Origin of the sequence: Vibrio rhodolitus (assembly GCF_003350325.1) — a bacterium.
GTDB classification, from domain to species: domain Bacteria; phylum Pseudomonadota; class Gammaproteobacteria; order Enterobacterales; family Vibrionaceae; genus Vibrio; species Vibrio rhodolitus.
Map to the genome: position 1 here is coordinate 115,343 of NZ_QLYZ01000009.1, position 46,508 is coordinate 161,850.

38 protein-coding genes, 1 rRNA gene and 1 other annotated feature (1 of these 40 cut by a window edge) are annotated in these 46,508 nt (G+C 45.7%); of the genes, 23 read left to right on the forward strand and 16 right to left on the reverse strand.

Features of this window, described 5'->3' with window-relative positions; translation table 11 throughout:
• The 4 genes in view from ptsP to DPF93_RS10715 are tightly spaced (at most 41 nt apart) and all read left to right on the forward strand, a layout consistent with a single transcriptional unit that may run on beyond the window.
• On the forward strand, positions 1–280 hold the end of the coding sequence (gene ptsP / locus DPF93_RS10700; RefSeq protein WP_114766161.1) for a phosphoenolpyruvate--protein phosphotransferase. 1,967 nt of this gene lie to the left of the window's left edge; only the last 280 of its 2,247 coding nucleotides appear in the window; its start codon lies beyond the left edge, outside the window; it ends in the stop codon at positions 278–280.
• 9 nt (positions 281–289) lie between these two features.
• The gene (locus DPF93_RS10705) at positions 290–1,081 is read left to right on the forward strand and encodes a sulfite exporter TauE/SafE family protein (protein WP_114766162.1); all 792 of its coding nucleotides are present in this window, start codon (positions 290–292) and stop codon (positions 1,079–1,081) included.
• A 41-nt stretch (positions 1,082–1,122) separates the two neighbouring features.
• Positions 1,123–1,947 carry a prolipoprotein diacylglyceryl transferase gene (lgt, locus tag DPF93_RS10710; RefSeq protein ID WP_114766163.1) on the forward strand — a complete coding sequence of 275 codons (825 nt, stop codon included), beginning with the start codon at positions 1,123–1,125 and terminating at the stop codon, positions 1,945–1,947.
• A gap of 9 nt (positions 1,948–1,956) precedes the next feature.
• Complete coding sequence (locus DPF93_RS10715; protein ID WP_114766164.1) at positions 1,957–2,808, forward strand: thymidylate synthase; 852 nt, start codon at positions 1,957–1,959, stop codon at positions 2,806–2,808.
• Between the two features lie 487 nt (positions 2,809–3,295).
• Here the strand turns inward: DPF93_RS10715 and DPF93_RS10725 are convergent, their stop codons facing one another.
• Entirely contained in the window at positions 3,296–4,441 is a 1,146-nt protein-coding gene (locus tag DPF93_RS10725; protein ID WP_114766166.1) for a Na/Pi symporter, read from the reverse strand.
• 414 nt (positions 4,442–4,855) lie between these two features.
• On the opposite strand from DPF93_RS10725, the gene nhaR reads away from it, so the two are divergent.
• Together nhaR and DPF93_RS10735 are read left to right on the forward strand one after the other, a co-directional pair.
• Positions 4,856–5,746, forward strand: a complete 891-nt coding sequence (gene nhaR / locus DPF93_RS10730; RefSeq protein WP_114766167.1) for a transcriptional activator NhaR — start codon at positions 4,856–4,858, stop codon at positions 5,744–5,746.
• 119 nt (positions 5,747–5,865) lie between these two features.
• The gene (locus tag DPF93_RS10735; protein ID WP_114766168.1) at positions 5,866–6,174 is read left to right on the forward strand and encodes an ArsR/SmtB family transcription factor; all 309 of its coding nucleotides are present in this window, start codon (positions 5,866–5,868) and stop codon (positions 6,172–6,174) included.
• Between the two features lie 69 nt (positions 6,175–6,243).
• Here the strand turns inward: DPF93_RS10735 and rpsT are convergent, their stop codons facing one another.
• Positions 6,244–6,504, reverse strand: a complete 261-nt coding sequence (gene rpsT, locus DPF93_RS10740; RefSeq protein WP_075651474.1) for a 30S ribosomal protein S20 — start codon at positions 6,502–6,504, stop codon at positions 6,244–6,246.
• A 259-nt stretch (positions 6,505–6,763) separates the two neighbouring features.
• On the opposite strand from rpsT, the gene murJ reads away from it, so the two are divergent.
• The 7 genes from murJ (at position 6,764) to DPF93_RS10775 (ending at position 17,583) form a co-directional block, all read left to right on the forward strand.
• The gene (gene murJ, locus DPF93_RS10745) at positions 6,764–8,326 is read left to right on the forward strand and encodes a murein biosynthesis integral membrane protein MurJ (protein WP_114766169.1); all 1,563 of its coding nucleotides are present in this window, start codon (positions 6,764–6,766) and stop codon (positions 8,324–8,326) included.
• A 114-nt stretch (positions 8,327–8,440) separates the two neighbouring features.
• The gene (gene ribF, locus DPF93_RS10750) at positions 8,441–9,376 is read left to right on the forward strand and encodes a bifunctional riboflavin kinase/FAD synthetase (RefSeq protein ID WP_114766170.1); all 936 of its coding nucleotides are present in this window, start codon (positions 8,441–8,443) and stop codon (positions 9,374–9,376) included.
• A gap of 64 nt (positions 9,377–9,440) precedes the next feature.
• Positions 9,441–12,269, forward strand: coding sequence for an isoleucine--tRNA ligase (ileS, locus tag DPF93_RS10755; protein ID WP_114766171.1), 2,829 nt, complete (start codon positions 9,441–9,443; stop codon positions 12,267–12,269).
• Between the two features lie 194 nt (positions 12,270–12,463).
• Positions 12,464–12,967 (forward strand): signal peptidase II, encoded by a 504-nt coding sequence (gene lspA / locus DPF93_RS10760; RefSeq protein ID WP_114766172.1) that lies wholly within the window; start codon positions 12,464–12,466, stop codon positions 12,965–12,967.
• A gap of 154 nt (positions 12,968–13,121) precedes the next feature.
• Positions 13,122–13,553, forward strand: a complete 432-nt coding sequence (gene fkpB, locus DPF93_RS10765) for an FKBP-type peptidyl-prolyl cis-trans isomerase (protein WP_114766173.1) — start codon at positions 13,122–13,124, stop codon at positions 13,551–13,553.
• Positions 13,554–13,576: 23 nt separating this feature from the next.
• A complete protein-coding gene (gene ispH, locus DPF93_RS10770; RefSeq protein WP_164675350.1) occupies positions 13,577–14,542 on the forward strand; it encodes a 4-hydroxy-3-methylbut-2-enyl diphosphate reductase in 966 nt (321 codons plus the stop codon).
• Between the two features lie 260 nt (positions 14,543–14,802).
• Positions 14,803–17,583, forward strand: a complete 2,781-nt coding sequence (locus tag DPF93_RS10775) for a M16 family metallopeptidase (protein WP_114766174.1) — start codon at positions 14,803–14,805, stop codon at positions 17,581–17,583.
• A 59-nt stretch (positions 17,584–17,642) separates the two neighbouring features.
• Here DPF93_RS10775 and DPF93_RS10780 read toward each other — a convergent pair whose 3' ends face one another.
• Positions 17,643–19,127 (reverse strand): carbon starvation CstA family protein, encoded by a 1,485-nt coding sequence (locus DPF93_RS10780; RefSeq protein ID WP_114766175.1) that lies wholly within the window; start codon positions 19,125–19,127, stop codon positions 17,643–17,645.
• 230 nt (positions 19,128–19,357) lie between these two features.
• Between DPF93_RS10780 and DPF93_RS10785 the strand changes: the two genes are divergently transcribed.
• Positions 19,358–19,705, forward strand: a complete 348-nt coding sequence (locus tag DPF93_RS10785) for a DUF2799 domain-containing protein (protein WP_114766176.1) — start codon at positions 19,358–19,360, stop codon at positions 19,703–19,705.
• A 53-nt stretch (positions 19,706–19,758) separates the two neighbouring features.
• Here the strand turns inward: DPF93_RS10785 and murQ are convergent, their stop codons facing one another.
• Both murQ and DPF93_RS10795 read right to left on the reverse strand, forming a co-directional pair.
• Entirely contained in the window at positions 19,759–20,685 is a 927-nt protein-coding gene (gene murQ, locus DPF93_RS10790) for an N-acetylmuramic acid 6-phosphate etherase (RefSeq protein ID WP_114766177.1), read from the reverse strand.
• A 21-nt stretch (positions 20,686–20,706) separates the two neighbouring features.
• Positions 20,707–21,822 carry an anhydro-N-acetylmuramic acid kinase gene (locus tag DPF93_RS10795; protein WP_114766178.1) on the reverse strand — a complete coding sequence of 372 codons (1,116 nt, stop codon included), beginning with the start codon at positions 21,820–21,822 and terminating at the stop codon, positions 20,707–20,709.
• 100 nt (positions 21,823–21,922) lie between these two features.
• Between DPF93_RS10795 and nagZ the strand changes: the two genes are divergently transcribed.
• Positions 21,923–22,909 (forward strand): beta-N-acetylhexosaminidase, encoded by a 987-nt coding sequence (gene nagZ / locus DPF93_RS10800; protein WP_114766179.1) that lies wholly within the window; start codon positions 21,923–21,925, stop codon positions 22,907–22,909.
• A gap of 60 nt (positions 22,910–22,969) precedes the next feature.
• On the opposite strand, the gene btsR is transcribed toward nagZ, so the two are convergent.
• Positions 22,970–23,689 (reverse strand): two-component system response regulator BtsR, encoded by a 720-nt coding sequence (gene btsR, locus DPF93_RS10805; protein ID WP_114766180.1) that lies wholly within the window; start codon positions 23,687–23,689, stop codon positions 22,970–22,972.
• Between the two features lie 9 nt (positions 23,690–23,698).
• On the reverse strand, positions 23,699–25,372 hold the full coding sequence (locus tag DPF93_RS10810; protein ID WP_114766181.1) for a sensor histidine kinase: 1,674 nt from the start codon (positions 25,370–25,372) through the stop codon (positions 23,699–23,701).
• Between the two features lie 244 nt (positions 25,373–25,616).
• Here DPF93_RS10810 and DPF93_RS10815 point away from each other — a divergent pair, with 244 nt between their 5' ends.
• Both DPF93_RS10815 and tyrA read left to right on the forward strand, forming a co-directional pair.
• Positions 25,617–26,690 carry a 3-deoxy-7-phosphoheptulonate synthase gene (locus DPF93_RS10815; protein WP_114766182.1) on the forward strand — a complete coding sequence of 358 codons (1,074 nt, stop codon included), beginning with the start codon at positions 25,617–25,619 and terminating at the stop codon, positions 26,688–26,690.
• A gap of 22 nt (positions 26,691–26,712) precedes the next feature.
• Positions 26,713–27,840 carry a bifunctional chorismate mutase/prephenate dehydrogenase gene (gene tyrA, locus DPF93_RS10820; protein WP_114766183.1) on the forward strand — a complete coding sequence of 376 codons (1,128 nt, stop codon included), beginning with the start codon at positions 26,713–26,715 and terminating at the stop codon, positions 27,838–27,840.
• A gap of 50 nt (positions 27,841–27,890) precedes the next feature.
• Here tyrA and DPF93_RS10825 read toward each other — a convergent pair whose 3' ends face one another.
• The 3 genes from DPF93_RS10825 to ettA form a co-directional block, all read right to left on the reverse strand.
• Positions 27,891–28,883, reverse strand: coding sequence for a M23 family metallopeptidase (locus DPF93_RS10825; protein ID WP_114766184.1), 993 nt, complete (start codon positions 28,881–28,883; stop codon positions 27,891–27,893).
• A 9-nt stretch (positions 28,884–28,892) separates the two neighbouring features.
• The gene (locus DPF93_RS10830) at positions 28,893–29,264 is read right to left on the reverse strand and encodes a PilZ domain-containing protein (RefSeq protein WP_114766185.1); all 372 of its coding nucleotides are present in this window, start codon (positions 29,262–29,264) and stop codon (positions 28,893–28,895) included.
• Positions 29,265–29,463: 199 nt separating this feature from the next.
• Complete coding sequence (gene ettA / locus DPF93_RS10835; protein ID WP_114766186.1) at positions 29,464–31,131, reverse strand: energy-dependent translational throttle protein EttA; 1,668 nt, start codon at positions 31,129–31,131, stop codon at positions 29,464–29,466.
• 256 nt (positions 31,132–31,387) lie between these two features.
• Between ettA and sltY the strand changes: the two genes are divergently transcribed.
• On the forward strand, positions 31,388–33,337 hold the full coding sequence (gene sltY, locus DPF93_RS10840; protein WP_114766187.1) for a murein transglycosylase: 1,950 nt from the start codon (positions 31,388–31,390) through the stop codon (positions 33,335–33,337).
• Positions 33,338–33,352: 15 nt separating this feature from the next.
• Positions 33,353–33,649 (forward strand): trp operon repressor, encoded by a 297-nt coding sequence (gene trpR / locus DPF93_RS10845; RefSeq protein ID WP_114766188.1) that lies wholly within the window; start codon positions 33,353–33,355, stop codon positions 33,647–33,649.
• A 74-nt stretch (positions 33,650–33,723) separates the two neighbouring features.
• Here trpR and yjjX read toward each other — a convergent pair whose 3' ends face one another.
• From yjjX to DPF93_RS10875, 6 genes are all read right to left on the reverse strand, one after another.
• The gene (gene yjjX / locus DPF93_RS10850) at positions 33,724–34,257 is read right to left on the reverse strand and encodes an inosine/xanthosine triphosphatase (RefSeq protein ID WP_114766189.1); all 534 of its coding nucleotides are present in this window, start codon (positions 34,255–34,257) and stop codon (positions 33,724–33,726) included.
• Positions 34,223–36,568: a putative bifunctional diguanylate cyclase/phosphodiesterase gene (locus DPF93_RS10855; RefSeq protein WP_114766190.1), complete on the reverse strand. Its 2,346-nt coding sequence runs from the start codon at positions 36,566–36,568 to the stop codon at positions 34,223–34,225. Before DPF93_RS10855 ends, yjjX begins: the two co-directional genes overlap by 35 nt.
• Before the next feature lie 304 nt (positions 36,569–36,872).
• Positions 36,873–38,051 (reverse strand): prephenate dehydratase, encoded by a 1,179-nt coding sequence (pheA, locus tag DPF93_RS10860; protein WP_114766191.1) that lies wholly within the window; start codon positions 38,049–38,051, stop codon positions 36,873–36,875.
• A gap of 13 nt (positions 38,052–38,064) precedes the next feature.
• Positions 38,065–38,186: a sequence feature (Phe leader region), on the reverse strand.
• A gap of 106 nt (positions 38,187–38,292) precedes the next feature.
• Complete coding sequence (gene hpf / locus DPF93_RS10865) at positions 38,293–38,625, reverse strand: ribosome hibernation-promoting factor, HPF/YfiA family (protein WP_114766192.1); 333 nt, start codon at positions 38,623–38,625, stop codon at positions 38,293–38,295.
• 342 nt (positions 38,626–38,967) lie between these two features.
• The gene (locus tag DPF93_RS10870) at positions 38,968–40,401 is read right to left on the reverse strand and encodes an MltF family protein (RefSeq protein ID WP_114766193.1); all 1,434 of its coding nucleotides are present in this window, start codon (positions 40,399–40,401) and stop codon (positions 38,968–38,970) included.
• Between the two features lie 170 nt (positions 40,402–40,571).
• Positions 40,572–41,297 (reverse strand): outer membrane protein assembly factor BamD, encoded by a 726-nt coding sequence (locus DPF93_RS10875; RefSeq protein ID WP_114766194.1) that lies wholly within the window; start codon positions 41,295–41,297, stop codon positions 40,572–40,574.
• A gap of 130 nt (positions 41,298–41,427) precedes the next feature.
• Between DPF93_RS10875 and rluD the strand changes: the two genes are divergently transcribed.
• The 4 genes from rluD to DPF93_RS10895 all read left to right on the forward strand — a co-directional run.
• The gene (gene rluD / locus DPF93_RS10880; protein ID WP_114766195.1) at positions 41,428–42,405 is read left to right on the forward strand and encodes a 23S rRNA pseudouridine(1911/1915/1917) synthase RluD; all 978 of its coding nucleotides are present in this window, start codon (positions 41,428–41,430) and stop codon (positions 42,403–42,405) included.
• A gap of 1 nt (position 42,406) precedes the next feature.
• Entirely contained in the window at positions 42,407–43,132 is a 726-nt protein-coding gene (gene pgeF / locus DPF93_RS10885; protein ID WP_114766196.1) for a peptidoglycan editing factor PgeF, read from the forward strand.
• Positions 43,133–43,261: 129 nt separating this feature from the next.
• The gene (gene clpB / locus DPF93_RS10890) at positions 43,262–45,835 is read left to right on the forward strand and encodes an ATP-dependent chaperone ClpB (RefSeq protein ID WP_114766197.1); all 2,574 of its coding nucleotides are present in this window, start codon (positions 43,262–43,264) and stop codon (positions 45,833–45,835) included.
• Positions 45,836–46,306: 471 nt separating this feature from the next.
• A 16S ribosomal RNA gene (locus DPF93_RS10895) occupies positions 46,307–46,508 on the forward strand; the annotation flags it as partial.

Genomic DNA, 46,508 nt, shown 5'->3' on the forward strand with positions numbered 1-46,508 from the left:
TTGCCAGCAATTAAAATTGCCAGTCTGTATTTGTGGTGAGTTGGCCGGGGATCCGATAGGTTCTTTGCTCTTGGTTGGTTTAGGCTATCGTAGTTTAAGTATGAACACGTCAAACGTAGCTAAGGTCAAATACCTATTGCGCCATACCAGTATCGAAGAGCTAAGCCAATTGGCTAACCGCGCATTAACTCAGCCTTATGGGCACAATATTTACACTATGATGGAAGATTATTTCGAATTGAAAGGCTTCTCTGGCTTTATCCGTGCGGGTAAAAAATAAGGAAACATCGTGAATGTCGAACTGATCTTGTTGCTGCTGTTACTGGGCGGGTTTGTTGGTGTAATGGCAGGGTTGTTGGGTATTGGCGGTGGCTTGATTGTGGTGCCTGCGCTGGTTGTGCTTCTGCCTAAAGCAGGGATTGACCCCTCGATTACCATGAACATCGCGCTCGCGACGTCCTTATCGACCATTATAGTGACCTCAGGCTCTTCAGCACTTAACCACCTTAAACTTGGCAATGTCGACATGTTTGTCGTCAAATGGCTGATGCCAGGGGTGGTGATAGGTGGCTTTGTCGGCGCTAATGTGGCTGAGTGGATCCCGAGTGAATATCTTCCCAAAGTGTTTGGTGTGATTGTTTTGCTGCTTGCATTGCAGATGCTGTTGTCGATCAAAAGCACTACTGAGCGTACGATGCCGCCAAGTGGCATTACCATGGGATATGGCGCTGGGATTGGCATTATCTCTAGCCTCGCCGGGATTGGTGGCGGCTCTTTATCGGTGCCATTTCTTAATCGCCATGGCGTTGAGATGCGAAAAGCGGTAGGCTCTTCCTCTGTTTGCGGTTGCGTTATCGCTATCTCCGGTATGACGGGGTTTATTTTGCATGGCTACAGCGCGGAAAATTTACCTAATTATAGCGTTGGATATGTATACCTACCGGCTTTAGCTGCGATAGCATCTACCTCAATGTTGACCACTAAGGTGGGCGCCAAATTGGCGACCTCTTTACCTACGGCGGCATTGAAAAAGATCTTCGCGCTATTTTTGATGTTTGTCGCCGGAACTATGTTGCTGTAGCGCACTCTCATCTAAATCATTATTAAAAGAGTAGTCTTCTTATGTCTCAGGGATACTTTGAATTTCCTAATATTGATCCAGTGTTGGTATCAATTGGTCCACTATCGATTCGTTGGTATGGCTTAATGTATTTAATCGGTTTTGCTTTCGCTTTATGGCTGGCAAATCGACGCGCGGATAAGCCGGGTAGTGGTTGGACTCGTGAACAAGTGTCTGACTTGCTCTTTGCTGGTTTTCTAGGTGTAGTTATTGGTGGTCGTGTCGGCTACGTGCTGTTCTACAACTTTGACCTTTTCCTGCAAGACCCTCTGTACTTGTTTAAGGTCTGGACTGGTGGCATGTCATTCCATGGCGGTCTGCTGGGTGTGATTAGCGCTATGTTCTGGTATGCGCGCAAAAATGGCCGTACTTTCTTTGGTGTCGCGGATTTTATTGCCCCGCTGGTACCATTCGGTTTAGGTATGGGTCGTTTGGGTAACTTTATGAACAGCGAGCTGTGGGGGCGCGTAACAGACGTGCCATGGGCGATTGTGTTCCCAAATGGCGGACCACTTCCTCGCCACCCTTCACAGCTGTATGAGATGGCATTAGAAGGTGTGGTGTTGTTTTTGATCCTCAACTGGTTTATTAAAAAACCTCGCCCACTTGGATCTGTGTCAGGGCTTTTCCTTGCTGGTTACGGTACATTCCGTTTCTTAGTCGAATACGTCCGCGAGCCAGATGCGCATCTTGGTTTGTTTGGTGGCTTTATCTCTATGGGTCAAATTCTATCATTGCCGATGGTTATCATTGGTCTATTGATGATGGTATGGGCCTACAAGCGTGGCCACTTTAAAGACGAATTACCCCAACAGAAAGCGAAGTAAGGAATTGGTGTGAAACAGTATTTAGATCTCTGTCAGCGAATTGTTGACCAAGGTGAGTGGGTTGAAAACGAGCGTACTGGTAAACGCTGTCTAACCGTGATTAATGCCGATTTAACCTACGATGTGGCTAACAACCAATTTCCGCTTGTAACGACTCGTAAGAGTTTTTGGAAAGCTGCTGTGGCTGAGTTGCTGGGTTACATTCGTGGTTACGACAACGCGGAAGATTTTCGTCAGCTAGGTACCAAAACTTGGGATGCGAACGCTAACCTAAATGAAGCTTGGCTAAACAACCCATACCGCAAGGGTGAAGACGACATGGGACGCGTATATGGCGTGCAAGGTCGTGCGTGGGCAAAACCGGATGGTGGCCATATTGACCAACTGCGCAAGATTGTTGATGACTTGACGCGCGGCGTTGATGACCGTGGTGAGATCTTAAACTTCTACAACCCAGGTGAGTTCCATATGGGCTGTTTGCGTCCATGTATGTACAGTCACCATTTCTCGCTACTCGGCGACACACTGTACCTAAATAGTACTCAGCGCTCATGTGATGTACCGCTAGGGTTGAACTTCAACATGGTTCAGGTTTATGTGTTCCTCGCGATTATGGCGCAAATTACAGGTAAGAAAGCGGGTGTGGCGTATCACAAGATTGTTAACGCGCATATTTACGAAGACCAACTTGAGTTGATGCGTGATGTACAGCTTAAACGTGAGCCTCTGGCGCCAGCGACGTTCCATATTAACCCGGAGATTAAGTCGCTAGAAGACTTAGAAACATGGGTAACCTTGGATGATTTCTGGGTAGAAGGTTATGAGTGCCACGACCCAATTCAATACCCGTTTTCGGTGTAAGTGATAGATTGAATGAAAAAGACCGACCTAGCGTCGGTCTTTTTTTTGGGGTGCGGGAACGCGTTGCTACGGAACGTTGCACTGCGCTTCACTTACGGATGCGGGAACGCGTTGCTATGGAACGTTGCGCTGCACTTCACTTACGGATGCTGGAAGGTATTGCTACGGAACGTTGCGCTGCGCTTCACTTACGGATGCGGGAACGCGTTGCTATGGAACGTTGCGCTGCGCTTAACTTACGGATGCGGGAAGGTGATGCTACGGAAAGTTGCGCTGCGTTTCATTTACGGATTCGGGAGGCGTTGCTGCGGAACGTTGCGCTGCACTTCACTTACGGATGTGGGAACGCCTTGCTACCGAATGCTTTTTCCGTGAGCGAAGCGTTCCGTAAACGCAGTGTTCCTATGTTTCCGTAGCCTGCGTTCCTTGCAAAAAAAAGCCCCTGACCGAGGTCAGGGGCTTAGCAAGCGATGGTGTGTACTTGTAATTATACTGTCAGAGCTAGAATTGCACCTGGTAGCAGGATGAACACCGATAGTAGGTATGCTGCTACTACTGCTTTGTTCTTAACTGCTGTTTCAGCTAGCAGCTCTGCACATTTCACTGGAATCTCACGTAGGAACGGGATACCAAAGATAAATACTGTTGCCATTAGGTTGAACACTAGGTGTACCAGAGCAATTTGTAGTGCGAACACTGCGAACTCACCAGATACAGCTGTTGCTGCTAGTAGCGCGGTAATACAAGTACCGATGTTAGCGCCTAGAGTGAACGGGTAAACGTCACGAACTTTAAGAACGCCAGTACCTACTAGTGGAACCATTAGACTAGTTGTCGTAGAAGAAGACTGAACTAGTACAGTTACGATAGAACCCGATACGATACCGTGGATTGGACCACGCCCGATTGCGTTCTTAAGAATATCACGTGCACGACCAACCATTAGACCTTTCATTAGCTTACCCATTACGGTGATAGCTAGGAAGATTGTCGCGATACCGATAGCGATAAGTAATACGCCACCAACAGTGTTACCAAATGTACCTAGAGGACCTTGTAGTGCACTGATCACTGGCTTAGTGATTGGTTTGATAAAGTCAAAACCACCCACGCTCATATCACCCGTGTTTAGTAGTGGTGAAACCAACCAGTGAGACACTTTGTCTAGAATACCGAACATCATCTCTAGCGGTAGGAAGATCATTACTGCTAGTAGGTTGAAGAAGTCGTGGATCGTCGCACTTGCAAAAGCGCGTTGGAATTCTTCTTTGCAACGAACGTGACCTAGAGAAACTAGAGTGTTAGTTACTGTTGTACCAATGTTTGCACCCATAACCATAGGGATTGCAGTTTCAACTGGTAAACCACCAGCCACAAGGCCGACGATAATAGAAGTTACTGTACTTGAAGACTGGATAAGTGCTGTAGCCACAAGACCGATCATTAGACCAGCAATTGGGTGAGCCGCAAATTCAAATAGAACTTTAGCTTGGTCGCCCACTGACCATTTAAAACCAGTACCTACCATTGATACCGCTAGAAGCAGTAAGTACAACATGAATGCCAAGTTAGCCCAGCGTAACCAGCGAGCCGTGCTCGAGATAGGTGCTGCTGTAGTAGTAGCTTGGTTCATAAATATTTCTCCGTTGGACCGTTTAACTCTTTAATTTGGTCTGTAAGTTGAATCTGAGGGCGATAGTAGAGAGGAAATATTTCAGTAATATTACAGTTCGGTGTAACAGTGATTTTTTTTCGTTTAGTAAGCGGATATGTCTGTAATTTCTGTTTTACATATTATTTAACTCATTGATTTAAAATGGTAATTAAGGGATTTTCTTAGGGTTGAAATCAGTCACAAAAATGTCAGAAAAGTCAGGTTTTGGTTAGAGTGAAGCGGGTTTTATGACAATTGACTGTCATAAAAGGCAATTGAGATGTAGGTAAAACAATTTGTTTTGCTGTTATTGTCTCGGTTTTTTCGAGTTATTGTTGTCATCTTGGGCTTTTGTTATAAATTACCTATATCAATTGAACAGCAAAACACATCATGTCTCATCTAAATTACAACCACCTCTACTATTTCTGGATGGTCTGCAAACAAGGATCGGTAACAAAAGCTGCCGATGCGCTCTTTCTTACTCCGCAGACGGTCACTGGTCAGATAAAAGCACTGGAAGATCGCCTTGATGGTAAGTTAACCAAACGTAATGGACGCAGTGTGGAGCCAACCGAGTTAGGACAGCTCGTTTTCAAATATGCAGATCGTATGTTTGGTTTGAGCTATGAGATGCTTGATATTGTCAATTACAGCCAACATTCCAATATCTTATTTGATGTTGGTGTCGCGGATGCACTATCAAAGCGTTTGGTCAGTAAAATCTTGATGACCACAGTACCAGAAGATAACAGCATTCATTTGCGCTGCTTTGAGTCAACCCACGAAATGTTATTGGAGCAATTGGCGCAACATAAGCTGGATATGATTTTGTCTGATTGCCCGGTGGATTCGAGCCAAAGCCCGGGTTTGTTTAGTAAAAAGCTCGGTGAAAGCAGCATGAGCTTCTTTTGCTCGGGGAAAGTTGAGAAAGTGAAGTTTCCTGAGGTTTTAGAGCAGCGTAAGCTTTTGATCCCCGGCAGCCGAACGGCAATGGGGCGTAAGGTGATTGAATGGTTTGATCGCCAAGGCATTACCGTCGACATTCTCGGCGAGTTTGATGACGTGGCGCTGATGAAGGCGTTTGCACGTTATCACGATGATGTGATTTTCTTAGCCCCCACGCTATACAGCAAAGAGATTCAGGAAGACCAAGCTTTACAGTTGCTTGGGCATATTGATGAGTTAAAAGAAGAGTACTACGTTATTTTTGCCGAGCGAATGATCCAACATCCTGCAGTGAAAAACGTATGTGATGCGGATTTTAGTAAACTATTTAACTAAGGTCTTTTACAGCTTGAATTAAATCGATTAACATTTGTAAGCAGCTAAGTGTATAAAATTTAAACTGATGCAGCCTCAAAACTTCGTGAGATGTTTTGTTGTTCCAAGGAGGCTTACTTATGAATGTGCAAGAGATGGAGAAAAATTCAGCTCAAGCAGTAGTGCTGTTGAAAGCAATGGCAAATGAAAGACGGCTACAGATTTTGTGTATGTTGCACAACCAAGAGCTATCTGTAGGAGAGTTATGTAGTAAGCTCGAACTGAGTCAGTCTGCATTATCACAACATTTAGCTTGGCTGCGTCGCGATGGCTTGGTGGTCACACGCAAAGAAGCGCAAACGGTCTATTACACGTTAAGCAGTGAAGAGGTCAAAGCGTTGATCCATTTGCTGCACAATTTATATTGTCAGCCAGTCAGTTCGCTTTAAAACAGCAAATTATAGATATAAAAAAACCGGCCAAGGCCGGTTTTTTCTTCACTGGAAATCAGAGTTCTATTATAGAGCTTTGATTGCAGCAGCGAAACGAGACTTATGACGAGCAGCTTTGTTCTTGTGAACAAGACCTTTAGTCGCCATACGGTCTAGGATTGGTGTAACTGCAGCGAATGCAGCAGTTGCAGCTTCTTTGTCGCCTGCTTCGATAGCAGCAACAGTTTTCTTCATGTAAGTGCGCATCATAGAACGACGGCTAGCGTTGTGCTGGCGACGTTTCTCAGCTTGGATAGCGCGCTTCTTAGCAGATTTACTATTTGCCAAGGGTCTAACTCCCAAAAACTTTAGTTCGGTGACAATTTAAGGGCAGGGAATATCCCCTATTTGCACCCAAATGTCAAATGATTTGTGCAAAAACCAGTCTGAGCCAAACAATTTTTGGATTCGACGAGTCATCGCGGTTAAGATGGCGGGGATTCTATCAGTATTCTTTTTTTAATGCTAATACTTATCTGCCTAGAAAACGACTTTCCTTCATCTAATCGGGCGGAACAACGCAGTATGGCTGATATTTGAGGTAATTGTGAGTAAACGTCTGCTCAAATCTGGCATGATTGTCAGTGCAATGACATTGATTTCTCGCGTTTTAGGCTTAGTCCGAGATGTGGTCGTTGCGAATTTAATGGGGGCAGGGGCAAGCGCAGATGTGTTTTTCTTTGCCAATAAGATCCCCAACTTCTTACGCCGCCTATTTGCTGAAGGCGCATTTTCACAAGCATTTGTACCTGTTTTAACCGAAAGCCATGCCGCTGGCGATATGGACAAAACGCGTGAGTTGATTGCCAAGGCGTCGGGTACATTAGGTGTTATTGTCTCTATTGTTACCTTATTGGGCATTTTAGGCTCCGGCGTGGTGACCGCTTTATTTGGTTTCGGTTGGTTTTTAGATTGGCTCAATGATGGTCCCTCAGCAGGCAAATTTGAGCTCGCGAGCTTTATGCTCAAAATTACCTTTCCTTATTTATGGTTTATCACCTTTGTCGCTCTATCTGGTGCCATCCTCAATACTTTAGGTAAATTCGCCGTCTCTTCATTTACCCCTGTCTTTCTCAATGTGATGATCATCTTCTCTGCATGGTTTATCGCTCCGCAGTTGGCGCAGCCGGAAATTGGTTTAGCGATCGGTGTTTTCTTAGGTGGCTTGGTGCAATTCTTGTTCCAAATACCTTTCCTGATTAAAGCGGGTGTGATGGTCAAACCTAAATGGGGTTGGCGCGATCCTGGCGTGGTAAAAATTCGCACGCTAATGATTCCGGCTCTGTTTGGCGTGTCGGTAAGCCAAATCAACTTGTTGTTGGATACCTTTATTGCCAGTTTCCTACAAACTGGCTCAATCAGTTGGCTTTACTATTCAGACCGTTTACTTGAGTTCCCCCTCGGTCTGTTTGGCATTGCGATAGCGACGGTGATCTTGCCAGCACTGTCACGTAAACACGTCGATGCGCACAGTGAAGGTTTTGCTAATACTATGGATTGGGGCGTGCGTATGGTGATGCTGCTTGGCTTGCCTGCGATGTTGGGTTTGATGGTGTTGGCTAAACCTATGTTGATGGTGCTGTTTATGCGCGGTGAGTTTTCGCCTCACGATGTACAGCAAGCCTCACTCTCTTTATTGGCGTATTCATCAGGGCTACTGAACTTTATGTTGATTAAAGTTCTCGCTCCGGGTTACTACTCACGCCAAGATACCAAAACGCCAGTGAAGTACGGCATCATCGCCATGGTGACCAATATGGGCTTTAATGCCATCTTTGCCTACTTTTATGGTTATGTTGGCCTCGCGATGGCAACCGCGTTGTCTGCTTTAGTCAACATGTCTCTATTATATAGAGGGCTGCATCTGCAAGGGGTGTATCAAATTAGTAAGAAGACGCTGATGTTTATTGCTCGCTTGGTTATTGCTGGTGGTGCAATGGTGGCGGCGATTTTATGGCAGTTAGAAGAGATGAGTGTTTGGCTAACTTGGAGCTTTGGTGAACGCGTAATGTGGCTAGCGGCACTGATTGGTTTAGGCGCCGGCGTTTATCTAATTTGCCTTCTTGTTTTAGGCGTGCGTTTAAAAGATTTAAAAGCAGCGACAGAGTAGGGCATCCCAGTTATTCTCGTTGAACCAAGAATATTGAGGTTACTTGGGTATTAGGATTAGTATATAATCCGTCGGTTTCACGCAGTGTAAATAAAAGGCATTAAGCAACTCCCAATGGAATTGATCCGAGGTATTCACAATATTTTGCCGCAACATCAAGGTTGTGTGCTTACCATAGGAAACTTCGATGGTGTTCATTTAGGGCACCAAGCAGTGCTTGAGCAAGTGTCGCATCAAGCGCAAGCTTTAGGTTTGCCTTCGATGGTGATGACGTTTGAGCCACAGCCATTGGAGTTGTTTGCAAAAGAAAAAGCCCCAGCGCGTTTAACGCGTTTGCGAGACAAGTTTGTGCAATTAAGCAAACTTCATTTAGATCGCTTGCTTTGTGTTAGTTTTAACCCCTATTTCGCCAATCTAACGGCTGAGGAGTTTATTACTGACTTGTTGGTCAAGCGATTGGGTGTTAAGTTTCTCGTAGTGGGAGATGACTTTTGTTTTGGTCGTGGGCGCAAAGGCAATTTTGCAATGCTGCAGCAGGCGGGTAAAGAGTATGGTTTTGAGGTGGTCAGCACCCAGAGCTTCTGTTTACAGCAATTGCGCGTTAGCAGTACCGCAATTCGTAACGCCCTCGCCGAAGATGACTTACCTGCGGCGGCAGAGATGTTAGGTCGTGGCTACAGTATCAGTGGTCGCGTCTCTCATGGTCGCAAATTAGGCAGAACCATTGGTTTTCCTACAGCAAATATTCCCCTCAAACGCTGCGTATCACCAGTTTCAGGTGTTTACGTTGTCCAAGCTCTAGGGCTTGGTGAGCAAGCGATTGGAGGAGTGGCGAACATAGGTCAAAGACCTACCGTTAATGGAGTTCGCCAACAGCTAGAAGTACATTTGTTCGACTTTCAAGGCGATTTATATGGCAAGCAGCTAGAAATCGTACTTCTAGAAAAACTTCGTGATGAACATAAATTTGACTCATTCGAAGCGCTTAAACAGCAAATAGAATTGGATGCTGAGGCAGCAAGGGTGTGGCTGCGTCAGTTTAAGAATTAATCGGTTTATTCCACCGATTAACATAATGTCTAACTTTCGCCCAATATAACGGAATTAAGAATCGATGAGTGAGTATAAAGATACCCTGAACTTACCTGAAACAGGGTTTCCAATGCGCGGCAATCTGGCACAACGCGAGCCAGAAATGCTTAAGCGTTGGTACAAAGAAGATCTTTACGGTGAAATCCGTAAAGCTAAGAAAGGCAAAAAGTCATTCGTGTTACACGATGGTCCTCCATACGCGAACGGTGACATTCACATTGGCCACGCACTAAACAAGATTCTTAAAGACATTATTATTAAATCCAAAACACTTTCAGGTTTTGACGCACCATACATTCCAGGTTGGGACTGTCACGGTCTTCCTATCGAACTAATGGTAGAGAAGAAAGTAGGCAAGCCAGGACAAAAAGTAACGGCTGCTGAGTTCCGTGAAAAATGTCGTGAATACGCGGCGGGTCAAGTTGAAGGTCAAAAAGAGAGCTTCAAGCGTCTTGGTATCATGGGTGAGTGGGATAAACCATACCGCACTATGGATTTTGCTACTGAAGCAAACATTATCCGTGCGCTAGGTAAAATTGCCGACAAAGGTCACCTACTAAAAGGTTTCAAACCAGTTCACTGGTGTACTGACTGTGGCAGCGCACTTGCTGAAGCGGAAGTTGAGTACAAAGATAAAGTTTCTCCGTCTATCGATGTGCGCTTCAAAGCCGCTGATGAAGCAGCTGTACTGGCGAAATTTGCTCTAAACGAAGGTCATGAAGGTCACGGTGACGTATCTATCGTTATCTGGACAACGACACCATGGACACTACCAGCGAACCGCGCAGTATGTCTACGTGATGATCTAGAGTACGTACTAATCCAAGTTGAAGGCGACAACCCTGAGCGTATCATCGTGGCTTCTGAGCTAGCGAAAGAAGTTATGGATCGTGCGGGTATCGAACACTTCCACAACCTTGGTTTTGCTAAAGGTGCAGACCTAGAGCTTGCTCAGTTCAACCACCCATTCTACGATTTCAGCGTGCCAGCGATCCTTGGTGATCACGTAACGACTGACTCAGGTACTGGTGTGGTTCACACAGCACCAGGTCACGGTCAAGAAGACTTCGCAGTTGGTCAAAAATACGGTCTAGAAGTAGCTAACCCAGTAGGTTCAAACGGTGTTTACCTACCTGACACTGAGCTATTTGCTGGTCAACACGTATTCAAAGCAAATGATGCGGTAGTCGAAAAACTAAAAGAAACGGGTGCGCTACTGCACCACCACGCTTACGAGCACAGCTACCCACACTGCTGGCGTCATAAGACACCAATCATCTTCCGTGCAACACCACAATGGTTCATCTCAATGGATCAAGCGGGTCTACGTGCTAAAGCACTAGAGTCAATCAAAGGTGTTCAGTGGATGCCTGAATGGGGTCAAAGCCGTATCGAAGGTATGATCGAAGGTCGTCCTGAGTGGTGTATCTCTCGTCAGCGTACATGGGGTGTGCCAATCGCTCTATTCGTACACAAAGAGACAGCTGAACTGCACCCTAACTCACTAGAGCTAATTGAAAAAGTAGCACAGCTAGTAGAGCAAAAAGGTATTCAAGCTTGGTGGGATGTGGATAACGCAGAACTGCTAGGCGATGACGCTGACCAATACGAAAAAGTACTCGATACGCTAGACGTATGGTTTGACTCAGGTGTCACTCACTCTGCGGTTGTTGACGCTCGTGAAGAGTTCAACGGTCACAGTGCTGACCTATACCTAGAAGGTTCAGACCAACACCGTGGTTGGTTCCAATCGTCTCTAATTTCATCGATCGCGATGAAAGACGAAGCACCATACAAGCAAGTGCTAACGCACGGCTTCGTGGTAGATGGTCACGGTCGTAAGATGTCAAAATCTATCGGTAACGTGGTTGCACCAAAAGATGTGACTAACAAGCTAGGCGCCGACATTCTACGTCTATGGGTTGCATCAACTGACTACACTGGTGAAGTAGCGGTTTCTGACGAAATCCTAAAACGCTCGGCAGATGCGTACCGTCGTATTCGTAATACAGCGCGTTTCTTCCTAGCAAACTTGAACGGTTTCAACCCTGAAACGGATCTTGTTGCTGCAGAAGAGATGGTAGCGCTAGATCGCTGGGCTGTTGGTCGTGCACTAGCTGCGCAAGAAGAGATCATTAAAGCGTACGATGAGTACAACACGCACGCAGTAATGCAGCGTCTGATGCACTTCTGTTCAGTAGAAATGGGTTCATTCTACCTAGATGTGATCAAAGACCGTCAATACACAGCGAAACTGGGTGGTCACGCACAACGCAGCTGTCAAACTGCGCTTTACTACATCGTAGAAGCTCTGGTTCGTTGGATGGCGCCAATCATGTCGTTCACAGCAGATGAGATTTGGAACGAAATGCCGGGTGCACGCGACAAGTTCGTCTTCACTGGTGAGTGGTTCGATGGTCTATTTGGTCTGGCTGAAGGCGAAGAGCTAAACAACGAATTCTGGACTGAAATCCAAAAAGTTCGTGGTGGCGTGAACAAACTGCTTGAAGCTGCGCGTACTGACAAAGTGATCGGTGGTGCACTACAAGCTGAAGTTACTCTGTTTGCAGATGATGCACTAGCGGCGAAAATCAACAAGCTTGAAGATGAACTACGTTTCGTATTGCTAACTTCAGCAGCGGTAGTGAAGCCTCTAAGCGAGAAATCAGACGCAGCGAAAGCAACAGAAATCGAAGGTCTGTTTGTTGAAGTGAAAGCGACGGAAGCTGAGAAGTGTGACCGTTGTTGGCACCACACACCAGATGTAGGCACAATCGCAGGTCACGAGACAGTGTGTGGTCGTTGTGTGTCGAACATTGATGGTGAAGGTGAAGTGCGCCACTTCGCATAATTATTCTTCATTCTTGGTCTTGTCGCGTTGTTGACAGCGTTTGCTTACCCCATCTCATAGTTATCTATGCTCAGGGGCTTCGCAAACCTATCGCCTAGCTACAAACCAATAATTTTGAATAAGCCAAGCAAAGATTGAACTTTTTAATCACTAAGCAGCCCCAGTATTTACTGGGGTTGTTTTTAGGTAACGAGATGAGTGAAAAAGCACTAACACTGAAAGAATCTGGGGTACGTTGGTTATTACTAGCGTTGATAATCTTTATTACTGATATCGCGATTAAACTCTTTGTTATGGACAATATGTGGCTAAGGCAAAGTATTGAAGTGTTGCCATTTTTCAATATCACTTATGCTCATAACTATGGTGCTGCTTTTAGCTTCTTGAGTGATCAACCAGGTTGGCAACGTTGGTTTTTTACCAGTATCGCTTTTGTGGTAACGGCAATGTTGACCTATTGGATGAGTAAACTGCCAGCCAAAGAGAAGTGGAACAATATCGCTTATGCGATGATTATCGGCGGTGCGATTGGTAACGTATTTGACCGTATCGTGCATGGTTATGTGGTCGATTATCTGCACTTTTATATTGGTCAGTATCATTGGCCAGTATTTAACCTAGCCGATACGACTATCTGTATCGGTGCGGCGATGATTATTCTAGATGGTTTTCTGAGTAAAGAAAAAACTACCGCATAAAAGTGAATAACCCTAAACGCTGTCTGTTGATTCGACAGCGTTTTTTCTATATATCTGCTTATAATTTCCAACTAACTGTCTGCGGCAGAGAGTTAGAACAATCAAATAGAGATGGTGTATCTCGTCATAATAATAACCACAAGGAAGCTGTATCGTGACATCAATAGTCCAAGACTCTACTGTAACTCTTCACTTTACCATTAAGATGAAAGATGGCTCGGTTGCCGATAGCACCCATAATATGGGTAAGCCCGCGAAATTAGTGATTGGCGATGGCAGCCTAAGTGATAATTTCGAGCAATGCTTACTTGGCTTAAGTGCGGGTGACAATAAGGCGATAGAACTCGCTGCTGCTGATGCGTTTGGCATGCCAAACCCAGATAATGTTCATTATATGGATCGCGCCAAGTTTGTCGGTGATGCTGAAGTAGAGGTAGGCACGATTATGGCATTTAGTGGTCCGGATGGTATGGAGATCCCTGGTATTATTACCGAGATTGCTGGCGATTCAGTCACGGTTGACTTTAACCACCCTCTAGCAGGACAAGATGTGACTTTTGAAGTTGAAATTTTGTCAGTAGAATAACGCCCCGAAGAAGAAAACACCCCATGAGCAATGAAATGAAAATCCTGTTAGCTAACCCGCGTGGTTTTTGTGCCGGCGTCGACCGTGCCATCAGCATCGTAGAGCGCGCTTTGGAACTGTATCAGCCACCGATTTATGTTCGTCACGAAGTGGTGCATAACCGTTTTGTTGTCGAAGGGCTGAAGCAGCGTGGTGCGGTGTTTGTCGAAGAGCTACACGAAGTGCCTGATGACAATATTGTGATTTTCTCGGCTCATGGCGTGTCACAAGCTGTGCGTCAAGAAGCGAAAAAGCGTGCGCTAACGGTATTTGATGCTACTTGTCCATTGGTGACCAAAGTTCATATGGAAGTCGCGCGTGCGAGCCGTCGTAATATGGAAGTGGTGCTGATTGGTCATGCTGGTCACCCAGAAGTTGAAGGCACTATGGGGCAATACGCCAGCGAAACCGGCGGTATGTACTTGGTTGAGAAACCAGAAGATGTCGAGAAGCTGCTAGATGTGGTCAAAGACCCAACAGAACTTCATTACGTAAGCCAGACCACGCTGTCTGTCGATGAAACCGCAGATGTGATTGCAGAACTGCGCCGCGTGTTCCCGGAGATTCAAGGACCGCGCAAAGATGATATCTGCTACGCAACGCAGAACCGTCAAGATGCGGTACGTGAAATCGCGACCAATGTTGATGTGGTGATCGTAGTTGGTTCGAAGAACTCATCAAACTCTACCCGTTTAAAAGAACTTGCTGAAAAGCTCGGTACGCCAGGTTATCTGACTGATTGCCCAGAAGACATTCAAACCGAATGGTTTGCAGGTAAGCGTAAAGTTGGTGTGACTGCGGGTGCATCGGCTCCAGAAGAGCTGGTTAATCAGATCATGGAACGCATTAAAGAGTTAGTCGGCACACGCTCGGTCGAAGAGGTCACTGGTCGCGAAGAGAATATGTTCTTCGAAGTGCCAAAAGAGCTGCAGATTAAGCAGGTCGATTAAGCAAGCCTTTCCAAGTCAGTTTTTGAAAGCTAGTTTCTCTAAGCTAGCTTTTCGAAGTAAGACTCAGTCAAAATCCTTAGCCGCTGCACTTATGTGTTGCGGCTTTTTAATATCCGCTTACACCTTGTAATTTATAATCTTGTTATTGTTTTATATTGCGTGAACTGCGTTGAGTTATTGCTCAACACTTCTTTTTCGCTGCTCAAATATTCATCGCGCCTCGTTATAGTGAACCGCGTTAAATATGGCAGGAGAGATTAATGCAATTAATACGTATATGGATGTTACTGTTTTTTGTTGTTTTAGGAGTATCTAATCCTACTTACGCGAAAAAGCTGAAAGCTGACTCTAACTGGGTTACAGGCACGCTAGAAAATGGGCTTAAGTATCACATTTACCCAACTGATGATTCTGAGGTTTCAATTCGACTGGTCATTCACGCTGGCTCTTTACAAGAGAATGAGCAGCAAAAGGGCTACGCACATTTTGTTGAGCATATGGCTTTTAATGGCAGCCGCAACTTTGCCGGCAATGACATTATTAAGATTATCGAGCAAAGTGGTAAGCAGTTTGGACCTGATATCAATGCCTTTACTGGCTATCAAACGACGGTTTATCAACTGGATTTGGCAAGTAAAGTTCAACTAGATACCGGTCTGACTTGGATGAGAGATGTTGCCGATGGGATTAACTTTGATGCTCAACAAGTCGAAAAAGAGAAAGGGGCAATTTTAGGTGAATTTCGCTTTAGCCGACCGGAAAACCAAGATCTCTATACCAAAGCTTACTTGAAGCTAATTGGCGACAGTGTACTTGCTGATGCTGATCCTCTCGGTAGCGAGCAATCGGTGCAACAAGCGACCGTTGCTGGGCTAAAAAGCTACTATCAAAAGTGGTATCAGCCACATAATGCCGAGCTTATCGTGGTTGGTGATGTCAACGCGGCAGTGCTGGCACAGCAACTTCAACAGCAGTTTTCCAACTGGGTCAGTAATGGCGATGCGCCGACACGCAAGCAGCGCAAGTTTAACTATGATCTAGCTTCGAATGTGTTCACCATCGGTGATAACCAATCGCCAACGCTTTTTTATGTTATTGACCGAAATGCTAGCGACCGCATTACCAAGCAAAAACAGTTGCATCAGTTATGGCTTGATGAGGTTAGCCAAGCGTTGATTCGCCAGCGTCTAAGCGCAGCATTTAGCGAGTCAGCGGTGCCAGTGCAAAAGGTGAATACCTTTACGCAATGGATTCATCATGACCGATTTTCTGCTGGTGAGGTGGTGTTTGCCCCACAGCAGCGAGCAACGGTCGAAACTATTTTTCTTGCGACACTGCGTTCTTTGCGTGATTTTGGCGTGACGCAAAATGAACTGGAGAGTGTGTTAGTTGATTATCAAGCAACATTGAATAATCTCGATGCGACTTGGCAAGCACATAAGCCGCCCTATTATGCCAGCAATAAAGTGCTGGAATTGGATAGCGGGGAAATCGTGCAAGATAAGCTCAACCATGCCAAGACTCTGCAGAAGTTTATTGATTATGTAAATCTGAAGCGGGTCAATCGCAACCTAGACGCTTTGCTCTCTTCAGAGATAACTTGGGTAATGGGGAAAGCGCAAAGCGAAGAGCAGAGCTTTGTTGAAGCTCGATTAGCACAGTTACCTGCGGCATATGCCAAACAAGGGGCAAAGCCGGTAGAGAACGACAAGGTTATCGAGGAATTTTTGCAACCTAGCCAAAGCGGTAAAATTCTCTCGCGTGTTGATCGCGAAGCAAACTTTACGGTTTGGCAACTGAGTAATGGTCTCGAAGTTTGGTTCCAACAAGATCCTCAGGCTGGTGAGCGCGCTTACATTCAGTACGCCAGTCAGGGCGGAAAAGCGGCGTTACCTAAAGAGCTATATGCTGCAAGTCAGCTTCTGGTGGACACAGCCGTGCGCAGCGGGCTTGGTGAGTTTAACGGGGCGAAGTTAGACCGCTTTTTGCGTAAGCAAGGCGTAGCGATTTTCCCTTATATCAACCTGACGCAGCATGGCTTGGAAGCAGACTCTGCTGTTGACAGCCTGCCAGTTGCATTTAACGTCATTTACAATATCGTCACCGAACTAAATCTGGCAGCAAGGCAGCTAGAGGCAGTGAAACAGCAAGTCTTTCAAGACAACCGTGTATACCTTGAATCACCTCAAGGTCAGTTTGAACGCGCCATCAATAACAACACCTATTTATCGGATAGCCGTCATCGCTTTATCTCTAATGGTGAATTGGCGAGTGTGACTGTTGAGCAATTGCAGCAAGTGCACGACACTTTGTTTGGTTATAGTCGCAATAGCAAACTGGTGATCGTGGCTGATATTGAGCCTGAGCAACTTGCGCCATTGCTCGTTAAATACATTGCGCCTATCGCATTTAAGCTACAGCCGAACAATGAGCTCAACCTCGGCAATGGCTACAACCTCAACCCTAAGCCTGAACTCGAAGTGGCAGCGTTTAATGAAGATTCGGTGGTCGTGCTCAAACGTATTATCAATGCTAGTCCACAACCTAGAACCGCTAAAGCGACGTTTGCTGAAGATATGCTGAGTAAGATCAGTAATATGCGCTTATACCAGCAAGTACGAGAAGAAGCAGGCTTAGATTACGCACCAGAAATGTACCCAGTAATCCAAGATGGTGAGTCAGCCTCGGATTGGATGATCTATACCCATGTCACGCCTCAAGATGTGCCAATAGTTCAGCAGCAGTTAAATAAGTTGCTGGATGGTTTGAGTGCGTCAATCACTCAACAAGAGCTAGATGCCGCGGCGAAGCAGCTTATTAGTGGCTTAAAACCATTGGAGCAGGACCCGTTTCAACGTAGTTGGTTTTACAGTCGTTATTTGATCCATGGCTACGGGATTGAGGCGTTGCTTGATGTTGAACAAACTGCGCAAAGTATCGATCTTGAGTATATGCAGCAGCGGGCAAAATGGGCGTTTGGTGATAGTGCCAAACAAATGGATGCGATCTTAACTCCGGCGCAATTAACTCCGGTGCAATAGATGCGATGATAAAAAAGGCTCCTTACGGAGCCTTTTGCTTACTATATCCAATGTGAGGTTTATGCGGTTTCAACCTTGCCGGTTGGCTTCTCTTCATCAGCCAGTTCAGTTTCACCTTTACCTTTTGACGTTTTGATAACGTAACCCAGTACAGCGACTGCGAATACCACGCCAGCGATAGTCGAGATTTGCATTGGCAGGCCAAAGCCAAGCGAGCTGTTGTTAAGGATAAAGGTCACGCACACTGTTGTCATAAACACCGCTGGGATAGAGGTGATCCAGTGCAGTTTGTTGTGACGCAGTAGGTATGCTGAAGCTGTCCAAAGCATCATTACTGCTGTGGTTTGGTTAGCAAAACCGAAGTAGCGCCAGATAATACCGAAATCTACTTGAGTTAAGATGCCGCCGATAACGAACAGGGGAACAGCCATTAGAAGGCGGTTACGCAGTGTTTTCTGCTCCATGTTGAAGTACTCAGCTAGGATCAGGCGGCTAGAGCGAAATGCAGTGTCACCTGAAGTGATAGGTAGAATCACCACACCTAGGAAAGCGATTACACCGCCAAACACACCCAGTAGACCAAATGATGATGCGTATACTACGTTACCTGGACCACCGTTGCTTACCGCTTCTTGCAGCGCTTCTAGTGAGCCGAAGAAAGACAGAGCGATAGCACACCAGATAAGCGCGATAACACCTTCACCAATCATTGCCCCGTAGAAGACAAAACGACCGTTTTTCTCGTTCTCCATACAACGCGCCATCAAAGGAGATTGCGTCGCGTGGAAGCCTGAGATAGCACCACAAGCAATCGTGATAAATAGCGCTGGCCATAATGGCATATCATTTGGGTTTAGATTGCTGAACATATCGGTGACTTGGAAATCACCCATTACAGTGTGCTCAGTTGAGAAAGCAACCGCAGTCATTAGACCGACCGACATAAAGATCAGCAGTGCACCAAATAGTGGGTAGAAACGGCCAATGATTTTATCAACCGGTACAATTGTCGCGATGATGTAGTAAGCGAAAATCACCACAACCATGGCTGTCATGCTAACAGTGAAGTCGGTTTGGTCATTAATAAGGTTAGTGATCATGCCAGCTGGTGCTGAAACGAATACCACACCCACAAGAAGCAGTAGAACAATGGCAAAGATGTTCATAAAGTGTTTTGCGCCATTGCCTAGGTAACGACCTGTGATAGTTGGTACTGAAGCACCGCCATTGCGAACTGATAGCATGCCCGAGAAGTAGTCATGCACTGCGCCAGCAAAGATACAGCCAATCACAATCCACAACATCGCAGCAGGGCCGTATAGCGCACCCATGATTGGACCGAAGATCGGACCCACACCAGCAATGTTTAGCAGTTGAACTAGGTAAACTTTTTTGGTCGACATTGGCACGTAGTCGACACCGTCCGTTTTGGTGTGTGCCGGTGTTTGACGTTTTTCGTTGATGCCAAACACTTTTTCAACAAAGGCGCCATAAATAAAGTAACCGCCGATTAGTGCAGCGACACAAGTTAAAAACCACAACATAGCTATTGTCCCCTGAGCATAGAATTCACCATGCATACTAAAGAGTTGCCAGTCTAGATTCATCCGCATTTGCGGCGAGTGGTCGTATGCGAGTTTAAGTGGCGATTTCACCATTTAAGTGGTTTTGCATTAAGTTAAGTGGTCAAATTACAAAAGAAGTGGTTAAACTAGAACAAACACGCAGGGTAAGTTGTTTAATGAACTTGCTAAGCAAATCACAAGGAAAAAGAATGAAAAAGCTACTTAGCGTTATGTTGCTAGTCGGGCTGACAGGTTGTGCCAGCAGTGTGGAAGAAATGGCTAAAGCCGGTGATTGGTATCAAGTTGGCTACCAAGATGGCGTTACGGGTAATACCGCCCGTAGCATGCGTGAGTTAACCGAGATGAGTAACGTTAATATTGCGGATTATGACCAAGGTTATCTAACTGGGGTAAATGAATACTGTAACCCAGATGTTGCCTACCAGATTGGTTTATCAGGGCAATATTACGACGGTGTATGTGAAGGAACAGAAGATGCACAACGTTTTCGTATGGAGTGGCAGCGTGGTTGGGCTGATTCACGCAATACTTACTAAGTGATGCAATCAAAGGCTTGGCTAGCGTACCAAGCCTTTGTTTATTTTATCGGTTATTTAGCTTGGTGATCTTCAACCGCACGGCGCAAAAAGCCCTCTTTGGCAGCCAGTTGCGCTTTTGCTGTAGGCAAATCCATATTGGTTAGGATCATTAGAATCGCCAACTTCACCTCGTACTCGGTTTGTACCAGCACCTCAGATGCTGTCTGTTTGTCACATTCTGTCGCTTGCATAACAATACGCACGGCGCGTGCGATAAGCTTTTTATTGGTCGCTTTGACATCGACCATCAAGTTTTGATAGCTCTTACCGATACGGATCATGCTGGCCGTTGTCAGCATATTCAGCACCAGTTTCTGGGCGGTGCCCGATTTTAAGCGTGTTGAGCCAGTTAAGGCTTCCGGTCCAACGACAGGGCTTATGGCAATCTGCGCTTCTTCGGCAATCGCTGAATCTGGGTTGCAAGAGAGCGCGACAGTGGTGGCGCCGATCTGATTAGCATAACGCAGCGCACCAATCACATAGGGCGTTCTGCCACTAGCTGCGATGCCGACCACCACATCTTTGTGGTTAAATTGAATGCTTTGCAGATCTTGCTCGCCTAACTCAAAGCTGTCTTCTGCTCCTTCTTTGGCTTTTAGAATGGCTTCTGGTCCGCCAGCAATTAAACCAATCACCATTTTATCTGATACGCCAAAGGTTGGCGGGCACTCCGAAGCATCGAGTACACCTAAACGACCACTGGTGCCAGCGCCCAGATAGACCAAGCGCCCACCATTTTTAAATGCCTCGGTGATTTTATCTACCGCTTGAGCAATTTCCGGTAGCACCAATTCAACTGCCAGTGGCACTTGTTTATCTTGTTGGTTAATGCGTTTAACGATATCGAGAGATGAAAGCAGATCAATATCCATTGTTTCTGGGTTTCTACCCTCAGAAACGAGATGAGCGAGTGCGGCGATTAAAGCATCGTTAGTCATAAATTGCGTTATTCCTCAGTGTTATTGCTCTGCAAAGTAAAGCACGCCAAGAGAGGCGAGTTGGCTTGCGCCGGTTACCTCAGGTAAGTTGCTTGGTAAATTGTGTAAGCGGCGCTGGGCAAGCCAAGCGAACGCCATCGCTTCCATATTGTCACTATCGACGCCTTTGTTATCGGTTGGCATAACTGACCATTGTGGAAGTAGCTCGGCAAGGCGTGACATCAATAAAGGGTTATGCACACCGCCACCACACACCAGCAGTTCTGGCTGAGAGCCGATCTGATATTGGCTGACCTCATTGGCGATAGTGATGGCGCTGTATTCACACAGGGTTCGCTGGACATCTTCCGCGCTTAAAGTAAAGCGTGTTAAGTGCTGCTCTAACCAAGGCAGGTTAAACAACTCTCGTCCGGTGCTTTTTGGTGCGGAGCGCTCAAGGTAAGGCTCGCTCATCAGCACGCTGAGTAGCTCATGGCTAACTTCCCCTTGCAAGGCAAATTGGGCATCTTTATCGAACTTGTGCTGTTGATGCTTAACGCACCACGCGTCCATCAGCATGTTGCCAGGTCCAGTGTCGTAACCAATCACGGGGTGATCAGGGCGCAGCACCGAGATGTTGGCTATTCCACCAATATTAAGCACCACCACGCTCGACTCTCTGGCAGCAAAAATAGATTGATGGAAAGCGGGCACCAATGGAGCACCTTGACCGCCAAGTGCCATATCTTTGCGACGAAAATCGGCAACCGTATCGATACCGGTTTTAGTGGCGATGATATTGGCGTCACCAAGTTGGATGGTAAATGGCGCTTCCCCATCAGGGCGATGGAATACGGTTTGCCCATGGTTACCGATCGCGCTGATTGTACTAGCTGGGCAATTGGCATGGGCAAGCAGAGCGTTTACGGCATCTGCAAATAAGTGACCTAGTAGATGATCCAATTCGCCCACTTCGGCAAGGTTGGTTGGCTGACCTAAACAAATCGCCAATAAGCGCTGTTTAAGTGGTTCAGGAAATGGGAAATCAAGCGAGGCGAGTAGGGTAATATCGTTGCCTGCTATTTCAACCAATACAGTATCGACGCCATCCATGCTGGTGCCAGACATCACTCCAATAAAGCGCTGTTTTGTACTCATATCCAATTTTTACCATTAGGCTCACTTATCCGTTGTAAACCTAGAATAATCAGAATAACCTCAAAGCCAAAGCGAAATTAGTGCGTAATTAGGAGAAATTATGGGTCCGTTGTGGGTCGACGTTGCTGGGTATGAGCTAACCGCAGAAGATAGAGAAATTTTACAGCATCCAACCGTAGGTGGTTTGATCTTATTTTCTCGCAACTATCATGACAGCAAACAGCTAATCGCGCTGACCAATGAAATTCGCAAAGCAGCAAAACGACCTATTTTGATTGGTGTTGATCAAGAAGGCGGGCGCGTGCAACGTTTTCGTGACGGCTTTTCGCGCATTCCCGCAGCTAAGCTATATGCAGAGCAAAACGAAAGTGAGCGCATGGCAGAATTAGGCGGTTGGCTAATGGCAGCAGAATTGATCGCGCACGATATTGATTTAAGCTTTGCACCGGTTTTGGATAAAGGCTTTGAGTGTAAAGCGATTGGCGATCGCGCCTTTGGCGAGGATATCGATACGGTAATGCGTCACAGCAGCGCTTATATGCGAGGCATGAAATCTGTTGGCATGGCGACGACAGGTAAACACTTCCCGGGTCACGGTGGGGTAATTGCTGACTCGCATTTAGAGACGCCTTACGATGAGCGTCAGAGCATTCTTGAGCAGGATATGGCGATTTTTAAAGCGCAGATTGATGCCGGTACGCTTGATGCGATGATGCCTGCTCATGTGATTTATTCGCAATATGATGATCAGCCCGCCAGTGGCTCTCAGTTCTGGCTCAAGAAAGTACTGCGTGAGCAATTGGGCTTTAAAGGTATTATCTTCTCTGATGATTTGAATATGGAAGGGGCGGCGATCATGGGCGGTCCAGCGGCACGTTCACAGCAAGCGCTGGTGGCAGGTTGTGATATGTTGCTGCTGTGCAACAACCGTGCTGGGCAGGTGGAAGTGCTGGATAACTTACCGATCCTTGAGTGCCCGCAAGCGACGCATTTGCTTAAGCAGCAATCTTTTACCTTAAGCGAATTGCAGCGCAGCGAGAAATGGCGTGAAGCGTCAGAGGCGATGAAATGTATTCTCGACTGCTAATAGCGCAGATGAAGTAAGAGCCACTTTAGTGGCTCTTTTGCTATCGACTCTGCGTATCAATCAATGAAACCCGAGTAGCTCTTTGAGGGTTTTCAGATAGCGGCGGCTGACAGGAATAGGGTGACCGCTTGCTGAGACAATTTCCGCTAAACCGTTTTCCAGCAGTTTGATCTCTTTGATGGCTTTAATATTGATTAAGTACTGGCGATGACAGCGTACCAGCGGCGTTTTTTCTTCCAGTATTTTTAGCGTCAGTTGGCAGGTCGCCACTTGTTCAGCAGTTTGCACATGCACGCCACTGATATCACTATAGGCAAACTCAATATCTTTGGTCGGGATAATCACGATGCGGTTTAAACCGATACACGGCACCTGGTCTAAGCTTGGTGGTGCGATCGGTTGGTATTGTTGCAGGTTTTTCTGCTCGGATTTAAGCAAGCGATTAATGGTGACATTGAGCCGCTTGGTATCGACTGGTTTGAGCAGATAATCAAAGGCGTTTTCTTCAAACGCTTGCACGGCAAACTGGTCGTAGGCAGTGACAAACACCACGCGGGTTTGAATATCTGGGTCTAACATCGCCAAAAGCTCAATTCCGGTGATTTGCGGCATGTTGATATCGAGAAACACCACGTCGGGTTTAAGTTGGTTGATCTTCTTTAAACCCTCAATAGCATTGCTGGCTTGATCGAGAACGGTAATGTGTCCGGTTTCTTCAAGTAGCTCACTCAGTTCCTCGCGAGCAAACAGTTCATCATCTATCACTAAAGCGGAAAGCATGATTTATCCTTAACGATCTTGATGGGGAATGATAAAGCTCATTCTCGTATATTGATTTGGTTCAACTTCGATAGTCAGTTGACCGATGTTGCCAAATTTATTAGTGAGACGTTTGGCGACGATTTGCATGCCAAGTCCTTCATGATCTTGTTTTGGCGCTTGGTAACTGCCAGCATTATCTTCAACGGTGATTTTACAGCCTTGCTCAACGTCTTGGCTGTAAATACGGATCACGCCACCTTCAAGCAGTTGTGAAGTGCCGTGTTTAATCGCATTCTCCACCAAGGGTTGCAGCGTGAACGTTGGCAATCTGCGCGCCATCCAGGCTTGGTCAATATCCATCTCGACTTCGAGTCGATCAGTAAAGCGCGCTTTTTCTATGGTGAGGTAAGCATTAACGTGCTCAAGCTCATCTTGCAGCGAGACCTCTTCGATATCTTGCTTAAGGTTACTGCGGAAGAACTGCGATAAATGCTGGATGAGTTCACGTGCTTTACTCGGATCGCGTCTCACCACAGCACTGATGGTATTGAGGGCATTAAATAAGAAATGCGGGTTTACTTGCGCATGAAGCAATTTGATTTCCACTTGCGCCAGCAGTGACTGTTTCTGTTGTAACTCACCATACAAAATCTGACTTGAAAGCAACTGAGCAATACCCTCAGCCATCGACATATTGATGGTGGAAAACAGCTTACGCTTTGGCTCGTATAATTTAATCGTACCAATCACTTTATCACCCGCCCGCAGTGGAATGATCAGTGCAGAACCTAACTTACAATGATGCGATATCGAGCATTGATAAGGCTTGTCTTTGCCATCAAGATAGATGATGTCGTCTTGGTTAATCGCATCTAAGGTGCTTTGCGAAGAAATAGGAGTTTCAGGTTTATGGTGATCATCACCAATGCCGACAAAGGCTAATATTTTTTCATTGTCAGTGATCGAGACCGCGCCAACGTTGGTCTCTTCATACACAATTCGCGCAATACGTTCGGCTGTATGGGTGTTAAAACCAGCGGCGAGAATGCCGACCGACCGCTCGGCAATATTCAGCGCCCGGCGAGAAAACGTCGCCGAGTACTCTTCGAAAATGGTTTTACGATCTTGCAGAATACTCATAAACAGTGCCGCGCCGATTGAGTTAGCAATGATCATCGGCGCGGCGATAGCAGATACCAAGCTATAAGCCTGATCAAATGGCTTGGCAACCAGCAGAATAATCGCCATTTGGACGATTTCAGCAAATAGAGTGATGGCAAATACGATGCTTGGGCTAAATAGTAAGGCGCCTTTGCCACGTCGAACCAGATAGGTGTGTAGCAATCCGCCAATCAATCCTTCGGCAGTGGTAGAAATGGCACAAGCAAGGTCGGTAAAGCCGCCTAAACTGTAGCGATGTAAGCCACCCGTCAAGCCGACAAAAAATCCAACCACAGGTCCACCAAATAGTCCTCCCATCACGGCACCGATGGCGCGCGTATTGGCAATTGCATCATTGATTTGTAGACCAAAATAGGTACCTAAAATGCAGAAAAGCGAGAACAGGACATAAATCGCGACTTTATGACTAAGGCGGTGCGAAATGTTAAGTAGCGGGAGAAATATAGGCGTCTTGCTCAACATGTAGGCGAGCACTAAATAGACGCACATTTGCTGCAGTAGCGAGAGGATCAAATCCATGTTGCTCAACCTATTTCCTTGCTTGGTTTATGCCTATTCTAAAGACTTTGCTAGTGAGAAAACATGCTTTCGGTATAGATTTGTATTTAAGCGTGATAAAAATAGCGCTGTAAATTAAAATTTACGCTGATGTTTATTTTAATTTACGGTTGAATTATTAATCATGCCTGTTATCTTAATGGCTAAGCAGTGCCTTAATGAAATGGAATTTAAGGTGTAACAAAAAGTTTACAGAGTGTCGATTATGCAGAAAAGTGAATTGAGTAATATCAACATCATTGATGAACAAGTACTGATTACGCCAGATGAGTTGAAGGCAAAGTTACCATTGAGTGACAGTGCACGTCGATTTATTCAGCAATCTCGTCAAGAAATTGCCGATATTATTCACAAAAGAGATCATCGCCTACTGGTAGTGTGTGGTCCTTGTTCTATTCATGATGTGGAAGCGGCTAAGGATTATGCGCGTCGACTTAAACAACTCTCTGAACAACTGAGCGATCAGCTCTACATCGTGATGCGAGTTTACTTTGAAAAGCCACGTACCACAGTCGGTTGGAAAGGCTTAATTAACGACCCTCATCTTGATGGTAGCTTTGATATCGAACATGGTCTGCATGTGGGGCGTCAATTGCTGGTGGAATTAGCCGAGATGGAAATTCCGTTGGCAACCGAAGCGCTGGACCCAATTAGCCCGCAATACTTAGCGGATACGTTTAGCTGGGCGGCGATTGGTGCTCGAACAACAGAATCACAAACTCACCGTGAAATGGCCAGTGGCTTGTCGATGCCGATTGGTTTTAAAAATGGCACTGATGGCAACCTCGCGACCGCAGTTAATGCGATGCAAGCGGCTTCTTCTAGCCACCGCTTTATGGGTATTAGCCGTGAGGGCGAAGTGGCACTGCTGACAACGCAAGGTAACCCTAACGGTCACGTGATTTTACGTGGTGGTAAGCAGACGAACTATGACTCAGTGTCAGTGGCTGAGTGTGAAGAAGAGATGGCAAAAATGGGCTTAGATGCTTCATTGATGGTGGATTGTAGCCATGCTAACTCACGTAAAGATTACCGCCGTCAGCCGCTGGTTGCTGAAGATGTGATTCACCAGATCCGTGAAGGCAATAAATCGATTATTGGTTTAATGATTGAAAGCCATATTAATGAAGGCAACCAATCGTCAGATTTAGCGCTAAGTGAGATGCAATACGGTGTTTCTATCACAGATGCCTGTATTAATTGGCAAACAACTGAGACACTATTGCGTCATGCGCACGAAGCTTTAGTGCCATTCTTACAAGATCGTTTACAAGCTTAAGTAGTAAGGTATAGGGATATTCATGGCTGAACAGTTAAACCACCTGCGTGATCAGATTGATGCGGTAGATAAGCAGATCCTCAATTTGTTGGCTCAGCGCTTAGCGTTGGTTGAGCAAGTTGGTGAGGTGAAAAGTGAGCATGGCTTACCGATTTATGCGCCGGATCGCGAAGCGGCAATGCTTGCTTCTCGCCGCGCGGAAGCGGAGAAAATGGGTGTGCCACCGCAGTTGATTGAAGACATTTTACGCCGCACGATGCGCGAGTCTTATGCCAGTGAAAAAGACTCAGGTTTTAAGTGCTTGAATCCAGAATTGCGCTCAGTCGTGATTGTCGGTGGTAAAGGTCAATTAGGTGGTTTGTTCGGTCGTATGTTCAGCTTATCAGGCTATCAAGTGAAGGTGCTGGGTAGTCAAGATTGGCACCGCGCAGATGAAATCCTTGACGGTGCAGGGCTGGTGGTGGTTACCGTGCCTATTCACCTAACCCAAGGGGTGATTGAGAAGCTGGGTAACCTGCCAAGTGATTGTATCTTGTGTGATTTGACCTCAATTAAATCTAAGCCACTAGAGGCGATGATGCGCGTGCATCAAGGTCCAGTTGTTGGTCTGCACCCAATGTTTGGACCTGATGTGCCAAGCCTTGCTAAGCAGGTTATTGTTTACTGCGATGGTCGAGGAGAAGAGCATTACCAGTGGCTATTAAAGCAGTTTGCTATTTGGGGTGCGAGTCTGTGCCAGATTGATGCCAGTGAGCATGATCATGGTATGACCCTTATTCAAGCATTACGCCACTTCACTTCTTTTGCTTACGGTTTGCATCTGAGTCAAGAAAACCCAAGCATTGATAAGCTGTTACAACTAAGCTCACCAATTTACCGTTTAGAATTAGCGATGGTAGGGCGTCTGTTTGGACAAGATCCGAATCTGTACGGCGACATCATTTTTTCTTCACAAGAGAATATTGAGATGATCAAGCGCTTCCATCAACGTTTCGGTCAAGCGTTAGATATCTTAGATAGCCAAGACAAACAGAGCTTCATTGATAACTTTAACCAAGTCAGTGATTGGTTTGGTGATTACTCACAGCAGTTTATGGTTGAAAGCCAGAACTTGTTGAAACAAGCCAATGATGCAATTCATCGCGGTTAACACATTCAGTTATGCCCAAATGAAAAAAGCTGCCTAAGGCAGCTTTTTTACTATTGAGTAGAGAGGTGGCTCTCTGCACTGGCGTCATTTTGCACCGTATCGACTGAGTCATCCGTGTAGGGATTATTAGTTAAATTAACCTGCAGGCGCACATTGTCATCGATCAGTTTCACTAAGGGAGCCCATTTAACTTTTTTCTCTTTTTCGAATAGATAGTTAAAGTTATCAGGAGTCCAATCCATGGTGTATTGCGGGTTAAGTGAGCGACCTAAAAAGCGCACTTCATAATGCAAGTGCGGTCCGGTGGAGTTACCCGAATTACCACAGGTTGCAATAACTTCGCCTTTAGATACGAACTGACCACTTTTGACTTTAAACTGCTGCAAGTGAGCGTAAGAAGTCATAAAGCCAAATGAGTGACGCAGGGTTAAGAAGTTACCAAAGCCTTTTTTACTTGGGCGCACGGTCTCGATAACACCATCTGCTGGCGCGACGATCGGCGTGCCTCGGTCGCAAGTTAAATCAATCCCAGTATGCGTATGACGTTTGCCTGTGATTGGGTTAGTACGTCGACCATAAGAAGATGAGATGCGATTGTAATCCAATGGTGAGTCATTTGGGATCATACGAAACATGGTTGCGCGAACCGCAGAGTCAACCGCTGCCGCATCAAGACGATGTTCCAGATTTTGCTCATCTAGTGGCGCTTCGTCAGATAAACCAAGTACGCTTTCCACGTCGTAAACTCGTTTACCGAGTACATGCAGTTGATCGCGCTTTTGCTCTAATTCTTGAGAGAGGGTATGAGTCGCATCCATTTGCTCAGCATAAAGCTGCTCTAATGTGGCACTTTTCTCTTGCGAGAGTGCGAGCTGTTGATTTAATTCAGTAATTTGGCTTTGGTTGACATGGATATAAGCCATGGTCGAGCCGATGACGGTAAAACTGGCAGCAATTGAAAAGAGTAAAGCTTTTCTACTGATAGAGAAGTGTTGTGCTTCTTTACCAGTAGGAATGGTAATGGTTATTTTTTTTTGAGACATACAGCTGTGTTACGAAAATTCCGCTAGATCCGATAGTTGCTCGATTTCACGATGCAGTAGCTGATCATCTCCAACATTGAGTTCAATAATGCGTTTTATATGACTAATACTATCGATATCAATATGTTCAATAATTACGCGGGTTAATTCGCGCTCTTCACTGACAATCCTTCCTTCGAGTTCAATAGTAATGTCGCTTTCTGGGAGCTGAAACTTAACTGTAATTACTTGGGTTTTGTTCAGCACATCACTCTGCGGGCAACTTAGCAGCAAACCATGCAGAGAGAGGTCTTTGACACTCGCTTCAACACTGTTTTCACCTTGCGAAACGGTTGCCAATGCTTGATATACGATGCGGGAAAATCGACGGCGCTCAATCATACTAGGCTCTCTTTCAAATCCTTTTCCTCAGCTTAACAGAATATTTCCTTATACCATGTGGAATTCTTTAAACTTAGTGATGAAGGTCGACCTTGCGCTTTCAGTATGCAATTCGTATACAAGAAAGGCCGCTATATTAGCGGCCTTTGAACAAATTTCAAGCACAGATCTCAAATGGACCGTGTAGTAATTGTTGCAATTATTTAGAAATACGCTTGTATTTGATGCGGTGTGGTTCAGCCGCTTCAGGCCCCAAGGTCTTCTTCAACCAATCCATGTACTCGGTGTAGTTACCTTCGTAGAAGTTAACTTGACCTTCGTCACGGTAGTCGATGATGTGCGTTGCGATACGGTCTAGGAACCAACGGTCGTGCGAGATAACCATGGCACAACCTGGGAACTCTAGTAGCGCTTCTTCAAGTGCACGTAGGGTTTCAACGTCTAGGTCGTTGGTTGGTTCGTCGAGTAGCAGTACGTTACCGCCCGCTTTCAGCAGCTTCGCTAGGTGGACACGGTTACGCTCACCGCCCGACAGCTCGCCGATAACTTTTTGTTGATCTGAGCCTTTGAAGTTAAAGCGAGAGCAGTAAGCGCGCGCTGGGATTTCAAAGTTGTTGATCTTGATGATGTCAGCGCCTTCCGAGATCTCTTGGAATACGGTGTTCTTATCGTTCATTGAGTCACGGAACTGATCAACAGATGCCAGTTTAACCGTGTCACCCATCTCGATAGTGCCTGAATCAGGTTGTTCTGTGCCACTTAGCATCTTGAACAGAGTCGATTTACCCGCACCGTTGGCACCGATGATACCGACGATAGCACCCTTAGGCATGCTAAATGATAGGTCATCAATTAGAACGCGACCGTCGAATGACTTAGTTAGGTTGTTAACCTCGATAACCTTGTCACCTAGACGCTCACCTGGCGGAATGAACAGTTCGTTAGTCTCATTACGCTTTTGGTGATCAGTGCTTTGTAGTTCTTCAAAGCGCGCCATACGTGCTTTAGATTTCGCTTGGCGACCTTTAGGGTTCTTACGTACCCACTCAAGTTCTTTCTCAATGGTCTTTTGGCGAGCGCTTTCTTGTGATGCTTCTTGTTGTAGACGTGCATCTTTTTGCTCTAGCCAAGAGGTGTAGTTACCTTGCCATGGAATACCTTCACCACGGTCAAGTTCAAGGATCCAGCCCGCAGCGTTATCTAGGAAGTAACGGTCGTGCGTGATAGCCACTACAGTACCTGTGTAATCCACTAGGAAGCGTTCTAGCCATGCAACAGACTCAGCATCCAAGTGGTTGGTTGGTTCGTCCAGTAGTAGCATGTCTGGTTTTTCTAGCAGTAGACGACAGATAGCGACACGACGGCGCTCACCACCTGATAAGTGTTGGATTTTTTGATCCCACTCAGGTAGGCGTAGTGCGTTTGCTGCGCGCTCTAGAGCATTATCTAGGTTGTGACCATCTTTGGCTTGAATTAGCGCTTCCAGTTCACCTTGCTCTTTTGCAAGTGCATCAAAGTCAGCGTCTTCTTCAGCGTAAGCTGCATATACCGCGTCTAGGCGTTTAAGAGCACCTGCTACATCAGATACGGCTTCTTCAACGATCTCACGAACAGTCTTAGACTCATCGAGTACTGGTTCTTGAGGTAGATAACCGACGTTCAGACCTGGTTGTGGACGCGCTTCACCATCGATGTCAGTATCGATACCCGCCATGATACGTAGCAGAGTTGATTTACCTGCACCGTTCAGACCAAGAACACCGATTTTTGCACCAGGGAAGAAGCTTAGAGAAATGTCTTTAAGAATTTGACGCTTAGGTGGCACAATTTTGCTCACCCGCGACATGGTATATACGTATTCAGCCATTGCCGATCGTTCCTAACTTTCTGTATACATAAACGAGTATTTTACACCAACCGAACAAGCTTTGTTACCGATACTGACAATTGGTGCGGATTGAAAAAGCATACTAACGAAATTTGCTTGAGAGGGAAGTGGAATTGATTAAATGTGTCACACTTGTATGAAATAATTTCTATTTGCAACCATATGCTATACATAACGGTTTAGAATGGTTTATATAGCATTTTTATATAATCGTTTCTCACTAGGACGAGAAGACATGACGCCAAGGTTTTCTAAGACGCTGTATCGCCTTCCTTCATCGATATTGGCATTGTCGACGATGATATACAGCGCGACAGGTAATGCCGCTAGCCCAAATTTGTCTGAGCAGCGTGAGTTGTATGACAAGGCGCAGCAACTGCTGGACCAAAAGCAAGTTGAGCAGTACTTGCAACTGCGCCCACAGATCGCAAGTTATCCACTAACACCGTATGTTGATTATCGAACTTTTCTGGTGCAATTAGGTGATAAGTCCCCAAAACAAGTAGAGGACTTTATTGATAAGCACCAAAGTTTTCCCTTTTCGACTCGTATCAGAGCGCCGTATTTGGATCAGTTAGCTCGCCGCGGTGAGTGGCAGACTATGTTGGCTTTTCAAACCGAGCTGCCGCGTGGCGAGAAATATCAGTGCCATTACTACAATGCGCAATTGCAAACGGGCAATACCGAACTGGCATTCAAAGGCGCGGAAGATATGTGGCTGCATGGTCGTAGCGTGGCTGATGCCTGTGACCCACTATTTGCCGCTTGGGATAAAGCCGGGTTAAAAACCGATCAGCAAGTGTTAGATCGTATGTTACTTGCTTTTGATGCGCGTAACGGCAGCTTACTCAAGTACCTTGCCAAGCAATTAGACAGTGCGGATACTAAGCAGCAAGCAACAGAGATGAAAGCGCTATTTGCCAAGCCTGAAAGCGTGGCAACCTTTGCTAAGCAGCACCCTGCCAATGACTTTTATGGTAAGCAGAGTGAAATGGCATTAGAGAAGCTGGCACGAAAAAATGTCAAATTAGCGCAGTCGTCTTGGGCGTCTGTCGTTAAAGGGCAGAAAATGTCGCAGCAACAAGCGCAGCAACTGGCAGACTACATCTCTTTCCGTTTGATTAATACTGACTCGCCAGAGCTTATACAATGGCGCGATCAACAAATCAGTAGCTCGCAAAGTACTAAGTTGCTAGAAAGGCGAGTTCGTTTAGCCATTCAACATGCCGATTGGACAGGCGTTGAGGCTTGGATTGCTAAATTGCCAAGTGCCAAACAAGAGTCACTGCGTTGGCAATATTGGTTGGCGCGCGCTGAGATGGCGGATGGCAAAAAGCAACAAGCGAAGCAACGTTTGGAAAACATCGCGGGTAAACGCAACTTCTACAGCGTTGCAGCGGCAAAAGAGCTGGGGCAATCTATAGTGTATCCGCAGTCGACTCTTGAGCTAAAACTCTCTGTGGTAAAACCGTTTGAATCATCGTTACTACGTATTGATGAGCTGATCACGCGCGATAAAATTGCGGCAGCGAAAAGTGAATGGCGCCATTTATTGCGCAGCGCAAGCCAAGAGCAGCAAGAGCAGTTAACCGCTTATGCCGCGTATAAGCGTTGGCACCATTTGACTGTGACGGGCAGTATTGAAGCCAAGATGTGGGATAACTTGGAGTTGAGATTCCCGCTTGCTCATCGCTGGTGGTTTGATTTTTATGGTGAAAAGCACAGTATAGATCCGATCACTTTGATGTCTTTAGCTCGACAAGAAAGTGCCATGGATGTTGAGGCGAAATCGCCAGTTGGTGCACGCGGCATCATGCAAATTATGCCGTCGACGGCGAAGTATACCGCTCGTAAATATGAGCTCACTTACCGTGGTACGAGTGAGTTGTACCAAGTGGGTAAAAATATTGAGATTGGCAGTCGCTACTTACAGAGTTTGCTGGATAAATACGATAACAATCGAATTTTTGCATTTGCCGCGTATAATGCAGGTCCGGGAAGAGTAAAAACGTGGCGCGGGAGAACGCAAGGAAAATTAGATGCTTATGCATTTATTGAGGCCATTCCGTTCAATGAAACTCGTGGTTACGTGCAAAACATCTTGATGTTTGAAACCTACTATCGCGAGTTACTTGGCGCAGATGGTGCTTTCCTCAAACCACATGAAATGAACACTAAGTATTAAAAGAGCGCGCAAATCATGTCACAACAACCTGAGTATACTGACTGGCAACAGATCTTAGATTTGGTTAAACACAGCACGGAGACAGAGCAACATGAAATGCTGCTCACCATGCTATTGACTCCAGATGAAAGGGAAGCGCTTGTGGCGCGCGTGAATATCTTCCGTGAGTTACTCAAAGGGGATTTATCACAGCGACAAATCAGTCAGATGTTAGGAGTCGGTGTGGCAACCATTACCCGAGGCTCTAACGAGCTGAAATCTAAGAGTAGCGAAGAGAAGCAATCGCTGATAGCGTTGCTCGACAGCGAATAGAATCTAAAAAGGTGCCGATGGCACCTTTTTTATTGTTGCAACAAGCGGCAGTGCCAGAGTTGCTGGGAAATTACTTAGAGATTGGCAGGGTAATGCTGAGGGTTAGTAAACGGGATTAGAGCAAGAATTAACGCCTGATGATAGACCGAGCTACGCGTGAGCTGATCGTGAGTCAGTAGCCCGATAGCGCCGCCTTTTTGTTTGATGTTAGTGGTGGCAAACTCTTGGTCCATTATCGTACCTAGCTCAACATCGGCTTGTAACTGCTTAGCGACATTGGGTGGTAACATCATACTGGCAGAGCGCGACTCGCCTCGGTGAGTGGCTGACTCGATTATCATCCAAGCAAAAGTCACCCCATTCTCCACACCGGCTTCTAAACCCACATAGAAGTCTTGCTCAGGTTGAGCTAATTTAGCGTTACGCACGCGATTGCGCGCCCCTTGATAGGTTTCGTCATTACTCATCGGTTGATCGGCGACGTCACTGGCGACGCTAACACCTTGGAAGGCAAACTCTTGCTGCGGAAAAGCAGAGTGGAAGGCACTCTCAACCGCTTTAATTTTAGCGGGGTTAAGCGAGGCTACGATAACGGTCTGCATCGACATGGTTCTCATCCTGTGTGGTGGTCGCAAATTTTTCCAATTGCTGTAATTCAATAGGGCGAGAAAGATAATAGCCTTGCATATAGTCACATTGGTTTTCAGCAAGCCATTGGTGCATATCTTCGGTCTCAATCCCCTCGGCAGTGACGAGCATTGCTTGTGAATGACACAGCTCAACAATCGGCTTCACGACTCGACGATTATTGGTTTTTATCAGAGCCGCTAGAAATTCGCGATCGAGCTTTATTTTTTGTACTGGGTATTTTACTAGTTGTGAGATGGAAGTATAGCCAGAGCCGAAATCGTCAATTGCCAGCTTAAATCCCATCGTTGCCAGTTCGTGTAATAACGGAAAACCTTGCGAGTCGGTGGCAAATGTTTCTGTGATTTCAAAGTCTATCAAGTTGGGTTCAACATGATATTGCATCGATTTCTCACGAATAAAGCTCGCCAGTTGTTTTGAATCGAGCTCTGCGGATGAAAGGTTGATCGACACTTGAACAGGATCGGTAAAGTTACTCTGAATGGTATTGAAATCGCGAAATGTTTGTTCGATAACCCAGCGGTCAATAAGACCAAACAAGCCAGTTTGTTCTGAAATAGGAATAAATTCATTGGGGGAGACGAACCCGAGTTTCTCCGAGTGCCAGCGCAGCAGGGCCTCTACGCCAACCACTTTGTTGCCGCCTTGGTTAAAGTAAGGCTGGTACAGCAAACTAAATTCTTGATTGAAGTGTCCGCTGCGCAACTCACGTTCGATTTGCGTACGACGACGTATCTCTTGATCCAGTTCCGATGAATAGTAGGACAGCTGATTTTTGCCAGCCTTTTTAGCTTGATACATTGCCGTATCGGCGTTAGTTAAGAGCGCTTCTAAGTTGTCACCATCACATGGATAGCGGGCGATACCTACACTGGCGGTGATCGGTAAGTGCTCTTCCCAGTTTAGAGTTGGCTCAACTAAAGGTTTGAAGAAGTCTTGCGCAAAACCATCAATATCAAACTGGTGTATCTGAGTCTCAATATAGATCGCGAATTCATCACCCGATAATCGCGCGGCTAAGCTATGGATTGGTGAGCTATGTTGCCAATGATTACATACACATTGAATGTGCTTGGCAAAATCACTGAGTAGTTTGTCTCCACGATCATGACCGTATTTGTCGTTCACGTATTTAAAGTTATCGAGGTCGATAAACAAGATCCATGCGTGTTTGTCGGATGTGGAGCTCTCCAATTGCATACTGGCGTGATTTTGAAATTGGTATCGGTTAGCAAGCCCGGTGAGGTGGTCATTCTCTGCTAATGCTTTGGCTTTTTGATAAGCTGATTGCAGCTCTAAGTACATGCTGTAAAAGCGCTCGGAGAGGCGCCCAATTTCATCGTCATTAGTAAATTTATCGATGTTGTCGCGTTGTTGTTGCTCCACTTCATGCAACTGTCTATCAAGTCGCACCAAAGGGCTGATGACGTGGCGATAGAGCAATACAATCAGTATCAGCAGGGTCACTACAGACGAGGCGATAAAGAACACCAGTAATTTATGCTGTATTGATCGTAGCTTGTCGGCAAGTAAATACTCCGCCGGGTCTAAATTGGCGTAAAGGTCCGATTGCAACTGTGTTGAGATCATCAATCCGGTTTTAGTGACGGACTCTGAAGTGAAAAATATCGAACTTTGGTTATCGAATTCAATCTGTTGCCTTAATTGATCGAACTCCTCTAGTGTCAGGTAAACCAAGAAGAAGGATGGAGATTGCGTCTCGGCGTTATAACTGGTGCCCCAGGCGGTCGGATTAATAACTTGGTAGTAGATCAGTAGGCTTCGACCTTGCTGATCCCGGCTAAAGCCGATGTGTTGTTGCGGACTGACTTGGGTAAAAGTGCGCTGTATGTATTTGAGTACTTGGTTGTCGATTTTAGACAGCGGATCGTAAGTATTATCGAGATAAAAGCGCGGAGTGAATTGATTGTCTAATACCGCGATACCAATTGAATCGTTGGAGATCGACTCGAAACTAGCAATGGAGCCTTGCAAGTTAGCGAGCATTTTCATTTCCACGACCGGATTGTCTGGAGCGTTTAGGTATTGCTGAACGATATCGCTACGAGAAATTGTTAGCGCATAGCTGTTAATTAGCGAATAGGATTGACGAAAATGACCGGCGAGCTTTTCCATCGTCAGCTGTAAATAACTGGTTTCTCTTTTTATCAGGGAGTCTTTTTGATTTTGGTATATGCCGTAACTCGAAATTGCTGCACTCAAGAGTATGACAGGAGTAACCAGAAGTAAGACTCGAGTATTGAGTTTCATGGTATCTAATCGCTGACTGATGAACTGGGCAGTAAGGTGAGGCTAAAAATGAGAATACCTTACTATCTCTATGTATATATTGTTATTTTCAGTCGACCATGATGCATGATTTCGCTACGAGTTAGGCAGTAGTTTCCGTGCACTTAGTTTACCTGTATCACTTTTGATACAAATTGCTGTAATTGCATTGCTTGTGTGAGGTTCTATTAGCGGGAGTGATTTTGCGGGTGTGGGAGTCAAGACCAAGCTGCTCTTAGCTTTGAGCAAAGAGCAGCTTGGTGGTGAGCACTAATCTAACCGTGAGTTAGATCAGCTTCACTTGAGTTGGTTTGATGTTCTCACTTGGGTAGCAACCTAAAACTTTCAAGTGCTTAGTGATGCGTGTCAGCTCTGTAAGGGCACTTTGCATGTTTTCTGAGTCAAGATGAGCATCAACATCGACATAGAACATCTCTTCCCATGGGTTACCCATAATTGGACGCGATTCTAATTTGGTCATGTTGATTTCGTAGCGCTGTAATACCAAGAGTGTAGCAACCAGAGAGCCAGTTTCTTGAGATGTCGACATAATCAGCGTGGTCTTGGCTGGGATCTGTGGTGAAACTTCAACTGGTTTACGCGCGACCACAATAAAGCGAGTATGATTTTCGGTCTGGTTGGCAATGTTGTCTTGAATCGCTTGCAAGCCATAAATCTTACCAGAAGAGGCATTGCCAATTGCCGCCACATCTGAACGGTTGAGTTCACGCACTTTTTGCATCGCATCGGCGGTACTGGCACAAGTTTTCAGTTCGATGTTTTTAAGGCGCCCAATAAACTCACTGCATTGTTGATGCGGTTGTGGGTGCGAATACAGCGTGGTTAGGTTTTCTAGGCGAATGTCTTCAGTCGCTACTAAGCAGTGCTCGATAGGTAAGGTCATTTCACCAACGATGTACAACGTGGTGTGCTGCAGTAGGTCGTAGACTTCGTTTATTGAACCTGAACTGGTGTTTTCAATGGGTAGCACGCCGTAATCAGCGTGACCAGATTCAACGGTGTTAGCGACTTCTTTAAAGCCTTCGCAATTTAACTCAATCAGCTCGGTATTTTTACGACTAAAATATTCACGGCTCGCCAGATGTGAATACGAGCCTTTTGAACCAAGGAAAGCGACACGTGCAAGTGGTTTGCGGCTCAATTCAGGATTGGCTAGGTTTTGTAGATAAGATTGTTGTAGCAGAACTGAGTCTTCAATAATGGCATGGAATAGCTTAGTGATGTATTGCGCATCAAGCTCATATTTTTCCAGACCGCTATTGATCAATTTGACCAGCAGTTGTTGTTCTCGCTCTGCATCACGGACTGGTTTTGCCGTGTGTACTTTGCTCTTTGCTACTTCAATACTCATCTTACGACGTTCTGAAAGTAACTGTAGCAATTTATCGTCTAGCTCATTGAGCCTAAGACGAATTTCGTCGAGTGAGTATTGTTGGTCTGTCATCCTAATATCCTTACATAAAAAAACCTCCCGTTGGGGAGGCTTTCTGTTCGTTTTTGACTTATCTTCCGAAAACGAGTCAGCCTCCAAAATTATTGGAGAAAAAACAAGTCGAAAAAGAACAGATGAGTTAGTTGCATAAAATTTATTCACTTATCAAGTTAGTCAACACAATAAGCAACCGAGTTTTCAGCGTCAAGCAAAAAAATAGCGCCCTTAGGCGCTATTTTTAATATCGATTTAATTATTCCGCTTCTTCTACTTCTTCAAGCTCCGGCTTTTCGCTGCGGCGAGCTTCTGGTTTGTGGCGTAGTTTGTTTAGCTGACGTTCAAGCTTTTGTTCCACTTCGTTAACGGCAGCATATAAATCTTCATGTAAAGCTGAAGCGACAAGCTTTCCTTTTGGTACCGTGATGACTGCTTCAAACTTCATTTGCTTGTTTGGCTCCTCGCTGAATGACGCTTGGCAGCCAATAATATCTACTTGCCACTTTTCGAGCTTTTTAAACTTGCTCTCAATGTGATTGCGGATTGCAGAGGTGATGTCGATATTTTTACCAGTGATGTTTACTTTCATAGATGTTTTCCTCTGTAGCATCCCTCATGGGTTAACTCCAGATTACTGATTCAAGATGGAAAAAATGTGATCTAAATCACTAAATTGCCGATGGTATTTGAGTGAAAAGGGGTTTGTGATCTTTCTCAAACTGTTTTTGAATTTATCTATGAAAAAGCTTGTGAAACAAAAAAAACGCGTTAGATTGGTAAGGGTATCTAGCTAAAAAGCACCTGTTTTTTAGGGCACTTATACGACCTAAATAAACTGCTTGCTCAATCCTTGAGCACTATCAAGTTGTGATACAGGTCTCGTCATCCCCCCATTTCCTTTTTTGGCGTGTGCGCCTAACTCATTTCAGTGTTATTTCACTTCAATCGGAAAAATCAGCGGATTGGTTTCTGCGTGGTTGGTTTGATTACGACTTTGCTGCAAAAGCGAGAGTTGCGTGTAGATAATGAAGTAGCGATTGATATTGGCAACATAGTGCACCGGTTCTCTACCAATATTTCTTCGCGTGACGATTTCAACATTCTTAAACCATTTGTTCGAATCGTAGCCTTGCTGGCGCGCAATGCGGCGCATTTTGCGGATGTTGCCGGGACCAGCATTGTAAGCTGCTAGCGCAAAGTAAACTTTATTGTCGGCACTGATATTGCTGTCGTTAAAGTAGCGGTCTTTGATAAATCGCATGTATTTCACGCCTGCGTGGATATTGCAATCGATTTTGTAAATATTGGGGATATTGATATTCGGGTCTCTCGCGGTGCTGGGTAAGATCTGCATAATCCCTACGGCGCCCATATGGGAGACTTTACTCTGATCGAGACCTGACTCTTGATACCCTTGCGCTGAGATCATTAGTGGGTCAAAGCCATATTGGTCAGAATATTTAATGAAGATTTCAGACATTGATTCGAGCTTACGGATGTTTGTCGGGTTCAAGACTTGTCGTAACCAGCGGGTATTGTCGAGGTACTTGCCGTAAATCACATTGCCCATTAGCGTTCCAGAGCGATGTTTTCGTAGATATTGATCAACTAAGTTTTTTAACTTGGGACTCTCTTTTCTCATTGCCCAAGCAATGGTGCCATTTTTGCGCAACGGCATTTTTTTGTGCGCCTCGATATTGTCCATTACTGATAGCCAAAGTTCGCTTTTGTGACTATCTAACACCGTCGCTTTGATATGACCTTGGTTGACCATTTCCATCACTTCGTAATCTTGGAGTGTCTCTTGTAGAAAACGAATCAATACTGGCGGCTTTCCAAGTTTATTGAGTTGGTGATTTAGCTTCTGCAGGCTTTCGAAGTAACTGGAACTGGCGCGCACCCAAAACTCTTTACCACTTAATTGGCTGATGTTGGTGTATTGCTTGGTGTGTTTTTCGGTAATGATCCACTCTTGTACACCAGTGCGCACTGGTGAGCTAAATTCGACTTTTTCTTTTCTTGGCTGAGTAATGGTTAAGTTCGCGACGACAAGATCGCCATAGCCCTGTTCAAGCAAAGGTAAGAGATCATCACGATCAACTGGGATCACCTGTAGGTTAAGATAAGAAGAGCGCTGTTTGAGCTGCTTTTCAAAGTGATAGAGCAGTTCAGCTAAGATCCCTTTTGGTTGTCCACCCTCTATATAGTAAAACCCCAGATCTGCGGCAACCAACACGCGGATAACGCCGCGTTTTTCTAGTGCAGGCAAATCGCCAAAATGAGGCGTTTTTTCAAGAGGAGTGAGCGAAAGGGCTAAAGTCTGTAGAGGAAGCAATAGCCATAATAACCAAAGCGCTTTAAACATAAGATAGCCTTTTTAGGTAACTCTATTAAAGGTAGCTTTTGTTAAGCAGTAAACAAGGTGAGATAAAATAATGGCTTAGCAGGGGTATTTGCAGAAAAGAAAAAACCGCTCATCAAAAGCGGTTTTTGTAAATGCAGTGGCTTAAAAGCGAGTGCTTAAAGGTAAACCATCTAGCTTGGGTTTAGCTCCATTAGCTGACGAGTGCGCTCAACCGCTTCTTCCAGACCGAGCTCTTGATAAGCTTGCAGCTGAATATTCAGAGCTTTGCGTGCCGCTTCTGTATTTGGGTAAGTCTTTTGTAGCTCTTGGCAACGGTTGATTGCTGCAATCCAAGCCTCACGACGCAAATAAAAGTCTGCAGTGGCAAGATCGTATTCTGCTAAACGATTTTTAAGTGCGAACATACGTTTTTGCGCATCTTCTGCATAAGGGCTATTTGGGTAGCGCTCGAGCAATTTCTTAAAATCTGCGAAAGCAGACTTCACGGGTTCAGGATCGCGGTCGCTGCGATCGATATTGAACACATCGTGCATAAAGTTACGATCTTGTGCCATGTGCGTCAGACCACGCATGTATAGCACCCAGTCTAACTTGTCATTGGTTGGGTTTAGGCGCATAAAGCGCTCAATGGTTGCTAGACCTAACGCCAAGTCATCATTTTTATAGTAGGCATAGATAAGGTCGAGCTGAACCTGCTCTGAATAGGCACCAAATGGGTAACGAGAGTCGAGCGCTTCGAGTTTCTCGATTGCCGTCATCCAACTACCTTCTTGCAATAATACCTGTGCTTCAGAGTAAAGCTCTGATGGTGGAACATCTGGAACGATCTCTTCGCTGCTGGTACATCCGACGAGTAAACTAAGTGCCAATAATCCAGATAAAGTATGCTGTTTCATGTCAGGAGTCGATTCCTTGAAGTAAATAATTCTCTCGCTTCCGTTACTTTCTTGTCGGTAGCAGATACAATGGAGCAATATTCTTCCATACTAGTGACAATTAGTCTCACAGTTTTTAAAAAAGTTCGATATGGCTCAGCAGATTGAATTAACCAATACAGTAAAAGATAGTCAATTAGGTCAACGTCTTGACCAGGCTATCGCAGAAATTTTTGCCGACTTCTCTCGCTCGCGACTCAAAGAGTGGCTACTTGCGGGTAAAGTACAAGTTGACGGCGAGGTCGTAACCAAACCGCGTACTAAAGTGATGGGCGGCGAAGTCATCACACTGCAAGCGGAACTTGAAGATGAAGAGCGCTGGGAAGCGCAAGATATCCCATTGGATATCGTTTATGAAGATGATGACATCATTGTAATCAACAAGCCGCGTGATTTCGTAGTACACCCAGGTGCAGGTACACCAGATGGCACAGCGCTAAACGCATTGCTACATCATTATCCTGATATCGCGGAAGTACCACGTGCGGGTATTGTGCACCGTCTAGATAAAGACACTACTGGTTTGATGGTGGTGGCGAAGACGGTTCCAGCGCAAACACGTTTAGTGCGTGCGTTGCAAAAACGTAACATCACGCGTGAATATGAAGCGATTGCAATCGGTCGTATGACAGCGGGCGGTAAAGTTGACAAAGCGATTGGTCGTCACTCAACTAAGCGTACTTTGATGGCAGTAAGCCCAATGGGTAAACCAGCTGTAACGCATTACCGCGTGGCGGAGCACTTCCGTGAGCATACGCGTATTCGTCTACGTCTAGAAACCGGTCGTACTCACCAGATCCGTGTGCATATGTCATACCTACAGCATCCTCTGTTAGGTGACACAGCGTACGGTGGTCGTGCACGTATTCCTTCAGGCGCAACGCAAGAACTCACCGAGATGATCCGTGGTTTTGACCGTCAAGCACTGCACGCCGTTATGCTACGTTTCGAGCATCCAATTACAGGTGAAGAGCTAGAGTTCCACGCTCCAGTACCAGATGATATGGTGGCGATGACAGAAGCATTGCGTCAAGATGCTCAAGAACACGGATTAGAAGAAGAGTACTAATATGTCGCTAATTATTCCTAATTGGAAAGTGCCTAAGCAGGTTAAAGCTATCTCGACGACACGTTTGGGTGGTTACTCTGCTGCACCATATCAAGGTTTGAACCTTGGTAGCCATGTTGGGGATGAATTAGCAACGGTACTTGAAAATCGTCAGGTTTTGGTTGAGCTTGCGGGTATGCCGAGTGCGCCAGTTTGGCTCAATCAAACCCATTCGACGCACGTTGAAGTTGTCGATAAACCGACATCAAGCACGCTTGATGCGGATGGTTTATTTACTACGCAGCGTGGCGTGGTTTGCTCGGCAATGACGGCGGATTGTTTGCCTGTCTTGCTGACTAATACGCAAGGCACGCAAGTGGCTGCAGTTCATGCTGGTTGGCGTGGGCTCGCACATGGCATTGTCGAAAATGCAGTTGAGATGTTTGAAGGTGAGGTGATTGCTTGGCTTGGTCCTGCAATTGGTCCGAGCGCCTTTGAAGTTGGTGATGATGTACTGCAAGCATTCTGTGATTTTGACGCACAGGCGAGTCGTGCATTTAAACCGACAGGCACTGCGGGTAAATGGTGGGCAAATATGGATCAAATTGCCACTCAGCGCTTGAATAAACTCGGCGTAAGCCAAGTATACGCCAGCGGTATGTGTACTTACTCTGACCCTGAACAATTCTACTCCTATCGTCGTGATGGGGTGACTGGACGACAAGCCAGTTTGATTTGGCTCGAATGATGTTCTGAACAATATAAGGTTGACTATATGTCAGCCTTTTTTCATTTTTGCGCCCTTGAAAATCACACCATGCGTAGCCATCTTTGTTAATGAAATAGAATTACCTCAGTTGAGTTTAGGAAGGTTGAAATGCGTCTAGACAGATTTACTAGCAAGTTCCAAATCGCTATTTCTGACGCGCAGTCTTTGGCGTTAGGTCGTGATCATCAATATATTGAACCTGTGCACCTGATGGTGGCACTGATGGATCAAAATGGTAGCCCGATCCGCCCACTACTGACGATGTTAAGCGTTGATGTTTCTCAATTACGTTCTAAGTTAGGAGAGATGTTAGATCGCTTACCGAAAGTGAGTGGCATTGGTGGTGATGTTCAGCTCTCGGGCAGCATGGGCACTCTTTTTAACCTATGTGACAAAGTGGCGCAAAAACGCCAAGACACCTATATCTCTTCAGAGATTTTCTTGCTGGCGGCAATTGAAGATCGTGGACCTTTGGGCGCGTTGCTGAAAGAGTTTGGCATTACCGAGCAAAAAGTGACCGAAGCGATCGATAAGATCAGAGGTGGTCAAAAGGTCGATGACCCAAATGCAGAAGAGATGCGCCAAGCACTCGAGAAATTTACCGTCGATCTTACCGAGCGAGCTGAGCAAGGTAAATTGGACCCTGTGATTGGTCGTGATGATGAGATCCGTCGAACGATTCAAGTGTTGCAGCGCCGTACCAAAAATAACCCAGTTATCATCGGTGAGCCTGGGGTGGGTAAAACCGCGATAGTTGAAGGTCTTGCTCAGCGCATCATTAATAATGAAGTGCCGGAAGGCTTACGTGGTCGCCGCGTATTGTCTCTCGACATGGGCGCACTAGTCGCAGGTGCTAAATACCGAGGCGAATTTGAAGAGCGCCTAAAATCAGTCCTCAATGAACTGTCTAAAGAAGAGGGCAATATCATCCTCTTTATTGATGAGATTCATACTATGGTAGGGGCTGGTAAAGGCGAAGGCTCAATGGATGCGGGCAATATGCTCAAGCCAGCCCTTGCTCGTGGTGAACTTCATTGTGTCGGAGCGACGACTTTAGATGAATACCGTCAGTATATGGAGAAAGACCCTGCGTTAGAGCGTCGTTTTCAAAAAGTGCTGGTGGATGAGCCAACAGTAGAAGATACCGTTGCGATCTTACGTGGTCTTAAAGAGCGTTATGAATTGCACCACCATGTTGAAATTACCGATCCAGCGATTGTTGCTGCAGCAACGCTTTCACATCGTTATGTCTCTGATCGCCAATTACCGGATAAAGCGATCGATCTTATTGATGAAGCGGCGTCGAGCATTCGTATGCAAATGGACTCGAAACCGGAAGCGCTTGATAAGCTAGAGCGTAAGATCATTCAATTAAAGATCGAGCAACAGGCGCTAAGTAACGAGCAAGATGAAGCGAGTGAAAAACGCCTAGAGATTCTGAATCAAGAACTGCAAGAGAAAGAACGTGATTTTGCTGAGCTTGAAGAAGTGTGGAATACAGAGAAAGCTGCACTGTCTGGTACTCAACATATCAAGACTGAACTTGAACAAGCGCGTCTTGATATGGAGTTAGCTCGTCGTGCGGGTGATTTAAGCCGTATGTCTGAGCTGCAATATGGACGTATTCCTGAGCTAGAAAAACAGCTCGACTTAGCGACGCAAGCTGAAATGCAAGAAATGACGCTGCTGCGCAACAAAGTGACCGATGCAGAAATTGCCGAAGTTCTGTCTAAACAAACTGGCATTCCAGTATCTAAGATGCTGGAGGCAGAGAAAGAGAAGCTGCTGCGTATGGAGCAAGTGCTACATAAGCGTGTTATTGGTCAGAAAGAAGCGGTTGAAGTGGTGGCGAATGCGATTCGCCGGAGTCGAGCTGGTCTCTCTGACCCAAATAAACCGATTGGTTCTTTCCTATTCTTAGGTCCAACCGGTGTAGGTAAAACCGAACTGTGTAAAACATTGGCAAACTTTATGTTTGATAGTGAAGACGCCATGGTACGTATCGACATGTCTGAGTTTATGGAGAAACACTCTGTGGCTCGCTTGGTCGGTGCGCCTCCAGGTTATGTTGGCTATGAAGAGGGTGGCTATTTAACTGAAGCGGTGCGACGTAAACCATACTCAGTGATTCTATTAGATGAAGTTGAGAAGGCGCATCCGGATGTCTTCAATATATTGCTACAAGTATTGGATGATGGACGCTTAACTGATGGTCAAGGTCGTACGGTTGATTTTCGCAATACGGTTGTGATCATGACGTCGAACCTCGGTTCTTCACGTATTCAAGAGAACTTTAATACCCTCGATTACCAAGGTATTAAGAATGAAGTGATGGAAGTGGTAACGAAACACTTCAGACCTGAGTTCCTTAACCGTGTTGATGAAAGTGTCGTTTTCCATCCACTTGGTCAGGATCATATTAAGTCGATTGCGGCAATTCAGTTGTTACGTCTATCTAAGCGTATGGAAGAGCGTGGTTTCCATATGGAAGTATCAGAGAAAGCGTTGGACTTGATTGCTCAAGTTGGCTTTGACCCAGTATACGGCGCGCGACCACTAAAACGCGCGATCCAACAAAGTGTTGAGAACCCGTTGGCGAAAGCGATACTTTCAGGACGAGTGGTGCCGGATAAAACTATCAAACTGATTGTGCACAATGACCAAATTGTTGCTCACCAGTAAGCATAAGTGGCGAGAAAAGGGGCTTTGAGCCCCTTTTTTGCTGCTGTTTTAACTGTTTTGTTTAAAATCCGTGCAAACAAACTGAAAGTGGTAAAAAAACTATTGCCAGCTAAAATTATCTCCCTATAATTCGCCTCCGTTGTCACGACAAACCAAGCGGTTTAGCGCAGCAACAAGACGGTGAAAGTTAACAAACTAACTTTCAGAGAAATAACGAAAAAAGTGTTTGACACTGAAAGTTATCTCGCTAAAATGACCGTCCGCTTTGAGATGAAAGCTTAAAGCAAAGCTCTTTAACAATATAGACCTATCAATCTGTGTGGGCACTCGTTGATGATAATCCAAATTAGAAGCTTAGGCTTCAAATTAGATTTCAATGAAACGAAGTGACCATTGAATCGAAAGATTCAGCACAGTCAATTCAAACATTACTATGTAATGTTCAGTATTCATTGAGTCGAGCAAAATCTTAAATTGAAGAGTTTGATCATGGCTCAGATTGAACGCTGGCGGCAGGCCTAACACATGCAAGTCGAGCGGCAGCGACAACATTGAACCTTCGGAGGATTTGTTGGGCGGCGAGCGGCGGACGGGTGAGTAATGCCTAGGAAATTGCCCTGATGTGGGGGATAACCATTGGAAACGATGGCTAATACCGCATGATGCCTACGGG

Coding starts and splice junctions, on each gene's coding strand:
- lgt (WP_114766163.1), top strand. CDS start 1,123: ATGTCTCAGGGATACTTTGAATTTCCTAATATTGATCCAGTGTTGGTA.
- DPF93_RS10725 (WP_114766166.1), bottom strand. CDS start 4,441: ATGAACCAAGCTACTACTACAGCAGCACCTATCTCGAGCACGGCTCGC.
- nhaR (WP_114766167.1), top strand. CDS start 4,856: ATGTCTCATCTAAATTACAACCACCTCTACTATTTCTGGATGGTCTGC.
- DPF93_RS10735 (WP_114766168.1), top strand. CDS start 5,866: ATGAATGTGCAAGAGATGGAGAAAAATTCAGCTCAAGCAGTAGTGCTG.
- ribF (WP_114766170.1), top strand. CDS start 8,441: ATGGAATTGATCCGAGGTATTCACAATATTTTGCCGCAACATCAAGGT.
- ileS (WP_114766171.1), top strand. CDS start 9,441: ATGAGTGAGTATAAAGATACCCTGAACTTACCTGAAACAGGGTTTCCA.
- lspA (WP_114766172.1), top strand. CDS start 12,464: ATGAGTGAAAAAGCACTAACACTGAAAGAATCTGGGGTACGTTGGTTA.
- ispH (WP_164675350.1), top strand. CDS start 13,577: ATGAGCAATGAAATGAAAATCCTGTTAGCTAACCCGCGTGGTTTTTGT.
- DPF93_RS10775 (WP_114766174.1), top strand. CDS start 14,803: ATGCAATTAATACGTATATGGATGTTACTGTTTTTTGTTGTTTTAGGA.
- DPF93_RS10780 (WP_114766175.1), bottom strand. CDS start 19,127: ATGTTGTGGTTTTTAACTTGTGTCGCTGCACTAATCGGCGGTTACTTT.
- DPF93_RS10785 (WP_114766176.1), top strand. CDS start 19,358: ATGAAAAAGCTACTTAGCGTTATGTTGCTAGTCGGGCTGACAGGTTGT.
- murQ (WP_114766177.1), bottom strand. CDS start 20,685: ATGACTAACGATGCTTTAATCGCCGCACTCGCTCATCTCGTTTCTGAG.
- DPF93_RS10795 (WP_114766178.1), bottom strand. CDS start 21,822: ATGAGTACAAAACAGCGCTTTATTGGAGTGATGTCTGGCACCAGCATG.
- nagZ (WP_114766179.1), top strand. CDS start 21,923: ATGGGTCCGTTGTGGGTCGACGTTGCTGGGTATGAGCTAACCGCAGAA.
- btsR (WP_114766180.1), bottom strand. CDS start 23,689: ATGCTTTCCGCTTTAGTGATAGATGATGAACTGTTTGCTCGCGAGGAA.
- DPF93_RS10810 (WP_114766181.1), bottom strand. CDS start 25,372: ATGGATTTGATCCTCTCGCTACTGCAGCAAATGTGCGTCTATTTAGTG.
- DPF93_RS10815 (WP_114766182.1), top strand. CDS start 25,617: ATGCAGAAAAGTGAATTGAGTAATATCAACATCATTGATGAACAAGTA.
- tyrA (WP_114766183.1), top strand. CDS start 26,713: ATGGCTGAACAGTTAAACCACCTGCGTGATCAGATTGATGCGGTAGAT.
- DPF93_RS10825 (WP_114766184.1), bottom strand. CDS start 28,883: ATGTCTCAAAAAAAAATAACCATTACCATTCCTACTGGTAAAGAAGCA.
- DPF93_RS10830 (WP_114766185.1), bottom strand. CDS start 29,264: ATGATTGAGCGCCGTCGATTTTCCCGCATCGTATATCAAGCATTGGCA.
- ettA (WP_114766186.1), bottom strand. CDS start 31,131: ATGGCTGAATACGTATATACCATGTCGCGGGTGAGCAAAATTGTGCCA.
- sltY (WP_114766187.1), top strand. CDS start 31,388: ATGACGCCAAGGTTTTCTAAGACGCTGTATCGCCTTCCTTCATCGATA.
- trpR (WP_114766188.1), top strand. CDS start 33,353: ATGTCACAACAACCTGAGTATACTGACTGGCAACAGATCTTAGATTTG.
- yjjX (WP_114766189.1), bottom strand. CDS start 34,257: ATGTCGATGCAGACCGTTATCGTAGCCTCGCTTAACCCCGCTAAAATT.
- DPF93_RS10855 (WP_114766190.1), bottom strand. CDS start 36,568: ATGAAACTCAATACTCGAGTCTTACTTCTGGTTACTCCTGTCATACTC.
- pheA (WP_114766191.1), bottom strand. CDS start 38,051: ATGACAGACCAACAATACTCACTCGACGAAATTCGTCTTAGGCTCAAT.
- hpf (WP_114766192.1), bottom strand. CDS start 38,625: ATGAAAGTAAACATCACTGGTAAAAATATCGACATCACCTCTGCAATC.
- DPF93_RS10870 (WP_114766193.1), bottom strand. CDS start 40,401: ATGTTTAAAGCGCTTTGGTTATTATGGCTATTGCTTCCTCTACAGACT.
- DPF93_RS10875 (WP_114766194.1), bottom strand. CDS start 41,297: ATGAAACAGCATACTTTATCTGGATTATTGGCACTTAGTTTACTCGTC.
- rluD (WP_114766195.1), top strand. CDS start 41,428: ATGGCTCAGCAGATTGAATTAACCAATACAGTAAAAGATAGTCAATTA.
- pgeF (WP_114766196.1), top strand. CDS start 42,407: ATGTCGCTAATTATTCCTAATTGGAAAGTGCCTAAGCAGGTTAAAGCT.
- clpB (WP_114766197.1), top strand. CDS start 43,262: ATGCGTCTAGACAGATTTACTAGCAAGTTCCAAATCGCTATTTCTGAC.